Source organism: Acetonema longum DSM 6540, from assembly GCF_000219125.1.
GTDB lineage: Bacteria > Bacillota > Negativicutes > Sporomusales > Acetonemataceae > Acetonema > Acetonema longum.
This window is the reverse complement of the sequence record NZ_AFGF01000049.1, coordinates 1-57,671: the sequence shown is the minus strand read 5'-3', so window position 1 is coordinate 57,671 and position 57,671 is coordinate 1. Positions and strand designations below refer to the sequence as shown.

The window sequence follows — 57,671 nt, the reverse complement described above, 5'->3', positions numbered from 1 at the left end:
TTATGGAGAATACTGTTTTCATTTCTTCGGACGAGTTAAGATGTTTTGTTACTGCTATTTACGAAAAGTTAAATGTGCCGAAAGAGGATGCCGGTCTTATTGCTGATAGTTTGGTACAGGCCGACCTGTGGGGACACCAGTCCCATGGAGTATTGCGCTTATCTTGGTATGTTGAACGCTTACGTCACGGAGTGATGCAGCCGGTTACCAGGACAAAATATATGATGGATGCAGGCGCCATTGCGGTAATAGACGGCCAGGAAGGCATAGGACAGGTCATTACGGCTGCAGCGATGCGTGATGCGGTTAAACGGGCCAAAGAACATGGTATTGCTGCAGTTGCTGTACGCAACTCGAATCATTTCGGTACTTGTATGTATTATACTTTGATGGCGGCGCGTGAAGGGTGTATAGGTTTTTTAACCACTAACGGCGGTCCGGCGATCGCTCCATGGGGTGGTATGAAGAAGACCATTGGCACAAACCCGTGGTCGATTGCCGCCCCGGCAGGAAAACATGAGCCGATGGTGCTGGATATTGCCAATACTGCCGTGGCCCGCGGGAAAATTTATCTGGCGCGTAACAGGCATCAACCCATTCCGTTAGGATGGGCTCTCAATGCGGAAGGGGAACCTACCATAGATCCGCAGGAAGCTATTAACGGCATTATTCTGCCTATGGCCGGGCATAAGGGATATGCAATCGGTGTTATGATGGATGTGCTTGCCGGTGTTATGTCGGGAAGCGCGTGGGGCCATAAGGTAAATGGACCCTACCATTATGATAAGAAAAGTGGCGCCGGGCATTTTATTATTACCATGAATATTGATGCATTCAGACCGCTGGCTGAATTTAATTCTACGATGGAGGAAATGATCCGGTCGCTAAAATCGGCGCCTCTTGCAAAAGACTGCAGCGAGGTCTTCTTTCCTGGCGAAATAGAAGCACGCAATGACGTGAAAAACCGTGAAACCGGCTTGCAGCTAGCCGCCGATACTATCACAGATTTGAAAAAGCTGGCCCGTGAATTCGAACTTCAGTCTCTATTGCCGCAGGGGGTATTGGTTTAGTTTAGAACCGTTGATTCATACTCTTCATAATTATTACCAACCTAGTGCAGAAGGAGGCAGCGGTGTGAACGAAAAGGAACAGCTGATCCGTACGGGCCGGCATTTGCTGGCTGCCCAATTGGCCTGGGGCACTTCGGGTAATATGAGTGCCCGGATTGACACGGATACCATGATTATAACCGCTTCAGGCACACAAATGGGCAATTTGAACAGCGATGACTTTGTCGAGTGTGAGATTTTTACCGGAAAAGTAACAGGGACAAAAAAAGCCTCTAAAGAAACGCCGATGCATATCGGTATTTACCGTGAACGCGAAGATATAAATGCTGTGCTGCATTCCTCCCCGTTTTATGCCACCTTGTTTTCCTGCAGCGATACGCCGATTGATTCACGGTTGTTTGTAGAAACAATGTACTATTTGGAGAACATTGCCTATGTAGACTACTTTCATCCCGGCGCGCAGGAACTGGCGGATGCGATTATGAAAAGCGCAAAGGCAGCGAATGTTATTATTATGCGCCATCATGGCGTGGTGATTTTGGATAAGAACATCTCAGAAGCCATAGTTCGCCTGGAAACATTGGAAATGGCCTGCAGAATGATTCTCCAAGCGAAAGCATCCGGGGTGCGTCTGAATAGCATTTCCGATGCAGTCGTTAAAAGTTTTCTGGAAGATTCCGGATATCGGCCGCGGCAGATACCTCCGGCGAAGCAGGTGAAAGCATGATTAAAATTGGATTGATTCATACTACGGCTAATTCCATGCAGCCGATCAATGAGGCATTTCGTGAACTGGCGCCTGAAGTTAAAGTGCTGAATTTCTTAGATGAAGGACTTATGGAGGAAATCAATCATCATACCGGCATAACTCCAACAATGGTTCGTAGATTGCTGGCGCTTTTAGATAATGCGGAAAAAGCGAAAGTTGACGGCATCTTGTTGACCTGTTCCGTCTTTTCTCCCTATGTGGAGGATATTAGGAAATTCATGGCGGCGCCGGTGTTAAGCGCTGATATGGCTATGCTGGAAAAGGCTGTGCAGATGGGGACGAAGATTGGAGTAATCGCAACCGTTGAAACCGCCGGACCCACTTCGGAAGGATTGTTAAAAGCAATTGCCAAGAGACAGCAGAAAAACATCACGGTACATACCCATGTGCTTACAGAAGCGTTTACGGCTTTGAAGAATGGCGATGCAAACCTGCATAATAAAATGATTCAGCAAAAGGCTTTGGATTTGGCGGCAGAATCGGATATTGTCCTATTGGCTCAAATGTCAATGACCAGAGCCGTCAAAGATTTTGGACCACTTCGAGTGCCGCTGTTAACAAGTCCGGAAATAAGCGTCAAGGCCATACTGGCAGAAATAAAGCAATAGATAGGCAAAGGAAGGGGATACGAATGATTGGTGTTGTTGCCGACGATACAACCGGAGCGAATGACATTGGCATCATGTTCAGCAACAATCAATATTCGGTAAAAGTTGTTACATTTCAGGAAGATATGAAACTTTCCAGCGATGTTAATGTTTTGATTATTGACACCGACAGCCGTCTGGATAAGCCGGAAGTAAGCTATGACAAAGTGTTTAGGGCAACACAGTATTTAAAAAAGCTGAGATGCTCCCTATATTATAAAAAAACCTGTTCTGTATTTCGCGGCAATATCGGCCGGGAATTTGATGCAATGATGGATGCATTAGGAGAGAATTTTGCGGTTATCAGCTTAGCTTTTCCCAAAAACGGACGGAAAACGGTAAACGGGATTCATACTGTTTATGGAAATTTATTAGAAAAGTCGGAATTCGCCAAAGACCCTGTGCATCCGACGGCAGAATCAAATTTGGAAACTATTTTACAAAGACAAACAAAGCGCAAAGTATCGTTAATTAAGCTTGATGTGGTAAGGCAAGGGACTAAAAAACTATATGAAGAAATTGAGACAGCGCGGAAAAAATCAAATTATTGTATTATAGACTCGGAAAATCAGGCTGACTTAACGGTTGTGGCTGAGGCGGCGCATAAATACCCGATGCTGTGCGGCAGTTCCGCCATTGCTGAAGAACTGCCGAAATTTCTGGATGAGAAAAAATTGCCCGGCATCTTGGAACGCGTAAGGATTACGGATGACAAAGGCGTACTTGTCATAGCCGGCAGTCTGACTCCCCAGACCAAAGCACAAACCGCATACCTGATTTCCGGCGGAATGCCTGTGGCAGTGCTGGATTCCCGCAAGGTCTTTGTGAAGGAATCTTATGTTCAGGAGATTGCGAGAATCACTAGGGAGGCCGGCGCAATCCTGGAACAGGGACAAGATGTGCTGATTATGGCAAATAATCAGGAAAAAGTTGTTGCTGAAACAAAAAAAATAGGGGAAGAATTAAAAATGGACCCCCTTAGCGTAAGTAAATTAGTTTCTGCTGCTTTGGCGGAAATCGCCGGGCAATTGGTAACTAAGACGGGACTGAAACGTTTAGTAGTGGCGGGAGGCGATACCTCAGGCACTGTTTGCCGCAGACTCGGTATAAAAGGAAATTATGTGCTGAGGGAGATTGAGACCGGGCTGCCATCCGGACTCGCAATGGGACGGGAACTGTTGATTGTCTTAAAATCCGGGAGCTTCGGCAAGGAGCATTTTTTACTCCAAGCAGTAGAGCATTTAAAAGAACTTTCCAATTTAAATAAAGGGGCGGAGTATTGACATCCCCTGATGAGTGATGTCAATAACCGCCCTCCGCAGTCGTTGCCTATACTGGTTTACTGATGCACTGCCTTAGCAATGGCTTCTGCCAGTTCCATTGTTTTGGCGGTGCCGTTCAGATCGGGGGTCAGCACCTTGCCGTCGCTCAGAACCTTTCGCGTTGCGTTTTCTACGTTGTCGGCTTCTTCGCAGCAGCCTATATGCCGCAACATGGCCGCTCCCGAGAGAATAAGCGATATCGGATTGGCAAGCCCCTTGCCGGCAATGTCTGGCGCCGCACCGTGGGTTGCTTCAAATATCGCGACATTTTCCCCGATATTGGCTCCGGGCGCCAGTCCAAGGCTGCCTGCCAAACCGCCGGCTAAATCGGACAAAATATCGCCATACTGGTTGGACGCTACCAATACATCATATTTTTTCGGGAACTTAGCCAGATTAAAGGCAACTGCATCGACAAAATAATCATCCGCTTCAATATCCAGATAATTGGCCGCGACTTCCATAAAGCATTTCAGAAAAAAGCCGTCCGAAATGCTGAGCGCGTTTGCTTTATGAACACAAGTTACTTTCTTGCGGTTATATTTGCGGGCATAGTCAAAAGAAAATTTTGTAACCCTCGTAACCGCTTCCCGGGTTGTCACCTTGATGGCCTCTGCCGCCATATCGCCAATTTGGTGTTCCCAGCCTATATATATATCTTCGGTAATTTCCCGCATGATGACTACGTCCATGTCGGCATGTTTGCCGGAAATTCCCGGGAATCCCTTAATCGGCCGGGGAGAAACAAATAAATTCAGTTCCCGCCTGATGGCGTTATTAATGGAAGGATATATCTCTGAGGAACCGTCGTCGTGTACGCAGGTGATCCTGCCAAGCATCCTGTCAACCATGAGCGGACCCTTGATATTTACCTTAAGCTCCCTGAGCTTTTTTACCGACTCCTGCGGCAGTGGATGACCATACTTTTCCATCGCACTTTGGGCGACCGGGATATCCACCCACTGGAATGGCAGCCCGGTTGCCTCCAGCACATATTTCGTGGCCTGCATTTGCTCCGGGCCAATACCGTTTCCTTCTATTACGCCGATTTTATACATCAGTTAATCCTCCTTCCGGAGTGTATTGAGATAGGCGAATGCCCCCTGCGCCGCGGTGTAACTGTCAGGCAGCTGGTCAATTTCCAGGGAGATGTACCCGTCATAATGGATTGCCCTGAGGATACGGATGAGTTCGGGGAAATTAATATGTCCGGTACCGGGAATGCCGCGGTTGTTTTCTGCAAAATGAAAGTGGATATTATGATCTTTGGCTTTCAATATGCTGGCGGCCATGGATTGATCCTCGATATTCATGTGAAAGGTATCCAGCATCAGAAAAAGATTGCTTATCTGCAACTCGTGCAGCCAATCCAGCGCTTGCTGGGTTGTGTTCAAATTATTGATCACAAAACGGTTTTGCGGCTCAATGGTAACGTTAATCTTTTTGGTTTGTGCGTAGCTGCAGACCTCCTGAAAGGCATGCTTCATCTGTTTTCTTGATTGCTCCGCGCTATCCGGACGGATGTCGCCTCTTAACTTGCCGATGTTCACTTGGGCGTTAAACAGGGAAGCGAAGTCGATCATCTCCTTGGCCCGCCGGATAGCGGCCGCTCTCATCTGTTCATCAGCCGCGGTAAAGGTCAGTTTATCCTCGGAGACTGCCGGGCCTGTACCGATTACCGGTATTTCCAGGTTATGACTTTCTATCGCTTTTACTACCGCATTTTTATCCAGCTCGCAGGGATCACGCACAAAGAGTTCCAGACCGGTATAGCCAATATCTTTTAGCTTGGCACAGATTTCACTAAAGTCACCACTGTAAGCCAGCGCTTTTTTGCGGGTATCCGGTGTGGCTACTGTATACGCTAACTTCATGTCCCATCCTCCTTACTTGTTTGAGTTATTTACTGATGCTGGATTAAAGGCTGTCAGTACAGTAACGTCCTTTGTTCCAACGTCTTCCGTTTCCGCCGCTATTATAACAAATTCTTCCGAATAACCCATAATAGGTTTTGCAAATTATCACAATCAGATATTTCTATATCGAAACATGCCGGCTTCTGAGGAGGCACAGGATGGACGAACAAGACTGGCTTATTATCAAGCTGTTATATAAGAACAAAAGCATTACGAAAACAGCGAAGGATCTGTTTATGGCGCAGCCCACGCTTACAGCCCATATGCGCAAAATCGAAGAAGATATGGGAGTGACAATCCTGCATCGCAGTAACCGGGGCGTCAAATTTACTCCCGAGGGAGAATATTTGGCCGAATGTGCGGAGAAAATGCTGCTGAATAGCCGGCAAATCAGGGAGACTGTAGCTAATTTGGACAATGAGCTAAAAGGCACCTTACGTATCGGCGCGTCCATCTATGTCACAAGATATGTTTTACCGCGCTTACTGCGCGTATTTAAAGATAAATATCCCGATATTGAATTCTATGTCATGACTACGGCAAGCAAGGACATCTTTGGCCTTATGCGCAGTCAGGACTGCCAAATAGGTTTTGTTCGAAGCGACCAGCGGTGGCGGGATGGGAAGGTTCTTTTATTTGAAGAACCGATGTGTATTGCTTCTAAAAATCGAGTGGAACTGAAAGATTTGCCCAAACTGCCGCGAATCAATTATCGCAGTGATCCTTTAAATACCGTTCTGTTGAATAGGTGGTGGTCTGAAAAATTTTCCGAGCCTCCTTTTGTCAAAATGGTTGTTGATCAGGTCGATATCTGCCGGGACATGGTTCTTAATGATCTGGGGTATGCGATATTGCCCAGTCTTATGTTGAACGATGTAAAGGATATCCATAAATTATACATTACAGACAAAACCGGACAACGGATTCTGCGCAAAACTTGGCTGCTGTATCAAGAGCAGTTGCTTGAACATAACCTGGTGCGTTCTTTTGTTCATTTTGTGAAAAAGCTAGAGATTGACAGCATACTTTAGACAAACACACTATGCTTCAATGGTCGGAGCCAGCCGGGCAAAAGATTTTTTATCTGGCCGGCTTTTTTTGTTCTTAGACGGGAAGACAGGGAGAAGCTGAATTAAACTGGCGCTCCGTACTAAGGAGCTAGCAAGGGCAGCCTCGTGGCGGTTCAAATCCACTCGGCCGCATCAAAATCGCTCACAAGATAATGTAGCAGTCCTCTGCTTCAGCAGAGGGCTGATTTTTTGTTACCTCTATGCCCTCTTGTATTTTGGACATGCTTCGGCATATAATGAAGACAATATTTTGCAGCTGAATACACGGCAATGATCCGGCAGGTATGGATAATACATCTTTGTTGAAGGAAGTGGTTCGATCATGAGCACTGCTATAACCATAGAAAACTTAATCGGCAGAATGGAAAGGCTGCCATTTTCCCGGACGCACAAAAAGATTTTTACTTTAATTGCCGCCGGATATCTGTTCGACGCCTATGATATTCTGCTTCTAAGTTTCATTATGCCGGATCTGGCCAGGGATCTGGCTCTGACTCCCGTTCAAATCGGTTTTGTATTTAGCATTTCTTTTTTAGGCATGTTTGTCGGAGCGGTTCTGGGGGGTATGTTGGCCGATTATTTTGGCAGGCTGCGGGTATTTAAATATACCTTGCTGATTTTTTCCTTTGGCACGGCCGTTACCGGTCTGGTTCAGTCTTATGAAGCCCTGCTGGTTATGCGTTTTATTACCGGTCTGGGAATGGGCGGCGAGCAGCCGGTGGTGTTCACTTATGTCAGTGAAATGATGCCCAAGCAGTATCGCGGACGCCTTAACGGATTTACCGAAGCCCTCTGGGGCGGTGGCGTTCTGCTGGCTGCCGGCGTCAGCTTTTTCATTGTGCCGGATTTTGGCTGGCGGGCCGCTTTCTTTACGGGAATAGCGCCGGCTCTGTTGATCTGGGCTATGCGAATGGGTATACCGGAATCTCCCCGCTGGTTTATGATAAAAGGGGATGCGGTACAGGCAGAAAGACAACTGGTTCTGTTGGAACAAGCCATTGAGCGGGAAACCGGCAACGCTTTGCCGCCGGCTGAACCGGTCGCCAGGATTCGCACTGTAAAGGGCAACAAGTTTTTTCTTTTATTTCGCGGCGGTCTTGCCCAACGGACGATTATGCTTTGGATTTTGTGGTTTGCCCTGATGTTTGGTTACTGGGGCCTTAATACCTGGCTGCCGACTCTCCTGAAACAGGCGGGTTATTCTATTTATGCTTCCATTGGCTATGTGTTTGTCATGAATCTTGTCTGGATCCCCAGCGGTATACTGGGCTCGTATCTGGCCGATAAGGTGGGCCGCAAAATACCGACGGTGGTCTACCTGCTGCTGTCCGGCATTACCAGCGTTGTCTACGGCTGGGCTCTTGCCAATAAGCTGCCGGCGGAAATGATGGTAGTCTGCGGCGCCGTTACCATTTTGTTTTTAGCGGGAGCCTATTCCATCGTGTTTGCCTATACGCCGGAAAACTATCCGACGGAAGTGCGAGGCACGGGCACCGGAGCCGCTAATTCTCTGGGACGGATCGGCGGTATCCTGGCCCCGGCAGTAGTCGGATTCCTGTTCCCGCTGGTTGGACTTTATCTGACCCTGGCATTGGTGGCCATGGGCTTTGTTGCGGCCGGACTGGCTGTTGCCGTTCTGGGAACGGAAACCAAAGATAAGAATCTGGAATCGGTTTCCGGCTTCGAAACGGCGGAGGCACCGACCGGGCGTCAGTGACTTTCACCGGTTGCTGCCGGACATGTCCGGTGCTGCTGGTTGAAAGCATGTGTGTAATATAATTAAGACAATTGTGGCAGGATTAGGAGATTTTACATGAGACAGTATATTGAAATGAACAGCCCGCAGTATTGGAAGGCAAATGTGGCGCTGTTTTTAGGCAGTTTAGTTACTTTTGCCCTATTGTACTTTCTGCAGCCGCTGATTCCGGTTTTTTCGCGGGATTTTGGCGTATCGCCGTCCCTGGCAAGTCTGACAATTTCATATGCAACCGCCGGTTTGGCGTTTGCAATGCTGTGGATGTCCTGGCTGTCGGATCAAAAGGGCCGGAAACGCATCATGACCGCAGCGTTGCTGGGATCCAGCCTGTGTACTGTTTTGCTGCTGTTTGTCGAGGATTTTCACCTCATGCTGCTGATCCGGGGACTTACCGGCGTATTTGTGGCCGGATTCCCCGCCATTGCCATGACGTACATTAACGAGGAATTTGATCCGCGCCATGCGGGTCTGGTCATGGGAATCTATATCAGCGGAAATTCCATCGGCGGGCTGGCCGGACGAATGCTGGCCGGTGTTCTGTCAGATTTTTTTTCCTGGCAGGCGGCAGCGGGAGTGCTAGGCTGCGCCGGTGTGTTGATCAGTCTGTGGTTTGCCGCGAATCTTCCCCCTTCCCGTCATTTTGTCCCCAGCAGTGAGTCTCTGAGAGATCTGCTGGCTTCCCTGAGCACTCATCTGCGCAATCCGCAGTTATTGCAGCTTTATATCGTCGGCTTCGTGCTGATGGGGTCTTTCGTCGCTTTATATAATTACATCAGTTACCCTTTAATGGAACCGCCTTATAACTTTAGCCAAACGGCACTGGGATTGGTTTTTCTGGTGTATCTGGTGGGCACTTTCAGTTCAACCTTCATGGGGGGAATGGCGGACAGGCATGGCAGCGGTTTGATATTAGGGCTGTCAGTCATTTTGATGCTGGCCGGCGTCATATTGACCCTGGCGGTATCGATTTACAGCAAGGGTTTGGGCTTGGCTCTCTGCACCTTTGGCTTCTTTGGCGGACATTCCGTCGCCAGCAGTTGGGTTGCCCGGTCAGCCGCCAGCCATAGGACACAGGCTTCTTCCCTGTATTTACTGTTTTATTACCTGGGATCCAGCGTGCTGGGGGCAGCGGGAGGAAAGTTCCTGCAATGGCAGGGCTGGAGCGGCGTGGTGCTGCTGGTCGGTGTCGGACTTACTGCGCTCCTGGGGGTTGTGCTGGCTTTGTATGTGCGGGAACGCCATGTACGGGTATATGAATAAGTATCGTTTGGCCGAAAGTAAATTTCATGCTGCTGATACCGGAGCCCTGGCAATTCTCCCTGATGTCCCGGATCAATTCGGGCATCCGGGAGAAGCTGCGGGGTTTCGTTTTTAAAATTAGGTTTTCCAGTATAGGGGCGTTTTTGGCCGCAAGCAGAAGCTATTCCCGGTTAATCCGGTCTTCAGGGTATGGAAACGGTTGGACACATAGGTATAGTTTGGTTAATATATATCTATCGTCCTGGACGGGACCTGGAATTAGGACTTTTAGCCCGAAATCATACCCAGTTAAAGCGAGGTCGTTCATGAGGAGTTTATTCGGAGTTTTAACCTTGGCTGCAATGCTGTTCCAGCCTGCAATCGCGAATGATGTCAGTTATGAACCCCGGCCAGGGGCTGAGGGATTTGCCCTGACCGTGCAGGCTACTGCTTATACGCCCTTTGAAGAGGGTATGACCAGCGGTACCGGTTTGGCCTATGACGGGAGGCCGGCTCTGCCCTATCAAACCATTGCCGTGGACCCGGAAGTTATTCCTTTAGGCTCCAGTGTCCGTGTTCCCGGCTATGGATGGATGCTGGCCCATGATACCGGCAATCTGATTCTGGGGAACCGCATTGACATCTGTCTGGAGCAAGAAGAGGAAATGACCCGGTTTGGCGTGCAGACTATGGAAATCTACGTGGTCCCGCCGCAGAAAAAGTATGTAATGTTTTGGTGAAATAGTTAGAGCGCCTCGGCTTTAGCCGGGGTCTTTTATATTTTAATTCAATACGCAAGGAATAAAAGATGCGGCAATGCGGAAAGAATGTAATGTGCTCCGATTTAGTGCAGTGATTGACTTGTAATACCTTGTATTGAAAAGTATTTTCTTGTATAATACATAAATAAGCATTGTGCGGTCAGATTTTCCAGAGATAGTAACAGTTGATGGAGCGGCTAAACGGATGATTGTATATGCTTTAAATTTGGAGGTGACTCACGTTTGAATAATGAGCAAAATAAAATAATGATTATTCCCCTTGGCGGGTTGGGTGAAATCGGCAAGAACATGACCGTATTTCGTTATGGCGACGACATCATCGTCATTGATGCCGGTCTGGCCTTTCCGGAAGAAGATATGCTGGGTATTGACCTGGTTATACCGGACATGACCTATTTGGTGGAAAATAAGGACAAGGTGCGGGCTGTGGTGCTGACTCACGGGCATGAAGACCATGTAGGCTCTTTATCCTATTTGCTGAAGCAGCTCAATGTGCCGGTTTACGGCACCCGCTTAAGCTTAGGCTTAGTCGAGGCCAGGCTGAAGGAGAATAATGTATCGGGCTGCAGCCTGATTCCGGTTAAACCCGGCGATCAGATCAAGATCGGCCAGGTTCAGGTAGGGTTTATCCGGGTCAGTCACTCTATTTCCGATGCAGTGGGACTTTCCTTTAAAACCCCTGTGGGCACTGTCGTGCATACCGGTGACTTTAAGATTGATCAGACGCCGGTGGACGGAAAAATCATGGATATCCATAAATTTGCCGAACTGGGAGACCAGGGAGTGCTTTTGCTGATGTCCGACAGCACCAATGCCGAACGGCCTGGCTTCACCAAGTCGGAACGCACGGTGGGAGCGGCGCTGGACGATGCCTTCCGGGCCGCCAGAGACAGGATCATTTTAGCTACCTTTGCTTCGAATGTGCCCCGCCTGCAGCAGGCAGTCAATTCCGCCTGCAAATATGGCCGTAAAGTCGCCATTATAGGGCGCAGCCTGGTGAATGTAACCACTATTGCTATGGAGCTGGGGTACCTGCAGATACCGGAAGGGGTCTTAATCGACATTGATGAGATTAACCGCTACCCCGGCAATCAGTTATTGATTTTAACCACCGGCAGCCAGGGTGAGCCCATGTCGGCCTTAACCCGTATGGCAACCAACAGCCACCGGGTTGTTGAGATATGTCCCGGCGACACGGTCATTATTTCGGCTAGTCCGATACCGGGCAACGAGAAATCCGTGGGGCGGACCATTGACCTCTTAATGCGGCAGGGGGCTCATGTTATCTATGAACGGGACACTGGCATTCATGTGTCCGGTCATGCCAGCCAGGAAGAATTAAAGCTGATCCTGAACCTGGTCCGGCCGAAATTTTTTATTCCGGTTCACGGCGAGCACCGCATGCTGAAGCTTCATGCCAAGATGGCGGAAGAACTGGGTATTCCCCGGGAAAATATTTTTGTCGGCGAAAACGGCCAGGTATTCGAGTTTGCGCCTGACGAGGGAAAAATGACCGGCAAAGTGGCTGTGGGCAAGGTGTTTGTCGATGGCTTGGGCGTAGGCGATATCGGCAATATTGTTATCCGGGACCGCCGCCAGTTGTCCCAGGACGGAGTCTTGATCGTCGTGGTCACTCTGGACAAACAGAAGGGCAGTGTCCTGGCAGGACCGGATCTGGTGTCGCGGGGGTTTGTTTACGTGCGGGATTCAGAGGAACTGATGGCCCGGGCCAAGGAAAAAGTGGCGGATGTTCTGGCCCGCTGCGAAACCGCCAAAATTACCGAATGGGCCAGCATCAAATCCCAGGTGCGTGATGTGCTGGGCAAGTACCTGTTCGAAAAGACCGGTCGCCGGCCGGTGATACTCCCGATTATTATGGAAGTAGACAAAGAATAAAAAGGTGGCCGTTGAAAATGGCTCATCTGCGTTGCCAGGACCTTTTTGAACGGTCCCGGATTCGAGGCGGCAGGTGAATTTTATAAAAAATCATATCTCATTCGCAATCTCTGGAAGCAGGGATTGCTTTTTTCTTTTTTTGACTGATATTCGGTCAGTTTTTAGCGAGTCGATAGGATTTTTGTTATGGGCGGCGAAGCTTACAAAAAGGTTGCCTATGGGTGGAGTATTGCTCCGTCCACACAATTTCTTCTTTTCAAAGAATCAGATTCATTGCTATAATTAAAAACAGTACTTGCAAAAAACTATCCGGATATTCCGCGACAGTTCCGTATAGCGGAAAATATGACTCTGTTTTCGGAAATTTTCGACGTGGAGGAATGGGGATATTGGTTAATAAAAAAGTCATCACAATTACTGCGATTTTGTTCCTAGCATTGGCGGGAGTCATTTTTTTCCGTATCCATTCCAATTTGAAGGCGAACCAACTGCGCGCCGAAAGGGCCTCCCAGGGGAAAATCGTTGAAGTGGAAGGCGCCAGAGTGGCCAGACGGGATATCAGTCCGGTGATCACGCTTTCAGCCAACCTGGAAGCGGTTTGGACCGCTGAAATTTCGCCGAAAGTAGACGGGCGGATCGAGACACTGCAGGTGGATGAAGGAGACTTGGTCCGGGCCGGCACGGTGATCGCCAACCTGGAGGCTAACGAATTAGCCGCCCAGGTGACTCAGGCGGAAGGGAATCTGTTAGTGGCTAAAGCCGAACTGGAACAAGCGGAAATGGATCTGAAGCGGGCTGAAATGCTGGCCAAACAAGACGCCATCGCCGCTCAGGCTCTGGATTCAGCCCGGATCAAACGGGACCTGTCCATTGGCAAGGTCAAAGCCGCCGAAGGCAATCTCAGCTATCTGGCTACCAGGCTGGACAACGCTACGGTGATTGCTCCCCGCGATGGTACCGTGGTAAAGCGCCATCTGCAGGCCGGATTTTTCGTCAAGGCCGGCTCGCCGATTGTCAGCATTGCTGACGATTCCACTCTTTTGGCCAAAGCCACTTTGGGCGAAGGGCAGATTACCCAGATCAAGGTCGGCGCTCCGGCCACAGTCCTGGTCAATGCCTTGGCCGACGAGGCCTTTACCGGCACTGTCACCCGGATTTCTCCGGCCGCTGCCTTGCCGGCCCGTACCTTTACGGCTGAAATCAGCATTCCCAATGAGCGGGGAGTCTTAAAGCCCGGCATGTTTGCCAAGGTAGAGCTGATAGGCAATCAGCGCACCGGTGTGCTGGCGGTGCCGGAAGGTGCTTTGGTACTGAGGGAAGATCAAAAGACCGTCTATGTGGTCAACAGTGAAAATAAAGTGCAGCAGCAGCTCCTGAAATTAGGCTATGTAGGCAATGGCTGGGCTGAAGTTCTGGAGGGCGTCAACGAAGGTGACATGATCATTACAGCCGGTCACAACAAACTCAAGGACGGCTCGGTGGTCAATGTGTCGGCCCCCAGGGAAGGGGCACAGTAAATGGGCATTGGCGTATTTATTAAACGTCCGGTCTTCACCACCATGCTGGTTATGCTGCTGGTGGTCTTTGGCCTCAGCGCCTACCCGGGACTGGGCATTGATCTGAATCCTGATATTGACCTGCCTCTGGTAACGGTCAGCGTTACCTATGAGGGCGCTTCACCGGCGGAAGTAGAGAGTTTGATCACCAAGCCGGTAGAGGATGCCGTCAGTTCGGTAGCCGGGATTAAGACCCTGTCCTCCGTATCCCGGGAGGGTTCCTCCCAAACCATTGTTGAGTTTGAATTCGGCACTGATCCCAAACTGGCCGCCAATGAAGTGCGGGAAAAAGTAGCCGGCATTCGCCGCCGGCTGCCGGATGAGATTGACGAACCGGTTGTCCAGAGGGCGGATCTGAGCGCTCAGGCGATTATCTATTTTAGCCTGGCCTCGGATGTCCGGACCCGGGGTGAGATTCGCAAAATCGCCACCGATGTGGTGAAAGACGAATTGCAGCGTATGGACGGAGTGGCTGAGGTCAGTGTATATGGCGCCAGCGAACGGGAAATCCAGGTGCTTTTGGATCCTCACAAGCTGGAAGCCTACGGAATTTCTTTTCAGCAGATTTTTGAAGCCGTTAACAATCAGAATATCAATGTTCCCGGCGGGCGTATCAAAGACCGCGGGATGGAATTGACCGTCCGGACTCTGGGTAAATATGAGAATGTGGAAGATATCAAGAATATCGTCGTGGCCAATCAGCAGGGCCGCCTCATCCGGCTGGCCGATGTGGCTGAGGTAGAGGACGGCTGGGAGGAAGAACGGGTTTACTCCCGTACCAACGGTGTGCCCAGCGTTATGCTGGCCGTTCAGAAACAATCCGGCTCCAATACGGTGAATGTGGCGGACAAGGTCAAGGAACGGATGAAGTATCTGGAGGAAAATGTCCTGCCTTCCGACCTGACCATCACTCTGACCCAGGACAGTTCCATCTACATCCGGGAAAGCGTGGAAGACGTGATGGTATCTTTGATTTTCGGCGGTTTTCTGGCTGTAGTGATCACCTTCCTGTTCCTGCGCAACTTCCGGGCGACCATCATTGGCGCCATCGCCATTCCTACCTCGATTATCGCAACCTTTTTCCTGATGAAGTCGATGAATTTCACCTTGAATAACATGTCCCTGATGGGACTCAGCCTTTCGGTCGGCATCCTGATCGACGACGCCATTGTGGTTATTGAAAATATCTTCCGTCACCTGGAAGAAGGAAAATCCCCCATGGAGGCCGCCGAACAGGGCACCAACGAAATTTATCTGGCGGTTATGGCTACTACTCTGTCCATTCTGGCGGTATTTGTACCGGTGGGCAGCATGGGTTTGATTATCGGACAGTTTTTTAAGCCCTTTGCTTTGACTGTAGCGTTTGCCGTAGCCTTTTCCCTCTTTGTAGCCTTTACTCTGACTCCTATGTTATCAGCCTACTGGCTGAAAATGGATCATGACGCCAACAAGCGTTTGCAAGGTCCGGCCTTATGGCTGCAGAAAATGCTGGATGCTTTTGAAAACAGATTTCTGGCGCTGCGGGACTGGTATGTGGAGACCCTGCGCTGGGCCATGCGCCATCCCAAGAAAATCGTGGCTGTGGCCGTTTTGTCTTTGATTGCAAATATTTTTCTTCTGCCGTTTATGGGCACTGAATTCCAGCCTACTTATGATTCCGGCGAGTTCAGCGTGAACATGAACGCGCCGGCCGGAACTCCGGTTGAGAAAATGCGGGAATTATCCGAGCCCCTGGAAAGAGAAATCCTGGCCATTCCGGAACTGGAGGCCGCCTCTATGATTGTGGGCATGAATCGGATGACTTACCGGACCCGGATTGGCGTGCGGCTGATTCCGGCCAGTCAAAGGGATCGGTCCATGACCGAGATTATGGATGAACTGCGGATCAAGTTCCAAAGCGTCAAGAATTTAAAGGTGTCTGTCTCCAACAACCAAGGCATGGGCCGGGGCGACTCCCGCCCGATTCAATTGGCTCTGAGGGGGCCTGATCTGGAGGTTCTGAACCACTATGCCCAGGAATTGGCCGAACAGATACGTCAGATCAAAGGGGCTTCCGACGTGGATATTTCCAGTGAACAGTCAGGCCCTGAAGTCCGGGTCCGCATGGATGCCGTGAAAATGGGAGAAATGGGTGTTGACACCACCTCAGTGGGTGATGTGGTCAAGACCGCTTTTCTGGGAAAAACTGCCGGAAACCGGTTCAGCATTGCTGACAGCGATTATAATATCCGGGTCCAGCTCCAGTCCAGTCACCGTCTGAATTTAGACGACGTAGCCAATCTGCGGGTTTCCACCCACACCGGCTCTTTTGTGCGCTTAGGGGACATTGCCGAGGTCTATCTGTCCTCGGGGCCTACCCAGATCGACCGTGAAGGCCGGCAGCGCCAGGTCATTGTCTACGCCAACGCTGTAGGCGCGTCGGTAGGCGATGTGGTAGGCCAGGCGCAGCAACTGCTGCCTGACCTGAACCTGCCTCTGGGATATTCCTATAAATTTATCGGCCAGGCCCAGATGATGCAGGAGGCCTTCGCCGAAATCATCAAATCTTTGGTTTTGGCCATCATCCTGATTTACATGGTGCTGGCGGCCCAATTTGAAAGTTTTATCCATCCCCTGACCATTATGCTGTCTCTGCCTTTCTCCCTGGTAGGTGCCATCCTGGGTCTGTTGATTGCCGCCAAGACCATTAACATTATGGCTTTGATCGGGGTTATCATGCTGATGGGTCTGGTTACCAAAAATGCTATCCTGCTGGTTGACTATACCAACCACCTGCGGGAAAACGGCGCATCGGTGGGCGACGCCCTGATAGAGGCGGGGGCGGTTCGTCTCCGTCCGATCCTGATGACCACTGCCGCCATGATTTTCGGTATGCTGCCTATTGCCCTAGGCATCGGAGCCGGCGCCGAATTGCGCTCCTCCATGGGCGTGGTACTGGTGGGTGGCTTGGTGACGTCCACCATCCTGACCCTCATCGTCGTACCACTGGTGTATCTGTTAATCGACCGGATGCAAACCAAATGGAAGCAAAAACCCCAAGGCAAAAGCCCTTATGGCATTTCTTCGCGGGTGTAGTTATTTGAACCAAGACCCGGCCTAATCGACCGGGTTCTTTTCTTTTAGCATCTTGCTGAATTCATCTATGGCCTCGAAACAGGTAGCGTTCAAAAAGGTTCAGATGCTAGGCGCGACGAGGACGCGCGTGAGGCTGTACGTTTGCAGGGTACGTCGAACGCGCGCCCGCAGGAGCAACGACGCAGATGAGCCTTTTTCAACGATACCCTACGTTTCACAGATTTTTCACAAGTTCATCATACTTTAGCCATACATTCTATTTATAATTAACCTAATTCACCGGCTAGGTTTGCCATAAGGCGGTTCGCGGAAAAAAATACTTAGTGCCTAAAAGGTTTATAGCCGTTATAATAATAAGGTGACATAATGTAGACTGAGTGCTCAGTCACATATGGCTATCACCGCCTACAACCGTAAAGGAGGATTGGGATTGTGAAGAGAAATATATCCTGGAAAAAGTCTCTCCGCGTTTTCATAGCCGCCAGTCTGCTGGCCGCTCAGACGCCCGCGTCTATATCCTGGGCCGCTCCTTTGGAATTGTCCCTGGCGGACAGCCTGACGATGGCCTATCAAAATAATCCTACTGCTAAGATAGCGGATGTAAATCGATCCAAGGCGGCCTCCGGAGTACATGAGGCCAAGGGTGGCAAGCTTCCTACCGTTTCTTTGGGCAGTACCTATATCCTGGATCAGAACCAACCCGGCGTCACCAGTGATGCAGGCGGCAGCGATCTCAGCAGCAGCCTGCGGTTAAACTGGCCTTTGTATACAGGAGGCAGGACCGAGGCTTTGATTAAACAAGCAGAGTTAGGAGAGGATCAAGCTCAGCTGGATGTTGCCCAAACCAGACAGCAGCTCACATTAGATGTGACTTCCGCCTATTATAACGTGCTGCAGGCGAAAAACCTGGCTCAGGTCAGCCAGGAGACCGTTGATAATATGACCCAGCATCTGCAGAATGTGCAGGCTAAATATGAAGTGGGTACCGTAGCCAAATCCGATGTGCTGCGCTCGGAAGTAGAACTGGCCAATGCCCGGCAAAACCTCTTAAAAGCCCAAAACGGCTATGATCTGTCGGTGGCCAGCCTGGCCAACCTGATTGGAGCATCCGTTGATGAAGGAATCACTCTCAAAGATGAGTTGAAATATGAGGCTCAGGAGGTCTCGTTAGATAACAGCATCGCTCAGGCGGCAAAATCCAGGCCGGAAGTTGCCCAGGCGTCGATTGGCGTGGCCATAGCCCAACAAGGCGTGAAGGCGGCCAAAAGCGGCCATAAACCGACCCTGTCGGCGGGAGGCAGCATTGCCTGGCAGGATGCTGAGTTGCCTGATACAGAGGATGACAACTGGACCGTATCTGTATCCGCCAATTGGAATGTGTTCGATGGAGGCGTGACCAGAGCCAAAGTGAAAAGCGCCGGCGACTCGGTAGAGCAGGCCCGTCTGCAGGAGCAACAGGTCCGTGACAACGTGACACTGGAAGTGCGGCAGGCATATCTGAGCCTGAAGGAAGCCGAAAAGCGGGTGGAAACAACCCAGGTAGCGGTCAGCAAAGCCGAAGAAGATTTGTTTATCGCCCGGGAGCAATATAACGCCGGGGTAGGAACCAACCTGGATGTGATCGATGCTCAGTTGGCCCTGGCTCAGTCCAGAAATAACTATACCCAGGCTTTGTACGACCACAATATCAGCAAAGCTAAACTGGATAAGGCCATCGGCAGCGACCTCAACTGACAAAACGAGGGGGAAATATCGAATGATAGGGATACTCTGGGGGAAAATCCGGCCATATCTGAAATGGCTTATAATATTGGCTGTGGCAGCGGCGGCTGTGACATTCGGCTGGCGCTATTACGCCGGCGCCCAGGAACAACCCGCTGCAGCCGGTCCGGCTATTTTGGTGGAACGGGGCGATATTATGGCCCAGGTTTCCGCCACCGGCACCCTTAAGCCGGTAAATATGGTAGATGTCAGCTCGAAAATCACCGGGTTGATCAAAGAACTGCGGGTGGCGGAAAACCAACAGGTTACCGCCAACCAGATCCTGCTGGTCCTGGATGACACCCGCCTGCAGGCGCAGCTCTCTCAGGCCCGGGCCCGGCTGGCCAATGCTGCGGCCAATAACGAACGGAATGAGCGATTAAGTAAAATCGGCGCAGTTTCCAAACAGCAGCTGGATTCCTCCCGCCTGGAGTACAATCTGGCCCAAGCCTCCTATGATGAGGTAGCCTCAGATTTGGATGACACGGTCATCCGGGCGCCGATTAACGGCACTGTGATCGGTGAGCCCATTCCGGCCGGACAGACGGTAGCGCCGGGGATATCCAACCCGATGGTGATTATGACCATCGCCGATATGTCCAAAATGCAGATTGACACTCAGGTGGATGAATCCGATATCGGCAAGGTGGCGGTAGGCCAGAAGGTCACATTTACCGTGGACGCTTACAGCGACCGGACCTTCAACGGCACTGTGTCCAATATCTCGCAAAAGGCCAATGTGCAGCAAAACGTCGTGTACTATAATGTGGTCATTGACGTGGATACCGAGGGCAGTCAAGTTCTTAAACCCACTATGACCGCCCGGGTGACCCTCAATGTGGGGGAAAGCACGAATGTTCTCCTGGTCCCCCTGTCTGCCGTTAAGTCCAGCAAAGGACAGCAGTATGTACAGGTCCTGAAAGACGGTCATCCCCAAAATGTCAATGTTACCACCGGGCTGATGAGTGATGAGAAGATTGAGATTACCAGCGGCCTGGAAGACGGGGATCAAGTCCTGGTATCCCAGACTAAGGCGCCCGCCAATGCGGGAAGTATGAGGATGCCAGGCATGCGGATGCCGCGGTAGGGGACCGTTGAAAAAGGCCCATCTGCGTTGTTGCTCCTGCGGGCGCGCGCTGTTCAGAAAGCACCTCTTTTCGGATTTATGCTGATTGTTTATTTTGTTCTGATACCCGAAAAGGGACTGCTTTCTTCCAGCTTTCACGATGCTGCGCATCTTTCCAGCGTTGTCGTACCCTGCAAACGTACTGTCTGCGCGCTCGTCCTCGTCGCGCCTAGCATCTGGACCTTTTTGAACGGTCCCTGCTTCGAGGCCGCAGATGAGTTTGACAACAGGCTTTTACCCGAGAAGGAGGACGTTTTATGACCATTGCTCTTACTGATGTGAAAAAGATTTATCAAATGGGAGATAATACGGTAGCCGCTCTGGCCGGGGTAACGCTTCACATTCGGGCTGGCGAATTTGCTGCCATTATGGGGCCGTCAGGATCGGGCAAGTCTACCCTGATGAACATACTGGGCTGCCTGGATCGGCCCACAACCGGATCCTACCGGCTGGATAGACAAGAGGTGGCAACCTTAAATGATGACCAGCTGGCTGTGACCCGCAATAAAAAAATCGGGTTTGTCTTTCAGAACTTTAACCTGTTGCCCCGCATGTCGGCAGTGCAGAATGTGGCCCTGCCCCTGGTTTATGCCGGCAGTGACAAAAAAGAGCGCCAGGCGCGGGCTGCCAGGGCGCTGGCCATGGTAGGCCTCCAATCGCGCCTGGATCACCGCCCCAATGAGCTGTCCGGCGGGCAGCGACAGAGGGTAGCCATCGCCAGGGCCCTGGTGAATGACCCCAGCATTATTATGGCCGATGAACCTACCGGCAATCTGGACACCAAGTCCAGCAACGAAATCATGGATATCTTCCAGGACTTGAACGCTCAGGGCAGAACCGTGGTTCTGGTCACCCATGAGCCGGATATTGCCGAATTTGCCAGGAGAGTCATTCAGGTAAGGGACGGACTGGTGGTACGGGACGAAACCAGGGGAGGTGGGCCAGGTGTTGGTTGAAAGCATCGCCATTGCCCTGGATGGTTTGAGAGCCAATAAGCTTCGCTCCATTCTGACTATGCTGGGGATTATCATCGGCGTCGGTGCAGTTATTGCCATGATCTCCATCGGCATGGGGGTGAGGGAGAAAATAGAGAGTTCTATTGCCAGCCTGGGCAGTAACCTGATTATGGTTTCTCCCGGCGCCGCTACGGCGTCAGGAGCACGGCAGGCCGCCGGGTCGGCTATCTCTCTAACCTATAAAGACGCTCAGGCCATTGCCCGGGAAGTGCCCGGCGCCAAGCTGGTAGCTCCCAGCGTCAGCCGGCAGTACCAACTGGTCTATGGCAATCAGAACTGGACCACCGGCGTTCAGGGGACTACCCCGGAATTTCTCGAGGTGCGCAACCAAAAAGTCGGGATTGGCAGCTTTTTTACCGTCCGGGACGTGGACACCAGAGCGCGGGTAGCGGTGATCGGCCAGACTGTCGCTACCAGCCTGTTCGGCGAAATCAATCCTGTGGGGCAGATTATACGGATCAATCAGGCTCCCTTCCGGGTTATCGGCGTGTTGGAGAGCCAGGGTCAATCCACCGGCGGTTTTGACCAGGACGATACGGTCATCATACCCTTGACCACGGCCCAGGAACGGATGATGGGCATCTCTCACGTCCAACTGATCAGTGTTCAGGCTGAAAGCACCGAGACGATTGAACAGGTGCAGGAGGATATACGGACGCTGATGCGGGCCAGGCATCGTCTGACCGCGGATAAGCCCGATGATTTCACCGTGCGTAATCTGGTCAGCGTTATGGCCACAGCCGCTGAAACTACCGGGACCATAACCCTCTTGCTGGGCAATATTGGCGGCATTTCCCTTCTGGTAGGCGGCATCGGCATCATGAATATCATGCTGGTGTCAGTTACCGAGCGCACCAGGGAAATCGGAATCCGCAAGGCATTAGGGGCTCGCTATGGCAATATTCTGATGCAGTTTTTGATTGAAGCCATGGTCATCAGTGTCGCCGGCGGCCTGATGGGGATCGCCCTGGGAGTAGGCGCAGCCTATGTGATCTCAGCGGTAGCCGGCTGGAATACCGCTGTATCCATGGGCGCCGTTATTATGGCCTTCGGAGTTTCAGTGGCCATCGGCCTGTTTTTCGGCATCTATCCGGCCCGCAAAGCGGCGCTGCTGGATCCTATCGAAGCTCTGCGCTATGAATAATGTTCTAGCATCATTCCCCTGATACCAAAAAGTAGGCAGCAGGGGAATGATGCTATGGCGCGAATACATAGAACAGATACTTAGATGGGGAGGCAAATTGCGTGGCGACTACTAATGAAAAACTGGAACATTTAATGCGGCTGCTGCAGGATTTGGGCAGTGTAGTGGTCGCATTTTCCGGCGGCGTAGACAGTACCTTTCTGGCGGCGGCGGCTTATAGGGCACTGGGGGATAAGGCAGTGGCCGTGACTGCTTATTCGGCTACTTTGGCAGCCTCTGAGCAGCAAGACGCTGAGGCGGCTGCCAAACAGATCGGGATTCAGCATATCCTAGTCCACAACAGCGAACTTGAGAGCCCTGACTTTGTCGCCAATAATGCCGATCGTTGCTATCATTGCAAGAAACAGCGGTTTGGGGCTCTGACGCACTGGGCCGCAGAGCGCGGTTACGCTTGGGTGCTGGAAGGATCCAACGCCGATGATCTGGGGGATTATCGGCCTGGCATGAAGGCCATCGGTGAGATGGATCATGTAAAATGCCCTCTGCTGGAGGCCGGTTTGACCAAAACTGAAATTCGGCATCTGTCCGCCGATTGGGGACTGAAAACATGGAATAAGCCCAGTGCTGCCTGCCTGTCATCCCGGGTGGCTTACGGGCAAAAAATTACCGCCCGGAAATTGAATCAAATCGAGCAAGCCGAAGCGGTGATTCGCCAATATTGTTCCGGCCAGATTCGGGTGCGGCATCACGGTGATCTGGCCCGCATAGAAGTCTCGGCGCAAGAAATCCCGACTCTTTTGCAGCCGGACCATGCTGCTGTCATCAGCTGTAAATTAAAAGAACTGGGTTTTACCTTTGTAACAGTGGATCTTCTGGGGTATCGCATGGGGAGCATGAACGAACTGCTGCCGGGTATCGCCCGGCAAAGCGCCGCCCACTAGGGCTGTCGGCAGCTTAAAACGAAAAGCCCGCCAATTGGCGGGCTTTGGCGTTACATACATAAGAAATGCGGCATGGTCATGCCCGTTTGATCCCGCAGGACTATAGGACGCAGCAGACATTGGAGTGAATAACGCATGATTCGTATTATTTTATGGCTGGCGATTTTTTTTCTGTCCTGGCAGCAGGCTGGCGCAGCGCAGGCCGTACCGCCGGAGATCGGGGCTCAGGCGGCTATTCTGATGGACGCCCGCTCTCAATACATATATTATGCAAAAGAGCGGGATAAACGCATGTATCCCGCCAGTACGACTAAAATAATGACGCTGCTGGTAGCGTTGAAACGCGGTGACCCTAATTCCGTTGTAACGGTAGACCCGAAAGCATCAGCCAGCATGGGCTCCTGTCTTGGGCTGCAGGCCGGTGAACAGATGGAGCTGAAAGAACTACTCTACGGGATGATGCTGGTTTCCGGCAATGATGCCGCTGAGGCGGTGGCAGTACATGTAGGCAGAAACCGCCCACAGTTTATCCGGTGGATGAACGAAGAAGCAGCGCGGATTGGCGTGAACGGAACCCGTTTCAGCAATCCTCATGGTCTGCCTGATCCCTCTAATCATTATACAACGGCCTTTGACCTGGCGCTGATTACAGCTGAGGCTCTTAACTATCCCGATTTTCGCCGCATCGTAGCCACAAAAGAGAGAACGGTTGCCTCGCTCAACGGCGGACTGCGCCAGGTCAAGAATTCCAATGCACTGTTGGATACATTTTACGGGGTGAACGGCGTTAAAACCGGCTATACCAAAGCCGCAGGGTATTGTCTGGTCGCCACGGCCAGAAGAGGCGACACCGAATTAATCGCCGTCATTTTAAACAGTCCAAACCGTTATCAGGATGCGGCAAGGTTACTGGAATACGGTTTCAATATAAGAGGGACCGTTGAAAAAGGCTCATCTGCGCCACTTCAGTCTCGTGCGGGCGTTTGACATACCCTCCGAACGTACCAGTCTCACGCCTGTCCTCGTTGCGCTGTATCAGAATTCATGACTTTTCAGAGAGTGGTAATAATAAATGACCGCTTATGAGTGAAAAGTCATCTGAATTCTTCAGCACGGAGACGCAGAGCGTCTCTCTTGCCTTGCATTTGAACCTTTTTGAACGGTCCCGGGTTCTAGTATGAAGTTAAAAATATTAAGATTCCTGGATAGCCGACTGTTCTTTTTTCATTTTACCGATGACCAGCACACAGACGGTAATGACAACGGGGATCAGCCAAAGCAGAGGAGACCAGCTGGCTTCGAGGAAAGCTCCTATCCGTTTGTCGTGAACGATCATGGAACCTGCTGTCCAAGCCAGTATCCCGGCGCCGCCATAAACCAGAACCGGATATCTATTCATTAAATCCGACAGCCAGCTGCTGCCCCAAACCACGATGGGCACGCTGACCGCCAACCCGAAGATGACCAGCAGCATATTGCCGTGAGAGGCGCCGGCGATGGCCAAAACATTGTCAACCCCCATAATGGCATCCGCCACAATAATGGTTTTGATAGCGGCGAAAAGATTGTCGCTGGCCTCGATATCCGAGGGTCCTTCATCCTTCTTAGTGAGCAGGTGGACAGCTACCGGTATCAGCACCAGTCCGCCGACAGCTTGTAAAAAAGGGATCCGCATCAGCCAAAGCGCAATGGCAGTCATTAAAATTCTGACACAAACCGCGCCGCATGTGCCCCAGAAAATAGCCCTTTTTCGCTGGTGTATCGGCAAGTTGCGGGATGCAAGGGCGATTACCACGGCGTTATCACCTGCCAGCACCAGGTCAATTGCTATAATCGTAAGTACGGCAGTAAAAAAGTTGGGTTCCGGTGCCATAATTCCAATCCCTCCTAAAAATAGTATGGACGACAGTGAATCCGGCAATACGTTAGCATATCCGCTGAAAGACAGGCAGCTATCCCTGAGCAAAAATTCACGTACCGTCCTGCGCCTTTCGGATTGGCCTTAAGCAACAAGTAGAAAAGAAGACCTTTGTCCTGACAAAGGTCTTGCTTGTTAGCGATGATGCGTCAACAAAGCCAGCAGGCGACCACCTTCTGGGCTATCGCCTTGTTTTCGGGCGTCTCTAAGGCCGTTTCCTTTGAGCAAAATAAAGCTTTTTCTGTCTTTTATTGTAACATGGTTGCAATTGTGCGTCAATTTCTTTCTCAGGACAAGGGCAATGAGGCGGAGATGCTGGCCCTGGCCTGAGCTATCGCCTCGCCGATGGCTTGATCAGCCGGGCAGCCGCCCTGCGCGGCTGAAGCTGTGCCGCCGCCTTTGCCGCCAATCTGGGGCAGGATTTTTCTCAGTTCCTGAGTCATATTAACGGTTATACCGGAGGCAGCGGCAAACTGCAGGAAGGCCCGGTTGGTCTCGGCCTGGATGCCTGCTACCAGAGCGATTGTATCCGGATACTCCATCAGGCAGTTCGTCAGATCGGCAATCTCTCCAGCCTCCTGAACTGGCTGGATAAAGGTCACGATTTTAACCTGATGGATCATCTCGGCCGCCTGATGCAGCTCCCGGGCCAGATAGCGGGCAATCGTCTTTTTGGCTGTCGTCAGTTCCCGCTGAAGATGTTCCTGTTTATCCTGGCGGAGAAGATAGGCTTTCCCCACTTCGTAGGGCGTGACTGAGAGGCTGACGGCAAGCTGCTGCAGAATGGCATGCTTGACCGCATAATCATCCAGAGCGCGTTTGCCGCAGACAAAGTGGACCCGGACAGCCTTCTTTTTCTTTTCCCAGGTCAGAATTTTAATGAGCCCGATTTCACCGGTATTGGCCACATGAGTGCCGCCACAGGGACAGCAGTCAAAGTCCTGTACTTCGATTAACCGGATGTGGGAGAAGGACTTAGACAATCCCTTGCGCAGCGGAAATCGGGATAACTCATCGCCGGTGACCATCTGGGCCTTTACCGGGCGGCAATCACAGATTGCCTGGTTAGCAGCCTGTTCCAGGGCTTTGACCTGATCTTCCGACAGGGTCTCCAGATCCAGATCGATATGGCTGACCGCCGGTCCCAGGGAAAAACCGACATTGTTGGCGCCATAGAGATTGAAGGCTGCTCCGCACAGTACATGCTCACCGCTGTGCTGCTGCATATGGTCGTAGCGCCGGCCCCAGTCGATGACTCCGGTTACCGGCCCGGCTGCCAGAGGCATAGGAGTGGTATGGATGATTTTGTCGCCTTCCTGCCGCATGGCAATGACCGGTATGCCATTCAGGGATCCTGTGTCATAAGGCTGCCCGCCGCTTTCCGGGTAAAAGACGGTTCGGTCAAGCTCAATATCATAGCCACTGTCTGACCTGAGGGTTGTCGTCAGGACTTCAGCGGTAAACTCCCGGCAGTAGGCATTCTGATGGTAGATCTTTAGCGTGGACATAGGCAATGCTCCTTAAAAATTGTTGAAAAAGGTTCATCTGCGTCTGGCAGTTGAACCTTTCGGAAACGTTGCGAAAATTTTAAATTAGGTCCGGACTTTTTTTGATAATCCCGGTGATCGTAATTCCCTGGCGGCGTCTTAAGTCGATAAAATCGCCATTTTTGGTACGGACCACCGGCTTGTTGGCCTCGGTATGGGGCAGGAAGATTACCTCGGCTTGGTTGCCGTCGCTTAAAAGCACATCGTTGCTGAATAAATAGTCGGACATGCGCCTGGCGAAAAGATCGCAGAGGGCTGGGTCCAGCTTTCCGTTCAGGTCCTGCTGCAGTTTGGCGCTGATATCAAAAGGATTGGGATGTTCCGAGTCGCCGCCCAGAGTGTGAAAGGTATCGGCAAGGGCAATGATTCTGGCATACAGATGAATGGAATTTCCCGGCAGCTTTTTGGGGAAGCCTGTACCATCCATATACTCGTGGTGCTGTTCTACGGCCAGAACAATCTCCCGGGGAATCCCTTTCAACGGGCTAAGAATTTCGGCTCCATGTCCGGGATGCATCCGGTACAATTCCTTTTCGGTATCTGTCGTTAGATTCTGACCGCTTTGCAGGGATAAAGGCAGCATGGTCTTTCCAATATCATGCAGCAAGGCGGCAAAGACTAGCTGCTTGATATCAACCGGATTCATTTCCAGCCACTTGCCGATGATGCCGGACACCACAGCTACCGCCAGAGAATGGCGCGCCAGGTAATCGCCCTGATGGTGGTCCTGCAACAGCAGAAAATGCATCGAGCCGTTGGTTTCTACCAATGAATGGTAAACCATGGTGGATGTATCTCTCAATTCTAAAAAAGGCAGTTTTTTTGTGTTCAGATAGGTCTCGAAGATTTGACTGACGCGGTCAGATGTACTGGAATAATTGTTGAAGAATAATTTCTGCAGGGATTTATATGGGATGTTTTTATGGGGGATTGCCGGCAACTTCTCCGGCTCCTGTTTTTGTCTGACCGGTTGGACAGGCAGGGGCTTTATGTTATCATCGGGTTCGGCGATGGTCACCGAGCTGATATTCCAAGGTCCGCTTAATAAAGCGATGAGAGAGCGTGTTAACTTCGTTCCGGGAAAAAGTAATACTTTGTTATTGGCATTAACAACAGGTTTTGCTATCATCATACCGGGTTCAATATCGTGGATTGCCATTTTTTTTGGCCATGCAGCAGGTTCCCCTCCCTTTTTGCTACAATCGCTGCTGACGCTGAATTCGTTAATGTCGGAAGTATAACTTTACAGTAATTCACCGGTGAAAAGAAAAAATCCTGCACTTTTTCCGCGAAATTTAGGATGAATGTCTCAGTCGACCCCGGTCAGATCGAAAGGCGGAATAAAACTTTCTGAGACAGTGGCGCTGCCTTCTTGCATAAAGGCGTTTTCCCAGCCTAAAGCGGCAGCATAATCAACCAGGCGGTCATAGTCGTCGGCCGGCAGCGGGCGGTTAAGGGGCGGCGGGAGTGTCGGCCCCAGGGGCGTGTATTGGTTCATCAGACTGAGATAAACCGAATTGCCGTAAGTATGAAACAGATAACTGATGATATTCTTCGAATCTTCCAGTAATCCCGGCAAGGCCAGATGACGGACGATCATGCCCCGCCGCATGATACCGCTGCCGTCGAAGACCGGTTGGCCGATCTGAGCAGCCATCAGTTCGATGGCGCGGGAAGCATGCCAAAAGTAGTCGGTTGCCTGGGAAAAGAGCCGGGCAGGGCGTTCGCTGTAATATTTCAGATCAGGCAGATAAATGTCCACTTGGCCGGCTAAGGCTTCGATGGTTTCGGGAGCCTCATAGCCGCTGCTGTTATAAACCACCGGCAGGGAAAAACCGGCGGCTTTGGCCCGGTCGAGCGCGTCCAGGATATGGGGCGTCCAGACAGTGGGGGTGACCAGGTTCAGATTATGAGCGCCGTTGGCTTCATGGGCCAGAAAAATTTCCGCCAGCCGTTCAATAGAAATATCTTTGCCCCAGCCCTGGTGACTAATGCAAGCATTTTGGCAGAAAACGCACCGCAGGTTACAGTGAGAAAAAAAGACGGCACCCGATCCCCGCTTTCCTGAAATGCAGGGCTCTTCCCAAAAATGCAGCGCGGCCCGGGCTATGCGGGGACTTAATCCTGCCCTGCAAAAGCCGGTTTGCCCACCCAACCGGTTCACGCCGCAGCGACGGGGACATAATTGACAACGGGCCAATACGTTGCCCAGGTTTTGGATTTTTTCCGCCATGTGCTGTCTGCCTTCCTTAAGTAATCGCATCAATGAATCTTTAAGTAATCGCATCAATGAATCTTTTGTATTGTAACGTAACCTATCGATCAAAAGCAATGAATCCTTTTACGAGATTTCAAAAATATGGTATTTTTTTTGTATGCGGGCAGGAATTTATTACTGATGTCTTGAAAATACATCATACTAAGGAGGGTTGATATGAACCGGATCTTCGTTTTAGTGTTGATATGCCTTATTGTTTTGACTGGGAACGTGACCGTTTATGGCTATAATGCGGACGATTTAAACAAATTGCGCATCACCGGAAGTTGTCCCCGTGGAAATTTAGCCGGCGCCAACCTGCAGGGAATGAACTTAGCAGGAGCCAATCTTGAAGGGGCCAATCTCCAAGGCGCCAATTTATATAGCACTCAATTACGGCGTGCCAATCTGGCCGGCACGAATTTGCGCGATGCCAACCTATCGTACGCCAGCTTGCTTCAGGCTGACCTGCACGGAGCAAAACTGGTCAACGCTGATTTAAGCGGCGCTAAGCTGTCTGAAGCTAACCTGCGAGGCGCCAGTTTACAGTATAGCAGCCTGAAAAATGCCGCCTTGGACAAAGCCGATCTGGCCGGAGCCGTATTAAGCGGCAGTGACCTCTGCGGCGCCAATCTGGCTCAGGCTAATCTGCAGCAGGCCAGATTGGATCAGGCGCTCCTGGAAAGCGCCCATCTGATCAAAGCTGATCTGCGCCAGGCCAACCTGCAAAACACCCGGTTGAAATATGCCCGCCTGCAGGAAGCCAACCTGCAAAACGCAGATTTGCGGGACGCGGATCTTGAACATGCAATCACCGACGGCGCGGATTTTACCAGTGCCAACCTGGTAGGCGCTGTCTGGACGAATGGAGAGAAGCAGTTGACAAATCCATAGCTCATGTAGAATCGGCCGGAATTTTCCGGGAAAACCGTCCTCCGTGTAGACGACGGTTTTTTTATTTTTCGATTTCAATAATTAACCTTTTTTTCAAAAAGTTTCTTAAAGCAGGAAAATTTTTCATTTTATCGAATATTTCCATAGTTGTTCGATTGAGATTATGGAGATAAGCCGTTATTTCCAGGCGAGGAGGGTGCAGAAGGATGAAAGCGGTGGAACAATACCGGGTCTATAGTCCCTTTTATACAGGACAGGCCTGTCGTGAGACAAACGAGGCTCTCTTGGCCAGTGAGGAACGGTTTCGCCTGATTTTTGAATATGCGCCCATCGGCATGCTGATCGCCGACTTTACCGGCAGGTTTGAGCGGGTGAATCCGGCCATGTGCGATCTGATCGGCTACTCCGAGAGTGAGTTATTAAACATGCGGCTTCAGGACATCATTGACCCGGATGACTGGGACGAACGGTGTCTGTCCCGGGAACTGGCCCGCGGCAAGAAAACCCGCATGGTGCTTGAGAAGCGGTTTGTCCGGCAAGACGGTCAGTTTTTGTTTATCCGGCTGTATATTGCGCTGCTCGGAGACCATCAGGGAAATTCCCTGCATTTTATCGGTCAAATGACCGATATCACCGAACAGAAAAAGCAGGAGCGATCCATGCAGCATATGGCCTATCATGATCTCCTGACCGGGCTGGGCAACCGATTGCACTTTCAGGACTGTATCAATGCTGCCCTTGCCAGGGCAAAAACAGCGAACAACAAAATTGGCGTCATATACCTGGATTTAGACCGTTTTAAGCAAATCAACGATTCCGCCGGACATAACGCCGGTGATCAAGCCTTAAAAATTATTGCTGACCGGATCACTGCCTGCGTCCGCAAGACCGATGCCGTCGCCCGCATGGGAGGAGACGAGTTTACCATTCTGTTGACATCGGTGGCCGGCGGCCAGGCGCTGCAAAAGATAGCTGATAAAATTCTGCAGGCGATTGAACAACCCATCCGGATTGATGGCAGGCAGTTTCACGTCAGCGCCAGCATCGGCACAGCGGTATACCCTGCCGACGGGGCCAGCGCCGACCAATTGCTCGGCGTAGCTGACCAGGCGATGTATACGGATAAGCACAGCAAGGGAATAGAACTCTAGAAAAAGATTCCACGGAAATGAAATGGCAAAAAGCATGACTGACTATTTGAAGTGTGATATAGTATACATAACAACATTGCAATAACAGAAAGGAACACATACTATATATGAATAAGAAATATTTGATCCTGCTGATGCTGGCCGTTTTTGCCCTGTCCGCTGTTTTAGGAGGCTGCGGCGGCAAGAAGGGCGAACGGGTTTTGGGCTTAACTCCGGAAGGAGTAATTTCAACTGCGTTTAAGAATGCGAAGGAACAGAACTTTAGACAAGCCGCTACCTATGTGTCGCCGGATTCTCTGTCAGGTACCAAGTCTGTCGCCAACTTGTTAGCCGGAATGTCCGGTAAAGAAATCAAACACACCAATTTGCTGTCGGTGAAAAAAGTAGCTCAGCAAGGCGATTTCGCCGCCGTGATTGTGACGGTTCAGCAAGAGGATAGTTTCAAGCTGAATTTTCAGGCCGTTGGTCTGGAGCGAATTAATGATGAATGGTATATCGTGTCCAATGATCAAATCCTGGAAAATGCTAAATATAGAGTACTTGCCCAATTGCTGGCCAATATCTGAGGTCCGGGAGACTGTACAAATCATTTTGATTTGTACAGTCTCCTTTTTTTGTTTTGCGGCATATGCTATAGCATCAATAAAATGCAGGAGGTTTGCTGTACATGTCTGTCAATGAAGCTGACCGCCATCATGAACTGCCAGATAATCGCGATGAACGGAATTTCGTTCATGTGCATACTTATACTGCCGAAACTGGCGTTGCCAATTCCCATCAGCATGTAATCACCGGTGTCACCGCTCCGGCCCGGGCCGAAGGGCGATCCCATGTCCATCGCATTCGGGTCAGGACTTCCTTTGTGGATGGACATTGGCATTGGTTTGATCTGGTCACTGATACGGCTACGAATTTTCAAACCCAGCACGCTCACTATTATGCCGGTGTCAGCAGCGTGCAGGCCGGCCATTCTCACCCCGTCAACGGCGTTAGCGGTTTAGCCACGAATCTGGATATCTGTTCGGCTGTCTACAATCGCCCGGACGAAGAGGAAGAATAAGAGCCCCTAAGAGGCTGCCGGCGGCAGCCTCCCTGTTTTGGAACGTCAGAGTATAACCAAATTGCCTTTCGCTGCATATCTTATTCCATGACATTGCTGAGAGCCTGTTGCAAAACCCATCTGCAGCCTCGAATCTGGAACCGTTCAAAAGGGTTCAGATTCGAGGCAAGAGAGACGCGCTGCGTCTCCGCACAGCTCAGATGACCTTTCGCTTTTGAGAGATCAGCTACTATTAGCACTCTCTGAAAAGTCGTGAATTCTGATTGCAGCGCGGCGAGGACGCGCGAACGGCGCAGATGAGCCTTTTTCAACGGTTCCCTAGGAGCGAGGGGGGGATGGATAACTGTGTGCGGAATTGCGGGATGGATTGATTGGGAACAAGAGGTAAACGGGCAGCGCCAAATCCTGGATCGCATGGTGGCAACGCTGGCCCGGAGGGGGCCTGATGCCTGCGGTACGTATTTTTCCCAGTGCGCGGCGATTGGTCACCGGCGTCTGAGCGTGGTAGACCCGGAAGGCGGCAAGCAGCCAATGATCCGGTGGCGCGGGAACCATGCCTATATTATTACTTATAACGGAGAACTGTATAATACGTCGGAGCTGCGCCAGGAATTGGAGGCTAAAGGCTGCCGGTTTACAACCACATCCGATACCGAGGTGCTGCTGCAGTCCTATATTGAATGGGGGCCTGACTGTGTCCGGCGGCTGAATGGAATTTATGCCCTCGGGATATGGGACGAAAAACAGGAAACATTATTTTTGGCCCGTGACCGGATCGGCGTAAAGCCATTGTTTTATGCCCAGCGGGGCAAGGCGTTGCTGTTTGCTTCAGAGCTAAAAGCCCTGTTGGCTCATCCGGCGGTAAAACCGGCAATAGATCGGGAAGGTCTGGCGGAAGTCCTGATGCTCGGGCCGGCCCGCACACCGGGACATGGCATTTTCCGGGACGTATATGAACTAAAGCCCGGGCATTCCCTTGTATACAACCGGGAAGGCCTGTTTATCGAGCAATATTGGAAGCTGGTGAGCCAGCCCCATGAAGATAGCTTTGAAACGACTACAGCCAAGATACGGGAAATCCTCCTGGATGCCGTAGAGAGGCAGCTGGTTTCCGATGTGCCTCTGTGCACCTTGTTGTCAGGGGGGCTGGATTCCAGCACGATTACGGCCATTGCCGCCCTGGCTTACAAGCGGGAAGGCAGGGCGCCGATTCATTCCTTTGCGGTAGATTATGTGGATAATGATCAATATTTTTTGCCGGACAGTTTTCAGCCTAATGCGGACCGGCCTTGGGCCCGTAAGGTGGCAGACTATTATCAGACCGACCACACAGAGATTATGATCGACACGCCGGAGTTGGCCGAGGTTCTTGAGGATGCGGCGATAGCCCGGGACCTGCCCGGCATGGCTGATGTGGATACATCCTTGTATCTGTTTAGCCGGGAAATCAAAAAGCATGCCACAGTGGGTCTATCCGGCGAATGCGCCGATGAGGTATTCGGCGGGTACCCCTGGTTTCGCCGGCAGGACATGATTCAGGCCAATACCTTTCCCTGGGCAACCTCGCCGGCTATCCGCCGCAAATGGATTCTGCCGGAAGTGGCGAAATATATCCGGGCTGAGGAGTATGTCAGGGACCGGTATGAGCAGGCCTTGGGGGAAGTGTCTCGCCTGGAGGGGGAAGACCCGGTGGCAGCCCGGATGCGGGAGATCTTCTATTTGAGTCTGACCCGGTTTATGCCCACTCTGCTGGATCGCAAAGACAGGATGAGCATGGCTTTCGGCTTGGAATTAAGGGTGCCGTTCTGCGACCACCGGTTGGTAGAATACGTCTGGAATGTTCCCTGGTCTATGAAGAACTATCAGGACCGGGAAAAAGGACTGCTGCGCCATGCCCTGACGGGATTGCTGCCGGAGGATGTATTATGGCGCAAAAAGAGTCCCTACCCTAAAACCCATAATCCCTTGTTTTTGGATATCGTAAAGCGGCGGGCCCTGGCGATTCTATCCGATCCTGCTACGCCCATCCGCCAGGTGATTCACCTGGACGGCGTAAAAGAAATTGCCCAGTCCGGCCTGGCCAACAGCAATATACCCTGGTTTGGCCAACTGATGAGCGGGCCGCAGTTATTCGCCTATATCATCCAGCTTGACGCCTGGATGAAAGAATACCGGGTGCAGCTGGTCTGACCTATTTGAAAATGTTAAAGTCAGGGGTTCTGCCATGAATTCCTGACTTTTTTGCATGAAGCGCTGCATCAGACGAAAAAATGGTTCTTTAGTCCTAAAACAGTTCTGTAGTCCTAGCAGGAAACTGTCGAATTATCAGAGAAAATAGTAAGGGCATAGAAGGGAGGACGGCTGTATGGCAGTGATAGTCCTAATCGTTATACTGGTGGCTGGGGCCGCCTATTGGTTTTTCAACCGGCCTGAGGAAAATCCGGCCCGGGAGATTCTACTGCAGGTCGAATATATCATGCATGAAGGGGAAAGTGCGGATATAGCCTATGAGCGGGGCTGCCGGCAAGCCAGGCAGAAAAGCAATGATCTGCTGGCTTCCTTGATTTCACGGCAGCTTACCGAACCGCGGCGGCTCAGCCTGGGAGAGAGGATCGCTTTTGTCGCCGCCGGCTGCGGCGAGTTTTTGGTGATGGAGAATAGAAAAGAGCCCATTGCTTCCGGCGTTCGGATGAGCCTCAAAGTGCGGGTTATCCCGGCAATGCAGCGAGTGCAAAAACTCATCCGGCTGGCGGAAGATCTGTTGATTGTTCAAGAATTTGACACACTGCAGAGCCAATTCGAACAAAACCGGCAGGAATTGGCGAAATGGAAAGAGAAAACGCCTGTGAACGGATCGGAGCAGCAGGCTGCAGAATTCCGGAGTAATGAAGTCAGTTTTCAAAAGCTATTATTTGAAGAACGGATTTTTTGGCTGCGGCATTTACAACAGCCGGAAACAGTGATTAACGCCTGCAGCCGCATGCTGGAACTGGATGGAGAAAACCGGACGGCATATATTGAACGCGGCCGGGCCTATATCAGGCTTAAACTGTTTGATGAAGCCCAAAGCGATCTGGATAAAGCCGCGGCCCTGACGGAGGACCAGACGGCAGTTGGGATGGCCCGTGCGGAGTTGCTGGATGAGAAAGGCCAACTGACAGAAGCTATTGCAGAATTAACCGGGATGCTGGAACAGAATCCGACACCGGCAGTTTTTTTGCGGCGGGGGGAGATTTACGAAAAAATGAATCAATACTCCCAGGCGATGGAGGATTACACAGAGACGCTGAAACTGGAACCGGATTATATAACCGCTTATATTAAACGGGCTTTCATGCGGGAAATAAAAGGACAGACCCAGGAAGCGCTGGAGGATTTGACCTCTGTCCTGGCGAGAGATCCATATCATCTGGATGCCCTCAACCTCCGGGCCCGCCTCCTGGACAACCAGGGCCAACCGGAGTCTGCTCTGCTTGATTTAAACCAGGCTATCCTCATTGAACCGGATGATGTGACCAGCCATAATAACCGGGGCAACTTGCACTATCAGGCCGGACGACTGGAACTGGCAATCAACGATTATAATAAGGCGATTTCCCTTGCGCCGGCTGATGCCGACAGCTATTTCAACAAAGCCCGGGCATTGGAAAAGCAGGGGCATATGATTGAGGCGGTAGAAGCGTATAAACTCTTTTTGCGCTTCGCTCCGGCCAATGATCTTGCGGCTGAGAGAGTCCATGCGAAATTGAAAATGTTATTGCGGGATCAATAGCCGGGACTTTTTGCATATGCCGGAGTCCCGGTCGGTGGGACCTGAGGTCAGTTTTGAAGTAGAACGGGTTTGTCATGCAGGAGAGATGAAAAGTGCAGCGAATTTTGCAAAAGGATATCGATTTGCAATAAGGCAATGGCAGGTGAAAGGAGAGTCGCCATGTCTCAATTTTATAAACGGCATGCCGGAGAAAATCCGTGGCTAAGCGTGGCAGCCGATGCCAGCTGGACCTATGTAGAGCCGGCAGAGGCCTTGCTTTGGCGGGGTGGCCCCGGCGGACTATTTTTTAAAGATATTTTGGCGGGTAAGTTGAAAGAGCTGAACCCTGGCGCGATGGATCAGCGGGATATGCTCAATGAAATCATTACCCGCTTTGACAGACTGCCAACCACTTTGGAGGGCAGTCGTTTAGCGTTGTCCTGGCTAAAAGGGGAATTGACCGGCGCCCGGTATTTTTCCCGCAGGGTCCGCCTGATTGACTTTGATCATCCGGACAACAACGTATATCATATGACGAATAACTGGCAGTACAGCGGCCTTGACTCGGATAAAAGCGAACTGGTTCTGCTGGTAAATGGCATTCCCGTAAGTCTGATCGCAGGTCAGTCCTCGGAGGACCCGGACCGCAGGGTGAGGCTGGTAGAACGGTTTATTTCCCTGGAAACCAAGCTGCCCCATTTGTTCAAAGTCTTGCAGCTGATTCTGTTTCCTAGTCCTGAACGGTTATGGCTGGGTCTGCCTTTTCAGCTGGAATCGCAAGGCCTGACCTGGCGGAAACCGGCAGCCGGCCAAGAACCGGCGGAATGGCTGTCCGGGATGTTCGCCCCTGCGCGCATTCTCGGGCTGCTGCGTCATCTCCTGTTTATCAAGACTGATGACCGGCCGGCTAAACTGGCCTTGCGCCAATATCAGGCCGAGGCAGTGGAACAAGCGCTGCAGGGAGTGAGACAGGCGCTGCGCAAGATCGAAAGAAAGCAGCGGGGTCTTTTCTATTTGGCGCAAGGCAGCGGTAAAACCCTTACGATCATGGCCACAGCCGCCAGGCTGCTGTCGAATGAGGAAAAACTCGCCCTGTCGGTCCTGATTTTCGCCGATCCTAATGAAATTGATACCGGTATGCTGCCAAGCATGGAGGGACCCTATCCGGTCAGAATCGCCGGCAGCGCTAAAGAACTGCAGGCTGTTTTAGCCTCTGACTACCGGGGTCTCCTGATCTCTCCCCGGGAATTTGCCACGGCCCTGTCACCTGGCACGAATGAGCGCGAGAATGTAATAGTTTTGGTTGATGAGGCCCAGCGAATTTTTACGACTTCTATTGCCGACCAAATTGAGGCCGCGTTGCCGAATGCCATTCTGATTGGCTGTACCGGATCTCCTTCCGCCAAAACAGACAAAATCCAGGCGGTTTCCCTGTACGATGCCGCCCAGGCTCTGACCGACAGGATTCTTACAACCGTTTGCTATGATATGGCGCCACCGGCTATCCGGGTTCAGCCGGATACCTTGTATAAAGAGTTTATTAGAAACCCTGCTTTTGAGGGAAGCTGCGATATCTGCACTCTGAATTGCAGTCTGGAGATGACCGGGCATCTGGCCGCAGCGGTGAAAAACCGGGAACGGGTGGAACAGGCGGCGGAATATATTGCCCGGCACTTTACGGAAAAAGTCCAGCCTTTTGGCCGAAAGGCTATTTTAGTGGCCTATGACAAGGAAGCCTGCGGGTTATATAAAAAGGCTCTGGACAAACATCTGCCGGCTGGATTCTCCCAGGTTATCTACTCAGCCGGCAGGAAAGACAGTTTGGCGGTGAAAGAGTATTACCGCACCACCTATGATGAACAAAGACTGCGCAAGGCTTTTGCCCAAACAACCGATGCGCCTCACATTCTGATTCTGACCGATAAGCTGCTGACTGGATTCCATTGCCCGGATCTCAACGTGCTTTATCTGGATAAGCCCTTGAGAGATCATATCCTGGTGCAGGTATTGTCGCGGATCAATCAGTCCGGCAATAAAGAAGCCGGGGTAGTAGTGGATCTTCTGGGGCTGTTCGATGCTGCAAACGAACTGACCCGGGATATTTTCCCTGACGGACTACCCGGATTGCAGCCGCTGGAGGCTATTCATCAGCAGTTTGGCGATCTCATAAGAACCATCGGTCTCCACCAATATGCGGATCTGGTTGCCGGACCGGAAGCCGGGCAGCCATCCCGGGAGCAGGCTGTGGAGTATTTCCTGGATGACTCCCGGCGTCAGGCATTTTTCGCTTGTTTCCGTCAACTGCAGTCCTGGTATGACTTATTGCATCCGTCGGCGCTTCTTATGCCTTATTTAACGGAGTATAAGATGCTGGCTCAATTATATGGTCTGGTGTATAATGCCTACAACACAGAGTCCCGGACGGAATTTACCGTGAAAACGGCAGGGTTGTTCCCTGAAAACCGCAGACAATGGATGAAGGAATTGCCGGGAACTTTGGCTGAACTGAACGAAGCGGAACTGGATAAGTGGAAAAGCGGACCGGAGCCGGCAACGATAAAAGTGATTCAAATGTGGAAATTTATATCAAACATAACCATCCAGCCGAAACGGATTTCTCCTGAACAGATCATGCTCAGGGAGCAGACTGATTGGCTGGTTCAGCTCATGCAGTCCGGGCAAAAAAATCCTCAGGAGGCTCTAACGGCGCTCTCAGAGATGGTCGGACAATATCTCTTTGATGAGCAGTTACGGCGGAAGGCCGGTATCGATACGAATGTCTGCACCCTGTACAAAACCTTGAAAACGTTTACTTCCGATCTGAATATGAAGCGGGTTTCCCGCCTGGATGCCATCCTGCGCCGGAATCCTGACTATTTATGGAATCCACGGCAATTTGCCCGGGTGCACACTGACTTATGCCTGGAACTTTTGCCGCTGGTAGGGCCTGATCGGTTTGTGGATGCGGCGAATACCGTCATTTATCTCCCTCGTACCGAAATCCCTGGAAGGAATTAGGTTTGCACTGGGGCGTCCCATGCGGTACAATATGTAAGGTGTGCCTTGGAACCTTGGAAAGGGTGAGTACGTGGAGTTTTTAACGGAATTTTTTCAGAGCTACGGACTTGTTGGATTGTTTATTGTAGCTTTTGTCGAATCTTTTATATCCCCGATACTGCCTGATGTTGTATTGATCCCGATGGCGCTGGCCAATCCGGAGCAGGCGATTTTTTATTCGGTTGTCGCCACTGTCGCCTCGGTGTTGGGCGGTTTTGTCGGTTATTTTATCGGGGCCCGGTTTGGCATTCCTCTGGTGAAAAAAATGGTGCCGGCGGCTCAGGTAGAGTCGATTCGCGGCTGGATTACCACTTATGGGGGCTGGGCGATTTTCCTGGCGGCAATGGCGCCCATTCCTTATAAATTTGTCAGCATCAGCGCCGGAGTTTTCCGGGTGAATATCGTTGTCTTCGTGATGGCTTCCGCCCTGGGCCGGGCCAAGAGGTTTGTGATAGAGGGCGTCCTGATCTACCTCTACGGCAATCAGGCCGTCGAATTGATTGCCAAATTGTCCGATGACATCCTGATCGGTTCGCTGGTGATCGCCGCGGTGGCGATTGGGATGTATGGCTATAAGAAGTGGAAGCAGAAGACCCAATAAAAATAAATCCCGCAGTCACTGCAAAGACGGGCAGTTGCTGCGGAATTTTTTTTGATGTCTGATCAAATCAGGCGATCAGGATTGGGTTTCAGCAAATCACTTTTGCATTTGTTGCAAAGTCGATCGCGGGAAATCAGGTCGCCGCATTTTTCGCAAGGATAGGTGATCCTGAAACTGCCGTATAATTTGCCGGCTTTATTGAATTCCAGGATGGTTTTCACTTTAAGGCCGGTTGCTTCGGCGATTTCAAATACGGAAGCAGAATCCCGATCCAGCCTGTTCATGAAGTCGTGGATAATGGCAATGTCCTTTTCCTGCTGACTGTTGCAGTCCGGACAAATGCCCTTCCAGTTGTCGACATAAAGCACCCCGCAAAGCGGGCAGTTCATTAATTTCATTGCACACACCTCATTAGTTCGATTATCAGTGAATAAAGAGTTTTTAGCTTGCTAAAAGACTGCTTTTTTGTAGAATAAACGATCATTTTATAAACTTCGACAGATTTTACGCCTTTTTAAATTATTATACACTGCCCAGGCTAAGTGGGCATGGGCCTTAAGTCCTATCTCTGTCTTAGAATATTATTGAGAATTATGATTACGCAGGATTAGGATCAAACAACGTTGAAAGAGATTAGCAAGCAACTGTTGAAAGATTCAGTAGAATAAGGAGTGACGGAAGATGAAACCAGCGGTTTTTATTACGGGACTGATACCGCAAGTGGCCTATGAATTGTTGTCCCGGCAGTTCACGGTAACCATGCATCAGGATACCCGGTTATTGACCAAGCAGGAAATCATCAGCGGATTGGCGGGAAAAGACGCGCTTCTCTGCCTATTGTCCGACAGCATTGACGCCGAAGTCATCCGGTCAAATCCGAATTTAAAAATTATCGCTAACTATGGCGCCGGTTTTAATAATATCGACGTAGCCGCGGCTACTGCCGCCAAGATTCCGGTAACCAACACGCCGGCCGTATCCACCGAAGCCACGGCTGATCTGACCATGGGGCTCCTTATCGCCATCGCCCGCCGGATTGTGGAGGGGGATAAAACCACCCGGAGCGGTAAGTTTACCGGCTGGGCGCCTCTGTATCATCTGGGGGTGGAGGTCACGGGTAAGACCCTGGGCATTATCGGCTTGGGAAATATCGGCAAGGCCGTGGTCAAGCGAGCCAAGGGCTTTGACATGCCCGTTATCTATTGGAACCGCACCCGGCTGAACCCTGAGCAGGAAAAGACCCTGGGGGTCGAATACAAACCCCTGGAAGAAGTGATCCGGCAGGCGGATTTCCTTTCACTGCATCTGAGTTTCCATCCTTCCCTTAAACATATGATCGGAGCCAAAGAACTGGCCGGTATGAAACCGTCCGCCTATCTGATCAATGCCGCCAGGGGGCCGCTGGTGGATGAGGCAGCTTTGCTTGCGGCTCTGCGCAGCAAAACGATTGCCGGCGCCGCTCTGGATGTATACGAATTTGAACCGAAGGTGACCCAGGGGCTGGAGGAACTGGATAATGTGATCCTTTGCCCCCATCTGGGCAATGCCTCGGTGGAAACCCGCAACGCCATGGCCGAGATTGCCGCCGGCAACATTATCGCCGTCCTGAACGGGGAAAAGCCCAAGACCTGTGTGAATAAAACGATATACGAATGACTGCTATACCGGTCTAGAGGAAAGTGACCCCTTGTATCCAGAATCATTCTGGTACGAGGGGTCATTTTTGATACATCTGGATTTAGCGACGGACCCGAAAGAAGGAGAGTTAATCAGAACTGCTGTCTTTGCCGCCGTATACTTTCTTCAATAAGGTCGATTTGCGCAATGCCGGGCAGCCGCATGTCTGGGTGGCGTCCGCAGCCCGCAGGGCATCCAGCACGAGGAGTCCCATCCGGGGCGCGTCCTGCTGGAAAATATCGGCCAGGTCGGCATGCCGCCAATCCTTGACCACTCCTTCCCCGTAGTTGACTACCAGGTACACGCCCGCATAACAGGCGCCGATCTCCCGGGCCAGGTATACTTCGGGGCAGAGGCTCTGGCCGACAATGTCGCCGTGGCCGCGGTACATGGCAATTTCCGCCGGGCTCTCAAAATGGCGCCCATCGGTAACCATATATACCCCGCGGGGGAACACTCTCCCCAGGGGCTGGTTCCCGGCCGCAGTCACCAGCTGGCGGTGAAGATCCGGGCAGATTGCCTGCCGCATCACCAGGAGATAATGGCCTTCCAGCCCCACATCCTTCCGGACGGACTGATCGATATAATCGGTAGGCACGACAATATCCCGGAGGTCTAACAGGTGGTTGATGCTGCCCACGCCGCCCTCGGCAATGATTTTTTTGACTCCCGCTTCTCGCAGCACCCAGAAAAGCTGACGGGAGGCGTCAGCCCGGCCGACCCCGGACCGCCAGCCGTGCATCCGGCAGGTCAAGACCCGTTTATCCCCCAGGGTAAACAGGGTAAAGGCCGGACTTGTACCGTACGGGGTATCAAAGACCAGATTTTGTTCCAGAACTGTTACATCCGGCTGGTTCAAAGCGCCGGGAAAATCCGTCCCCAGCGTTCCTGAACCGCCGATCACGGCGTAGGCTGCTGCCGGTACCGTCATATTCATATTTATTTCCCCTCCTCAAAGCACCGGATGATCCGGTAGCAGGTATCCCGTTCCGCCGGGATTTTGCCGGCAGCGCGAATCATCCGGACCATCGCCGCCACCGACATTTCATAAGCGACTCCTGCCGCCCGCACCACATTTTCCTCCAGCATAATGCTGCCCAGGTCATTGGCGCCAAAAGCCAGGGTTATCTGCCCGGTCTGCTGCCCCTGAGTCAGCCATGATCCCTGTATGTGGGGGATATTGTCCAAAAACAGCCGTGCCATGGCAAGGGTGCGCAGATATTCCCAGGCCGAGGCCTTCTCGCCGCCCAGGGCGGTGTTTACGGGCTGAAAGGACCAGATGATAAAGGCGCGAAACCCGCCTGTTTCATCCTGAAGCTCCCGGATTTTCCGGAGATGCTCCACCCGCTGGGTCAAAGACTCGCCCAATCCAATGACCATGGTGGCCGTTGATGCGATCCCTAACTGATGCGCCGTCCGCATCACTTCCAGCCAGCGGCTGGCGCTGATTTTGCGGGGACTGACCCGCAGGCGCACCGCATCCTCCAGGATCTCCGCGCCGCCTCCCGGCAGGGAATCCAGTCCGGCAGCCTGAAGCCGGGTCAGCGTTTGGCTCAGGCTCAGCCCTTCCCGCCGGGCAATGGCGTCGATTTCAGCCGGAGACAGGGAATGGACGGTAATGTGGAACCGCTCCTTGATGCCGTGAAAGAGACCGGTAAAATAGTCAAGCCCAAGGGCAGGATTCAGGCCGCCCTGGAGCATGATCTGCGTGGCTCCCGCCGCCACCGCCTCGGCGATTTTGGCGTAGATGGACTCATGGTCCAGCACATATCCCGCCGCGTGTCCGGGCTGCCGGAAAAAGCGCAAAAACGGCACTCGCTCTCACAGATATTGGTGTAGTTGATGTTGCGGTCAACAATAAACGTCACGGTATCGCCGGGGTGAAAGCGCTGCCGCACTGTGTCGGCAGCCACCCCCAGTTCCAGAATGTCGCCTGACTTCAACAGAGCTTCCGCCGCCGGCGGTTCCAGGCGGCGCCCGTTTGCAATCGCCGCCAGGTCAACCTTTGTGTCCATGTTATACCTCCGCAAAATTCAGCCGGGTTACCGGCGGGCAAACCTCCAGCGTATGGGCCCGCCGATAATATTCCAGCAGTCCCGCTTGCTGCTCGCCGCTGAAATCAAACTCCAGGCTCAGAAAATAGTCCTCCAGAAAGGCAGCGTCATAGATTTCCCACTTCGCCGCCTCCCGGGCCACCGTGCCCAGCCGGTCCAGGCTGTAGCGCATCGATCCGAGCAGGGAGCGGCACACATCCCGCACAAGCTGCGGCTGATTTTGCGCAAACTCCCGCCGCACCGCCCAGACGGCAAAGACCATTTTCCGTCCTGTCATCGCCAGCCATTCCTGCCCGAGATCGTACAAGGCCAGATCTTCGGATTTCCGGTAAGCGGCCTGCAGTGCAGGGTCGCCAATCAGCAGGGCCGCTTCCGCTTCCCGCAGCATGTCCGGCAGCTCCGGCGGGCAGGTGAAATATTCCGGACCGAGCTGGTAGCGGTCCCTCAGGATGATCTTCAGGAGGGCCTGGGAGGTTGCCGAAGTGTTGGTCAGCGCTAAGGGCTGCTTGTCCAGGCCGGCAATCGGCCGCCGGCTGACCAGATAAACGGATTTGACCGGCCCGTTGCAGCTGATAGACAGGCCGGGCAGCAGCAGCAAATCGTCCTGATGGCGGGCGTACTCAATAGAGGAAATGGGCGAAATGTCCAGCCGCCCTTCCGGCAGCCAGCGGTTCAGCTCCGCCGGCGTGCCTTTGGTCAATTCCACATCCAGGAGCACATCGTTTTTCACTAAGCCGTAATACAAAGGGTAGCAATTGAGAAACTGGATATGACCGACTCTAGGACGCACCGGCCACACTCCCTTCGTAGGTACGGAGCACATTATAGACCGTATCCCGCTCGGCCGGGACATACCCCGCCTCCCGGATCAGTTTCAATAAGTCCTCTTTGGTAATCCCCTGGGCAGTCTTGGCCCCGGCGGCATGGGTAATCTTTTCTTCCATCACCGTACCGTCGAGGTCGTCCACGCCGAAAGTCAGGGATACCTGGGCCAAAGGCACGCTCAGCATGATCCAGAAGGCTTTGATGTGCGCAAAATTATCCAGCATCAGGCGGGCGATGGCAATGGTTTTTAAATCCTCCCAGGCAGTCGTCCGCCGGATCTCGGACAACCGGGTATTTTCCGGGTGAAACGGCAGGGGGATAAAGGACTGAAAGCCGCCGGTCTCGTCCTGAAGGGCCCGGAGGGCCAGCAGGTGATCGATGCGTTCCTCAACGGTCTCAATATGGCCATACAGCATGGTGGCGTTGGTTTTCAGCCCCAGCCGGTGGGCGGTGCGCATAACTTCCAGCCATTCCTCGCCGCTGGCCTTTTTGGCGCATAATTCCGCCCTGACCCGCGGGCTGAACACCTCCGCGCCTCCGCCCGGCAGCGACCCCAGCCCCGCTTCTTTTAAAGCCGCCAGCACTGCCTGGACGGACATCCCGGAAATTTTGGCGAAATAAGCGATTTCCACCGCGGTAAAAGCCTGGATGTGAAGATGGGGATGGGCCTGATGCAAACGGCGGATCATATCCAGGTAATACGCAAAGGGCAAATCCGGATGGAGGGAGCTCACGATGTGTAATTCCGTCAAATCCGGCAGCGCCGCCGCCTGGCCGGCGATTGCCATAACCCGCTCGGGGTCCATCACATAAGCCTCCCGGGCGTCCTTGTCCACGCCAAACGCGCAGAACTTGCAGCGGGACATGCAGATATTGCTCAAATTGATATGCCGGTTCACATTAAAGTATACCTGCTCTCCTGTCTTTCTCTGCTTTACCTGCCGGGCCAACTTTCCCAGCCAAAGCAGATCCTGGCTCTCGTACAGCAGCAAGCCGTCCGTCTTGGTCAGGCGCTCGCCGCGAGCCACTTTTTCTGCAATTGTCGCTAAATCTTGGTTCATGGTTTCCAATCTCCTCGAGAAAATTTCTTTTCGGAAAGGTATTTATTTACAAATTTCCTGTTCCTCTAACCTTATTCGCCTTTATACCAGGTTTTCCTCCAATATTTTCTGGTGCGGCCCTCTTCCGGACTGTTTCCGGCCCAGACACAGACTGCCGACGCCACAGCTATTGATTGCCTTCCCGGAAAGGAATAAATCACATCTGCGTTAACGGGAAAAAGAAAAAGCACAAAATTCTTGACAGACCCCAGGAGAACTCCTGCGGCTAAAACCCGAAGATTCGTGTGAATAAGACTATTTATGAATGACGGTTATAGCCGGTCCGGTTGATGGGGCAGAAGCACATGCCAGCCGGTCTGCGAGCTGCTGGATTCTATTGTATAGCGGACCGGCCTGCCATACCTCTCCCACGTCTGGTTTAAGTTGACCGGCTGTTCCGGGGATACATCCTGGCCGGTTTCTATGGCCGCTCCGGCTGAAACCGGCTTCGGAAGAAGGACGGCGGTTCGCATCCTGTTGACGAGAATAAAGGCTGCAGCCGCCAGAAGACGTGACATAGGAAGTCCCTCCCCAATGCTCTTTAATGGATAATATGACGAAGATGCGGCAGATGCTCCCGCTGTAACAGACAAAAAAAGGCTGCATGCGCTTGAATAAGCGCATGCAGCCTTTTAACTGTGAGAAGGGAGCGCGTTGTCAGATATACCGGCGTGCTCCCAGGTATCTTGATTTGTAATAATTTTCGTCCAGAGAGGAAATCGTGACTTGTTTTGCGCCGGAACCGGCGTGGACGAATTTACGGTTTCCCAGATAGAAACCTACATGGGAAGCCCCCGGTTTGTAGGTGGTAAAGAAGACCAGGTCACCGACCTGCAGGTTGGATTCCTTGATCTTGGCGCCGGTGTTATACTGTTCGGCCGCTGTACGGGGAATGGTGATACCATGCTGCTTCATTACATATTGGGTAAAGCCGGAGCAGTCAAACCCTTTCGGAGTCGAGCCTCCCCATACGTAGGGGACGCCCATATATTTCTGAGCCGTATTCACAATGGCCAGGCCGGTCTTAGCGGCGCCTTTGGAATTCGTTGTCGCGCCTAAAGTGTCATTGGCCCGAACCGGTTTGTCATCCGATTGGCTCAGATTGTTGAATAAGGAGCCAATTAACAGGCCCAGCAAAACATCAATTATGCTTCCGCCCGAGCCGGAAGAAGCCTGAGTCTTTGATGTTTGTCCCAAAAGATCGCTGATCGAAAAGGCGTAGGCAGGTGTAGCCGGCACGAGCAGGGCGACGCTCAGACTGAATAGCAGCACGAAAGTAATCGGTAATTTGCATTTGTGCATTCGTCGAGCCTCCTGTTTCATTAGTTTACATAATGTGTTTATCATATCATATCAGGTGAAATTCGACAATGTAAAAAAATTGCCAGGATGGCAGGAGAGGAAAAGATTAGAGCGGCAAAGAATATAATAAAAAATAGGCAGGTGAGATATATGAGTATAGCCACGACGAACATGGCGCCTCTGATTCACAAGGCAGCGGCAGCCCATTATTTGACCCGTGATGAGCTGGAATTGATCCTGAATGATGACGGCTGCAACGATGCCTTGTTCCGGGCTGCCGATAAGGTGCGTCGGCAGTATGTGGGCGATGAGGTGCATTTGCGGGGGTTGATCGAGTTTTCGAATATCTGCAGGCAAAACTGCTGCTATTGCGGCTTGCGGCGGGATAACCCCCATGTGCGCCGCTACCGGCTGGCGGAAGATACGATTGTGGACTTCGCAGCCAAAGCTGCTTCTTATGGCTATAGGACCGTGGTTTTGCAGTCGGGAGAAGACGAATATTTTACTGTGGAGCGAATCTGCTCGGTGGTCCGCCGGATCAAGGAGTTCGGTCTGGCGATTACTCTGAGTATTGGCGAGAAATCCTTCGCCGAATATCAAGCCTACCGGGAAGCCGGCGCCGACCGTTATCTCCTGCGGATTGAAACGACCGACCGGCAGCTGTACGAAGACCTGGATCCCGGCATGGAGCTGGCCAACCGGGTGCGGTGCCTGGACGATTTGCGCACCCTGGGTTATGAAGTGGGGACCGGCTGTCTGGTAGGACTGCCGGGACAGACCATGGCTTCCCTGGCTGACGATATCCTGTATTTTCGGGCTCTTGACGCGGATATGATCGGGATCGGACCGTTCATTCCCCATCCCGACACGCCTTTGGCAGCGGCAAAAGGCGGCGATGTAATTCTGAGTATGAAGGTTATGGCCCTGATTCGCCTGCTGCTGCCTTACAGCAATATCCCGGCCACAACGGCGATGGAGACCCTGCACCCTAACGGCCGGATACTGGCTCTCCAGAGCGGCGCCAATGTGGTTATGCCTAACGTGACCGAAGGCGAATACCGGCAATGGTATCAGCTATATCCCGGCAAAATTTGCGTCAATGATACGCCGGCCCACTGCCGCTCCTGCATTACCGGTAAAATCGCAGCCATCGGCCGCCCAGTCGCGACGACTCACGGATTTCGTCAGCGTAATTCCTCTCATAACGCAATATGATAGTGATTATAATAATAAAGCCGCGATCCCAAGACGGAATCGCGGCTTCATTATTATAAAATGTCTCAAACTATCTGCGGCCTCGAACCAGGGCCCTTTTCAACGGTCCCCTCCTTTTCGAGTTAGCCAGCTGACTAACTCCTGCCCATCATGGACGCCGTGGCGCGGCACCCAGCCTTTTTTGTCCAGCCAATGGCGCACCGCGGCCTCTGATTCCGGTCGGATCAGGAGGACCTGGGGGCCAGCCCGGCCAATGACCGCGTTGGCTAGTTTAGACTGGGCCAGCAGTTCTTGCGCCATGATCTCAGATTCGCAGGCCAGGATCAGGCAGCGGGCCAAAAGAGTCCGGTCAAAGGCCGCCCCCCAGGTGAGGATCATCTGCCGGACATTATCCGGGATGGGGGATTTGCTGAACTCTTCCAGCTTAGCCAACAGTTGGTCAATGCTGCCGCCGGCTTTTTGCGCCGCAATCAGCCGGTCACGGGAGAATCTTCCCTGGTAGAGGTAATCTTGGACCTGGCCGGCGGTAAACACGGCTAACAGCCATAATAATTCCGGATCGGCAGCCCGGGGCAGGAAAAAAGAGAGATCGGGCTGGATGATCAGGTCCCGGCCAATTGTTCCCTGATTCGCTGCCGAGTCCCAGGCGGCAAGCAGGTTCTCAACCTCCGGCAGAATTTTTTCCGTTTGTCCTGCCGTATGAATCAGGCGGTGAATTTCCATCTGTTTGCGGCCGGCATGATGAGGCCACCACCGGGCCAGGGATTCGCCCACCGGGCTCAGGCGCCAGAAAGGGCGGCTTTGCCGGGAGTTTTGCTGGGACCAGGGAGTATGCTGCTCAGCTGTGGTTTTTTCAAAGAATCCCAGGTAGTGCAGAGCCTCAAACAGCAGCGTGTAGTAAGAGCATTCCGTGTCAAAGGCATCCAGATATTGACGCCTTTTAGCCGCCATCATCGGCAGGAACAAAGCTGCGCCTGTGCGCCATTGCCGCCGCTGCTCCAGGCCGGCGCTCAGCAGGCTCTGGACATAATCCAGATGTTCATGCGTGGAGTAGGCCAGGGCTTTTAGCCAGTGGCGCCACAGCCACAGCAGTTTTCTCGAATAAGGAAGGACCAGGTATTGCCGCCATTTGGCTTCATGCAGCAGCAGCCGCTGCGTATCGTCTTCATCGGCCTGGGGGGAGATGATGCCGGACTGTTCCAAAAAGTCCAGCAGCAGTTCCAGCCGCGGCGGATATTGATTGGCAGGAGCCTTTTCCCAATCGGCAGCTATGCCGGGACTTAAACGGGCCACAATTTGCCGCAGAGCTGTTTTGGTGATGATCCGACGGGCGGTGAGTTTGGGTCTTTCTACATAAATATAGGCGGCCAACTCATACAAATCATGGAGCCACTGACCCTCCGGGGCAGTGGCCGGCCGGGAAGGCTCAATTTCAGCCATGATGAAGCGGCGCAGCGAGTCAATATATGGTATGCCGGCCGCCAGTTCTTCCGGCAGCAGAGCCAGAGACGGAGCGGCTACGATCACCCATCCTGCTTTTTGCAGCTGGCCCAGAATGGGCAGAACCGGTTTGGCAAATTGCTGCTGCAAAACGCCGATTTCCATCGTTTTGCCGGGATGACCGGTCAAAAATCTTAATACCTGCTGCTCATCTGGCGTCAGCCTGAGAAAGAAGGCCGACAGCCTGACCAGGTTCATCATGCTCTGACGCAGCCGTTTGACAATATCCTGCTGGGGCCAGTAGGGGATCTGAAACAGGCGCAGCAGGGGCTCCAACATGCCGGGTTGCAAGGCGTAAAGATCCTCTAGCGTATACAATTTGTCAGCTGTCAAAGATATTGTTTTTGCGCCCAAGATTCCACCCTCCTTTAGCGAATCAGCGAATCCTATCAGACATCGCGAATAATATATTGATACCCCTGTTCTGTCAGAAATAACTGCCGATGGTGGGAAAACTCCTGCTCCCGGGAGTCCTTGGAAACCACGGTATAGAAATAAGCGCCGCGGCCATCGGCCTTGGGGCGCAGGATGCGGCCCAGGCGCTGGGCTTCTTCCTGACGGGAGCCAAAGGCTCCTGAAACCTGGATGGCTACCGAGGCATCCGGCAGATCAATGGCAAAATTGGCCACTTTGGATACCACCAACAACGGAATCCGGCCCTGACGAAAGTCCTCATATAGTTCATCCCGTTTGGCCGAAGCAGTCTTGCCGGTGATCAGCGGCGCGTTCAACTCTGCCGCCAGAATTTCCAGTTGTTTGATATATTGGCCAATGACCAGGATGCTTTCTCCCTGATGATTGGCGATCAAGTCCTTGACCACCGCCAGTTTGGCGGGATTTTCGGCTTCCAGGCGATAAGCGATTTTATCGCCTGACTGGGCGCATTCCAGTCTCAGGTCCAGGCTCATAGGAACGCGGAGCTCGCTGCAGACAGTAGGTGCGATCCAGCCGTCCCGCTCCAGCTCCCGCCAGGGGATATCCACTTTTTTCGGCCCGATCAGGGTGAACACATCCGTCTCCCGCCCGTCCTCCCGGATGAGAGTGGCGGTCAGTCCTAAGCGGCGCCTGGCCTGGAGTTCGGCGGTAACCTGAAAGACCGGCGCCGGCAGGGTGTGCACCTCATCATAAATGATGAAGCCCCAGGGCCGGCTGTTGAACAGCTGAAAATGGGGAAAAGGACCGTCTTTTTCCGGGCGGTAGGTAATCATCTGGTAGGTGGTTACCGTTATCGGCCGGACATCTTTCCGGTCGGCGGAGTATTCACCCACCTCATCAGGCGTCAAAGAGGTTTTATCCAGCAGTTCCCGGATCCATTGCCGCACCGCCGTAGTAGAAGTGGTCAGAATCAGCGTATTGGTCTGGACCTGAGCCATAACCCCCAGGCCGATGACGGTTTTGCCGGCGCCGCAGGGAAGGACCAGCACGCCGGAACCGCCGGTGGCCAGGCCGTTGGCGTGAAAAATATTGACCGCCTCGTTCTGGTAGGGTCTGAGGCCGAAGGACTGACCGGCAGCGGTGGTTTCCCGCAAGTGGATCGCCAGGGGTTCGCCTTCGATGTAGCCGGCCAGATCTTCCACCGGATAGCCGATGCGGATCAGTGCCTGCTTAATGATGCCCCGCTTGCCGGCCGGCACTAACAGGGTGTTTTCATTCAGCCTTCCGGCCAGATGCTTCCGGATATCTTTTTGTCTGTCAATGGCTGTAATCGTAGGACTGTCATGGGAATATAAAAATAGATATTCGTCTGTCGGCAGGTCAAAGCCCAGCCCGGCAGCGGAAATATCCGGCGCCTGGGCCAGGAGCTTGACCAGCCCATACCGGGCCATGTAATGGCCGATTTCCCGGCGGATGTTGTCCGGTAAAGGAAACTTGGCGTTCTGTTCCAGAAAGGTTATGATCGCCTCCGGCTTACGGCCGGCGCAGGCTGCGTTCCAAAGTGACAGAGGGGTAATGCGATAGGTATGAATATGCTCCGGGCTTTTTTCCAGGTCGGCAAACACTGCCAGGTCAACCCGGACGGTCTCAAATTCCGGATGATGGACCTCTGCCAAAACGGAAAAATCACTTTGGATAATGAGGGGATTTGCAGGATTATACACTAGGGTGTCCTCCTGGAAAGATTATAGATAAAACAGCTGGAAGTAAACCAAGCCAATGGCGCTGATTAAAAGCGTCAAGGGCAGACCGATGCGCATATATTCAACAAAACCGATGGAGACGTGTTCCCGTTTGGCGATTTCCACCACAATCAGATTGGCGATGGAGCCGGTAATGGTCAGATTGCCGGCGAAGGTACTGAATATCGCCATGCCAGACCACCAGACGCCACTAATATCGGTTGCCGGAATGAAAAACTTCAGCAGCAGCACAGCCGGTACATTGCTGAAGATATTGGAAAGAACAAGGGTCAGGACCGCAAACAAGGGGAAAATCGAAAAATCGATAAAGGACAGCCGCTCCATCAGCCAACCCATGAGACCGCTTTTTTCCACTCCGCCGATGACGATGAACAGGCCGGTAAAGATAACCAGAAGGTTAAAATCAATGCTGGCATAAACCTTATTCGGTTTGAGGCGGCGGGTAATCAGGAGATAAGCGGCTCCCAGACCGGCTACGACCACCGGCTCGCAGCCGGTGACAAAGCCGGTCAGGATAAAGGCGGTGACCCAGAGGCTTTTCCTCACCAGATGCCGGTGATAGACCACACCTGTCAGTTGTCCGGCCGTTAAGGGACCGGTCAGTGCATCCCGGTAAAAGAAGCGGATGAGATAGTAGTTGATTGCCAGACCGACTAAGGCCAGAGGAGCAGCGACGATCAGGTACTGAACAAAAGACAGGCGGGATAAGCTGCCGATCAGCATGTTCTGCGGGTTGCCGATCAAAGTGGCGGCGCTGCCCACATTGGAGGCGGTGGCTACGCCGATCAGGTAGGGGACCGGCGGCAGCTGGGCTCTTTGGCAGATAATCAAAACGATAGGGGTAAACAACAGACAAATGATATCATTGACAAAAAGCGCCGAAAGCATCCCGCTTGCGGCAACTACAGCCCCCAGAAGCTGATTTTTTGTTCGGAGCCGCGTCAGCATGAGATTGCCTACCCACTGAAAAAAACCGGACAATTTCAGGTAGGCAGTCAGAATCATCATCGAGAACAGCAGGGCAATCGTGCGAAAGTCAATGAATTGTGTGGCCTGGTCAAAGGTCAGAATACCGCTGGCAATGGTAAGCGCTGCGCCGATAATCGCCGCTCCGGCGCGGTCTACGCGGAAGAAAGGGCTTTTGCCCAGGGCAAAGACGACAAAAGTGCCGGTCAGGATGACGGCGGCGAGGAAGATCATTGGCTGCATGGGTAACCCCTTCTCTTTGCTGCATTTCAAGCTGTTTAAACCGAGAGCAAATTATAGTCTAAAGTATTCGCTGCAGGAGGAATGATTCCTGCCTGGGGCCGCACCCGGCAGGTCGGGCGGGCAAAAGCTGCTTGACAAACAATAAATGGCCGGCATATAATAAAATGTATACGGTATACAAAGATGATAATCCAGACGAGTGTGCCTAGGGATCCGCGGCGTAAAGCCGGCGAACCGAGCGGCACAGGCGCAGCGAAGCGCTACACCGTGGGTATAAAAGACCCCAGCGGAAGGTCGTATTGTACGACTTTCCGCTGGGGTTATCTTTTTTCTGAATAGTTATACCGGACATATTTTTAGAAAGAATAAGGAGGCATGAACATGAGCACACAAACCACTCCCGGCGTGAATCCGATTCAACCCACCAAAGGACGTGTTATGTTAGTCCTAATTCTCTTTTTTACCCTGATGGTGGCTTATCTGGATCGAGTCAATGTGTCGGTACTGGTAGCCGATCCCACGTTTCTGGGTGATATGGGGATTAAAGACCAACCGGTCAGAATGGGATTATTAATGACCCTCTTTTTGATCGCCTATGGCGTGGCCAATGTAGTGACCGGTCCTCTGGGTGATTACATGGGACCCCGTAAAGCCATGGCCCTGTCCATCTTATTGTGGGCGGTCGCGGTATTATTGGGCGGTATGGCCACCAGTTTCGCCGTTATGCTGGCAGCCAGGGTGGTTTTGGGCATTGGCGAAGGCATGCACTGGCCCATGCAGAGTTCTTTTGTAAAAAGCTGGTTTCCTCCCGCCGAACGGGGCAAAGCTAATTCAGTCTGGCTCTTGGGTCTGATGGTAGGCCCGGCTGTGGCTATGCCGGTACTGGCTGCTATCGTGGCTGAGACGGGCTGGCGATTTAGCTTCTATATGCTGGGTGCTCTCGGCATGGTTCCACTGCTTTTGATTTGGTATTTCACCGCTGATCGTCCTCGCGACAGCAAGATGGTCAATCAGGCTGAACTGGACTATATTGAGACAGCTCTTAAAGCCGAGGCTGAGGCCGAAGCCGCCGCACCGGTGACCAGTTTGGCGGAACGGCTAAAATCCTTCATTTACAACTACCGTTTCTGGCTGGTGACATTTAATTATTTCGTCATTGCCTGTATTTGGTGGGGTATGATGGCCTGGCTTCCTTCCTACCTCAAGGTTGCCCGGGGGTTCTCCTGGTCCCAGATGGGCGCCCTGTCGGCTCTGCCGTATGTCATGGGAACTCTGAGCGTTCTCCTGGTGGGCCACTTGTCTGACCGGCTGGGCCGGAAAGCGCCCTTTATGGCTATTGGCCATTTTGGCGCAGCCGTATTTATTTATCTTGGCGCCGTTGCCGCTGACAATTGGACCAGCGCCATTTATCTGTCACTGGGAATCGCCCTGATCGGCGGAGCTCTGCCTCCTTCCTGGTCGCTGCTGCAGCTGATTGTTCCCGGTAAGGCCGTCGGCGCCGGCGCCGGTATGATGAACGGCCTGTCCAACGGCGGTTCAGCCTTTTCGCCGGTTTTAATCGGATGGTTCATCAGCTTGTCCGGTTCCTATTTCGGAGGTCTGTTATTCCTGGTGAGCCTGGCTGTGTTAGCCGGGTTGGCAATGCTGGTGTTGAGCTGGCAAAAATACTAAGCCAATTAGTCGGGAAAATGAGCGGCGGGCAATCTATTTTAGTAAGCCGCAATGATTCGGTCAGGTGTCACTATAAAGGAGGATGAACATGGCTGATAAAATTGTTGAATTTGGCTTTGGCAGTCAAACCGTGAAATTCGCCTTACCGGCGGAAAAAATAATAAACGAAATCGAAGGGCAGCCGGCGCAGCCGATTACAGACGTACCTGCCGCTTTACGGCAAGCTCTGAGCAATCCGATTGATTCGCCGCCATTGAAGAAGTTGGTAGCCAAGGGCGATAAAGTCGCCATTATCGGCAGCGATATTACCCGCGCCTGGATCAAGTACGAACAATTCCTGCCCGCCTTGCTGGATGAACTGAACAGCGCCGGCGTACCGGATTCGGATATGTTTATCGTCGTAGGCTTAGGCGGGCACCGGGCCCATACGCCTCAGGAAGATGAAGCGGTATACGGCAAGGAAGTCTGCCGCCGGGTTAAGATTTACCAGCATGACGCTTTTGACAAAAACAGCCTTTCCTATATCGGCAAAACCAGCCGGGGTGTGGAAGCCTATATTAATAAGAGGGTGGCTGAGGCCGATAAGGTGATTCTGACCGGCGGCATCGTCTACCATCTGATGGCCGGTTTTGGCGGCGGCCGCAAGTCCATCATGCCGGGAATCAGCGCCTATACAAGCATCCAGGGCAATCACCTGCTGTGCATGCACAAGGAAGTAGGCAAAGGAATCAGCTCGGAAGTCGGGTCCAGTCTGAAAGAAGGCAATCCCATGTACGAAGACATGCTGGAAATCGCCGCCCTGGCCAAACCGACATTCTTAGTAAACAGCGTATACACGCCGGAAGGCCAGTTTGCCCGCTTTGTGGCCGGCCATTGGAAAACTGCCTGGGAAGAAGGCTGCCGGGAAGTGGAACGGATCTACGGTATTCCCATTGCCGAAAAGGCCGACCTGGTGGTTGCCTCCTCCGGCGGATTCCCGAAAGACATCAATCTGTATCAGGGATCCAAGACTATTGATAATGCCTACATGGCCGCCAAACCCAACGGCGTGATCATCTGCTTCATGGAATGCCGTGACATCGCCGAGCCGCCTGAATTCAGCGACTGGTTCAAACACCCGACCCTGCTGGATTTTGAGAAGGCTGTGCGGAAGAATTTCACCATCCCCGGTTTCGTGGCTTTCAAATGCGCTGTGATCGCCCGGGAAAATCCTCTGATTGTTGTCACCAAACCGGAGAATGTCGATTTTATCAAGAAAACCGGCATGATTCCCGCTACCAGCGCCGAAGAAGCCCTGGCCATCGCCAAAGAAAAACTCGGTCGGGAGGACTATACTATTACTGTCATGGGACACGCGGCGAATACCGTACCGCTTTATAAAGGTTAAAAAAACATTGACAACCTGTACTGATCTCGATATACTATATAAGTAATCAATTTACAAGACTCCGTAGCTCAGCTGGATAGAGCGTTTGACTACGAATCAAAAGGTCGCAGGTTCGAATCCTGCCGGGGTCGCCATAGGTATATCAAGGGCTTTACGAGGATTTCGTAAAGCCTTTTTTGTTTACGCAATAAAAGGCCGCTTCATTTAGTGAAGGAGGCACGATTTTACAGCAAACAAGAAGTGGAAATTTTCTTTTTATCTCCAGGAAAATTATGCTATACTAAAAACACAGGCTGCTCGGGGGACGGTTAGCTCCTTCCTTTCTAGGAAGGGGGTGGTAGGATGAGTATCTATGAGGCATTGACATTTGCGGTTGCATTTGCCACTCTCATGGTATTGATCACGACCAAAAAGAAATAGCCGCCCCTGCTCAGATGGCGACTATTTCTTAAATAACGTCAACTTGGGCTAACCGTTTTCCGGTTAGACAGCCTGTGGGGGCTGGCGTGTTAGCGCACGTCAGTCCTTTTCTTATATTATACCCAGAGACAGGAAAATATGCAATCAGTCGGGGAAAAATCCCTGCCTGTGGGGCGTAGTTTACTTGCAATTCGTTTGAAATGAGCTATAATTAACATTAGGTGGAAATTAAAGTCACCGTGACCTGAAAGTGCAGGAACACTTCCAGGCCCGCGCAGGTGGTTAAGCACTTACACGTAACAGTCAAGCTGTCCACGACGACATTTTTATTATACAATGTCGCCCGCTTGAATACAAGCGAGGCGCTGCGTGTAATGGAGGTGCCGGCAGGCGGGAGCGGGCTGTGCGACTGCATGCAGCAGAAGATGAAGCCTATTCCCGATACACTGTCAACGGAAGGGCGATTCGCTTACATATTTTCTGACCGCTTTTCTGTTGAGGGCTAGGTAGTCCTGGCTCATTGGTATGGGGATTTAGCATACGACGATGTAAAGCGCATGTGTAGGGTATAAGAACCTCGCATGCGCTTTAATTTCCCCCTATATAAAAGCTGCCCACAAGTGCTTGGCCAGGATAGAAGGCTTTGCTGCAGCTGCTTAGGATAGGGGGTATATAGTTTGTCCGGCGAAGCAGAGAATCCGCGTGTTTTAACAGTCTATTACACATACCCGGGTGGTAGAGGTCAGCGGCCGCTTATCCGGCTGCAGGGAAAATGGCTTGAGGATCTTGGCTTTCAAAGCGGTAATAAAGTGGTGGTCGAAGAACACAGCGGGGTTTTGCTCATAAAAGCTGCGACCAATGCAATGATCGAAAAGGAAAAGGCGGGGTCTGTCCGCTGAAATGCCCCGCCGCCGTTTGTCATGGTATCACACCGGTCTATAATGCTCCCATAAGTGCAAAACAGAGAGACCATAAAGCTTGCATTTTCATTTCGATCGGTTCCTTAGCGGGAAAGCATCTTCCAGCCAGTGCCTGCGTATTGCTCTTTCATCTACAGGCACTTGGATGAATTGAGAATGGGGCTAGAGACTCTAAAACAGTATATTATTCACTCTGAAATGGATTAAGCAATAGATCGGTTAAATAATAAAAGTATGGGTTTAAAGATATTATTGCATCACGGCGCTAAACAGGCAGTTGTAGTGTAGATTATTTATATTGGGAGGGATTAGCATTATGGATGATGAATTGAAAATAAAAATGTACTCATTTACAGTGGATTGCAAAGACCCGCATAAATTAGCAAAATTTTATGCGGCGTTGCTCAAGTGGGAAGTAATGTTTATCGATGAAGATTGGGCATGTGTATACGCTCCGGGAACCAATCAGGGAACATATCCCGGGATATTGTTTCAACGGAATCCTGAGTATAAACCGCCTGTGTGGCCGGCAGAACCTGAAGCTCAACAGCAAATGGCACATATAGACTTCGCGGTTAATGATTTAGAAAAAGCAGTTCAATATGCAATCCATTGTGGAGCAACCATCGCAGATGAGCAATTTTCTAATAATTGGAGAGTTATGCTTGATCCCGCCGGACATCCTTTTTGCTTATGTCAAATGAAATCAATTATCGAGAGTGCCCATTTTGCATTGCTATAAAAAATCACAATATTGAGAGGAAATTAACGATATTCCTGTGAATACGAGTTTAATTGGTAAGATAATTTACGGTATCTGCAAAAACTTTTTTTCACCATTTTTACATAGATATATCAAGGCTTTGCGAGTGATTTCGCAAAGCCTTTTTTGTCGTTTAGAGCAATTTGACAACAAAGCGGTCGAATTGCT

At 51.9% G+C, this 57,671-nt stretch carries 47 protein-coding genes, 1 tRNA gene and 1 pseudogene; 33 read left to right on the top strand and 16 right to left on the bottom strand.

What is annotated here, in order from left to right:
* The first annotated feature begins 2 nt into the window (after window positions 1-2).
* The 4 genes from ALO_RS05700 (at window position 3) to ALO_RS05685 (ending at window position 3,769) form a co-directional block, all read left to right on the top strand.
* Window positions 3-1,070: an Ldh family oxidoreductase gene (locus ALO_RS05700; RefSeq protein WP_004093818.1), complete on the top strand. Its 1,068-nt coding sequence runs from the start codon at window positions 3-5 to the stop codon at window positions 1,068-1,070.
* 64 nt (window positions 1,071-1,134) lie between these two features.
* On the top strand, window positions 1,135-1,797 hold the full coding sequence (locus ALO_RS05695; protein WP_004093816.1) for a class II aldolase/adducin family protein: 663 nt from the start codon (window positions 1,135-1,137) through the stop codon (window positions 1,795-1,797).
* Window positions 1,794-2,447, top strand: a complete 654-nt coding sequence (locus ALO_RS05690) for an aspartate/glutamate racemase family protein (RefSeq protein ID WP_004093811.1) — start codon at window positions 1,794-1,796, stop codon at window positions 2,445-2,447. The genes ALO_RS05695 and ALO_RS05690 overlap by 4 nt, the downstream gene beginning before the upstream one ends.
* Before the next feature lie 23 nt (window positions 2,448-2,470).
* Window positions 2,471-3,769 (top strand): four-carbon acid sugar kinase family protein, encoded by a 1,299-nt coding sequence (locus ALO_RS05685; protein WP_004093810.1) that lies wholly within the window; start codon window positions 2,471-2,473, stop codon window positions 3,767-3,769.
* Between the two features lie 56 nt (window positions 3,770-3,825).
* Here ALO_RS05685 and ALO_RS05680 read toward each other — a convergent pair whose 3' ends face one another.
* Window positions 3,826-4,866 carry an isocitrate/isopropylmalate dehydrogenase family protein gene (locus ALO_RS05680; protein WP_004093809.1) on the bottom strand — a complete coding sequence of 347 codons (1,041 nt, stop codon included), beginning with the start codon at window positions 4,864-4,866 and terminating at the stop codon, window positions 3,826-3,828.
* A 3-nt stretch (window positions 4,867-4,869) separates the two neighbouring features.
* Window positions 4,870-5,682 carry a sugar phosphate isomerase/epimerase family protein gene (locus ALO_RS05675; RefSeq protein WP_004093807.1) on the bottom strand — a complete coding sequence of 271 codons (813 nt, stop codon included), beginning with the start codon at window positions 5,680-5,682 and terminating at the stop codon, window positions 4,870-4,872.
* 200 nt (window positions 5,683-5,882) lie between these two features.
* On the opposite strand from ALO_RS05675, the gene ALO_RS05670 reads away from it, so the two are divergent.
* From ALO_RS05670 to ALO_RS05605, 13 genes are all read left to right on the top strand, one after another.
* Window positions 5,883-6,755 (top strand): LysR family transcriptional regulator, encoded by an 873-nt coding sequence (locus ALO_RS05670; protein ID WP_004093804.1) that lies wholly within the window; start codon window positions 5,883-5,885, stop codon window positions 6,753-6,755.
* A 361-nt stretch (window positions 6,756-7,116) separates the two neighbouring features.
* Window positions 7,117-8,511 (top strand): MFS transporter, encoded by a 1,395-nt coding sequence (locus tag ALO_RS05665; protein WP_004093801.1) that lies wholly within the window; start codon window positions 7,117-7,119, stop codon window positions 8,509-8,511.
* A 96-nt stretch (window positions 8,512-8,607) separates the two neighbouring features.
* Window positions 8,608-9,810, top strand: coding sequence for an MFS transporter (locus tag ALO_RS05660; protein ID WP_004093799.1), 1,203 nt, complete (start codon window positions 8,608-8,610; stop codon window positions 9,808-9,810).
* Window positions 9,811-10,115: 305 nt separating this feature from the next.
* A complete protein-coding gene (locus ALO_RS05655; protein WP_139025329.1) occupies window positions 10,116-10,529 on the top strand; it encodes a 3D domain-containing protein in 414 nt (137 codons plus the stop codon).
* Window positions 10,530-10,817: 288 nt separating this feature from the next.
* Entirely contained in the window at window positions 10,818-12,467 is a 1,650-nt protein-coding gene (locus ALO_RS05650) for a ribonuclease J (RefSeq protein ID WP_040292843.1), read from the top strand.
* A 380-nt stretch (window positions 12,468-12,847) separates the two neighbouring features.
* Window positions 12,848-13,984: an efflux RND transporter periplasmic adaptor subunit gene (locus ALO_RS05645; RefSeq protein ID WP_004093792.1), complete on the top strand. Its 1,137-nt coding sequence runs from the start codon at window positions 12,848-12,850 to the stop codon at window positions 13,982-13,984.
* Window positions 13,985-17,098, top strand: a complete 3,114-nt coding sequence (locus tag ALO_RS05640; protein WP_004093791.1) for an efflux RND transporter permease subunit — start codon at window positions 13,985-13,987, stop codon at window positions 17,096-17,098.
* A 432-nt stretch (window positions 17,099-17,530) separates the two neighbouring features.
* On the top strand, window positions 17,531-18,832 hold the full coding sequence (locus tag ALO_RS05635; RefSeq protein ID WP_004093790.1) for a TolC family protein: 1,302 nt from the start codon (window positions 17,531-17,533) through the stop codon (window positions 18,830-18,832).
* Window positions 18,833-18,854: 22 nt separating this feature from the next.
* A complete protein-coding gene (locus ALO_RS05630) occupies window positions 18,855-19,946 on the top strand; it encodes an efflux RND transporter periplasmic adaptor subunit (protein ID WP_004093789.1) in 1,092 nt (363 codons plus the stop codon).
* Between the two features lie 296 nt (window positions 19,947-20,242).
* Window positions 20,243-20,941, top strand: coding sequence for an ABC transporter ATP-binding protein (locus ALO_RS05620; protein ID WP_004093787.1), 699 nt, complete (start codon window positions 20,243-20,245; stop codon window positions 20,939-20,941).
* Window positions 20,931-22,145 (top strand): ABC transporter permease, encoded by a 1,215-nt coding sequence (locus tag ALO_RS05615; protein ID WP_004093786.1) that lies wholly within the window; start codon window positions 20,931-20,933, stop codon window positions 22,143-22,145. Before ALO_RS05620 ends, ALO_RS05615 begins: the two co-directional genes overlap by 11 nt.
* Before the next feature lie 101 nt (window positions 22,146-22,246).
* On the top strand, window positions 22,247-23,086 hold the full coding sequence (gene larE / locus ALO_RS05610) for an ATP-dependent sacrificial sulfur transferase LarE (RefSeq protein ID WP_004093785.1): 840 nt from the start codon (window positions 22,247-22,249) through the stop codon (window positions 23,084-23,086).
* Between the two features lie 135 nt (window positions 23,087-23,221).
* Window positions 23,222-24,073: a D-alanyl-D-alanine carboxypeptidase family protein gene (locus tag ALO_RS05605; protein ID WP_004093783.1), complete on the top strand. Its 852-nt coding sequence runs from the start codon at window positions 23,222-23,224 to the stop codon at window positions 24,071-24,073.
* Between the two features lie 205 nt (window positions 24,074-24,278).
* Here the strand turns inward: ALO_RS05605 and ALO_RS05600 are convergent, their stop codons facing one another.
* The gene (locus ALO_RS05600; protein ID WP_004093782.1) at window positions 24,279-24,959 is read right to left on the bottom strand and encodes a TerC family protein; all 681 of its coding nucleotides are present in this window, start codon (window positions 24,957-24,959) and stop codon (window positions 24,279-24,281) included.
* A 177-nt stretch (window positions 24,960-25,136) separates the two neighbouring features.
* Here ALO_RS05600 and ALO_RS22025 point away from each other — a divergent pair, with 177 nt between their 5' ends.
* Window positions 25,137-25,334: a hypothetical protein gene (locus tag ALO_RS22025; protein WP_139025328.1), complete on the top strand. Its 198-nt coding sequence runs from the start codon at window positions 25,137-25,139 to the stop codon at window positions 25,332-25,334.
* Here the strand turns inward: ALO_RS22025 and ALO_RS05595 are convergent.
* From ALO_RS05595 to ALO_RS05585, 3 genes are all read right to left on the bottom strand, one after another.
* Complete coding sequence (locus ALO_RS05595; protein ID WP_004093781.1) at window positions 25,292-26,512, bottom strand: alanyl-tRNA editing protein; 1,221 nt, start codon at window positions 26,510-26,512, stop codon at window positions 25,292-25,294. The genes ALO_RS22025 and ALO_RS05595 overlap by 43 nt on opposite strands.
* Before the next feature lie 79 nt (window positions 26,513-26,591).
* A complete protein-coding gene (locus tag ALO_RS05590; RefSeq protein ID WP_004093778.1) occupies window positions 26,592-27,710 on the bottom strand; it encodes an HD-GYP domain-containing protein in 1,119 nt (372 codons plus the stop codon).
* Window positions 27,711-27,860: 150 nt separating this feature from the next.
* Window positions 27,861-28,784, bottom strand: coding sequence for a radical SAM protein (locus ALO_RS05585; protein WP_004093776.1), 924 nt, complete (start codon window positions 28,782-28,784; stop codon window positions 27,861-27,863).
* 201 nt (window positions 28,785-28,985) lie between these two features.
* Between ALO_RS05585 and ALO_RS05580 the strand changes: the two genes are divergently transcribed.
* The 8 genes from ALO_RS05580 to ALO_RS05545 all read left to right on the top strand — a co-directional run bounded on the left by ALO_RS05580 (window position 28,986) and on the right by ALO_RS05545 (window position 39,322).
* Complete coding sequence (locus ALO_RS05580) at window positions 28,986-29,702, top strand: pentapeptide repeat-containing protein (RefSeq protein ID WP_004093774.1); 717 nt, start codon at window positions 28,986-28,988, stop codon at window positions 29,700-29,702.
* Between the two features lie 206 nt (window positions 29,703-29,908).
* Window positions 29,909-30,853, top strand: coding sequence for a GGDEF domain-containing protein (locus ALO_RS20740; protein ID WP_004093773.1), 945 nt, complete (start codon window positions 29,909-29,911; stop codon window positions 30,851-30,853).
* A gap of 107 nt (window positions 30,854-30,960) precedes the next feature.
* Entirely contained in the window at window positions 30,961-31,419 is a 459-nt protein-coding gene (locus ALO_RS05570; RefSeq protein WP_004093771.1) for a nuclear transport factor 2 family protein, read from the top strand.
* 101 nt (window positions 31,420-31,520) lie between these two features.
* The gene (locus ALO_RS05565) at window positions 31,521-31,913 is read left to right on the top strand and encodes a YmaF family protein (protein WP_004093769.1); all 393 of its coding nucleotides are present in this window, start codon (window positions 31,521-31,523) and stop codon (window positions 31,911-31,913) included.
* 345 nt (window positions 31,914-32,258) lie between these two features.
* Entirely contained in the window at window positions 32,259-34,103 is a 1,845-nt protein-coding gene (asnB, locus tag ALO_RS05560) for an asparagine synthase (glutamine-hydrolyzing) (RefSeq protein WP_004093767.1), read from the top strand.
* 175 nt (window positions 34,104-34,278) lie between these two features.
* On the top strand, window positions 34,279-35,685 hold the full coding sequence (locus tag ALO_RS05555; RefSeq protein WP_004093764.1) for a tetratricopeptide repeat protein: 1,407 nt from the start codon (window positions 34,279-34,281) through the stop codon (window positions 35,683-35,685).
* Between the two features lie 159 nt (window positions 35,686-35,844).
* Window positions 35,845-38,682: a DEAD/DEAH box helicase family protein gene (locus ALO_RS05550; protein WP_004093762.1), complete on the top strand. Its 2,838-nt coding sequence runs from the start codon at window positions 35,845-35,847 to the stop codon at window positions 38,680-38,682.
* A gap of 70 nt (window positions 38,683-38,752) precedes the next feature.
* A complete protein-coding gene (locus ALO_RS05545; protein ID WP_004093760.1) occupies window positions 38,753-39,322 on the top strand; it encodes a YqaA family protein in 570 nt (189 codons plus the stop codon).
* A gap of 62 nt (window positions 39,323-39,384) precedes the next feature.
* Here ALO_RS05545 and ALO_RS05540 read toward each other — a convergent pair whose 3' ends face one another.
* Window positions 39,385-39,720 carry a hypothetical protein gene (locus ALO_RS05540; protein ID WP_004093758.1) on the bottom strand — a complete coding sequence of 112 codons (336 nt, stop codon included), beginning with the start codon at window positions 39,718-39,720 and terminating at the stop codon, window positions 39,385-39,387.
* 283 nt (window positions 39,721-40,003) lie between these two features.
* Here ALO_RS05540 and ALO_RS05535 point away from each other — a divergent pair, with 283 nt between their 5' ends.
* The gene (locus tag ALO_RS05535; RefSeq protein ID WP_004093756.1) at window positions 40,004-40,978 is read left to right on the top strand and encodes a 2-hydroxyacid dehydrogenase family protein; all 975 of its coding nucleotides are present in this window, start codon (window positions 40,004-40,006) and stop codon (window positions 40,976-40,978) included.
* 109 nt (window positions 40,979-41,087) lie between these two features.
* Here the strand turns inward: ALO_RS05535 and ALO_RS05530 are convergent, their stop codons facing one another.
* From ALO_RS05530 to ALO_RS05500, 6 genes and pseudogenes are all read right to left on the bottom strand, one after another.
* Window positions 41,088-41,936 carry a phosphorylase family protein gene (locus ALO_RS05530; RefSeq protein WP_004093754.1) on the bottom strand — a complete coding sequence of 283 codons (849 nt, stop codon included), beginning with the start codon at window positions 41,934-41,936 and terminating at the stop codon, window positions 41,088-41,090.
* A 2-nt stretch (window positions 41,937-41,938) separates the two neighbouring features.
* A pseudogene (gene mqnC, locus ALO_RS05525) lies at window positions 41,939-43,014 on the bottom strand (cyclic dehypoxanthinyl futalosine synthase).
* 1 nt (window position 43,015) lies between these two features.
* Window positions 43,016-43,843 carry a menaquinone biosynthetic enzyme MqnA/MqnD family protein gene (locus ALO_RS05515; RefSeq protein WP_004093749.1) on the bottom strand — a complete coding sequence of 276 codons (828 nt, stop codon included), beginning with the start codon at window positions 43,841-43,843 and terminating at the stop codon, window positions 43,016-43,018.
* Entirely contained in the window at window positions 43,833-44,939 is a 1,107-nt protein-coding gene (mqnE, locus tag ALO_RS05510) for an aminofutalosine synthase MqnE (RefSeq protein WP_004093747.1), read from the bottom strand. Before mqnE ends, ALO_RS05515 begins: the two co-directional genes overlap by 11 nt.
* 311 nt (window positions 44,940-45,250) lie before the next feature.
* A complete protein-coding gene (locus tag ALO_RS05505) occupies window positions 45,251-45,496 on the bottom strand; it encodes a hypothetical protein (protein WP_004093745.1) in 246 nt (81 codons plus the stop codon).
* 139 nt (window positions 45,497-45,635) lie between these two features.
* Window positions 45,636-46,280, bottom strand: a complete 645-nt coding sequence (locus ALO_RS05500) for a C40 family peptidase (RefSeq protein ID WP_004093743.1) — start codon at window positions 46,278-46,280, stop codon at window positions 45,636-45,638.
* 171 nt (window positions 46,281-46,451) lie between these two features.
* Between ALO_RS05500 and hydE the strand changes: the two genes are divergently transcribed.
* On the top strand, window positions 46,452-47,495 hold the full coding sequence (hydE, locus tag ALO_RS05495) for a [FeFe] hydrogenase H-cluster radical SAM maturase HydE (RefSeq protein WP_040292834.1): 1,044 nt from the start codon (window positions 46,452-46,454) through the stop codon (window positions 47,493-47,495).
* A 99-nt stretch (window positions 47,496-47,594) separates the two neighbouring features.
* Here the strand turns inward: hydE and ALO_RS05490 are convergent, their stop codons facing one another.
* Genes ALO_RS05490 through ALO_RS05480 form a run of 3 tightly spaced genes read right to left on the bottom strand, consistent with a single transcriptional unit; the run spans window position 47,595 to window position 52,342 of the window.
* Window positions 47,595-49,349 carry a helicase-associated domain-containing protein gene (locus tag ALO_RS05490; protein ID WP_004093737.1) on the bottom strand — a complete coding sequence of 585 codons (1,755 nt, stop codon included), beginning with the start codon at window positions 49,347-49,349 and terminating at the stop codon, window positions 47,595-47,597.
* 35 nt (window positions 49,350-49,384) lie between these two features.
* Window positions 49,385-51,094 (bottom strand): DNA repair helicase XPB, encoded by a 1,710-nt coding sequence (locus tag ALO_RS05485; protein WP_004093735.1) that lies wholly within the window; start codon window positions 51,092-51,094, stop codon window positions 49,385-49,387.
* Between the two features lie 21 nt (window positions 51,095-51,115).
* Complete coding sequence (locus ALO_RS05480) at window positions 51,116-52,342, bottom strand: ArsB/NhaD family transporter (RefSeq protein WP_004093733.1); 1,227 nt, start codon at window positions 52,340-52,342, stop codon at window positions 51,116-51,118.
* A 381-nt stretch (window positions 52,343-52,723) separates the two neighbouring features.
* Between ALO_RS05480 and ALO_RS05475 the strand changes: the two genes are divergently transcribed.
* From ALO_RS05475 to ALO_RS05455, 5 genes are all read left to right on the top strand, one after another.
* Complete coding sequence (locus tag ALO_RS05475; RefSeq protein ID WP_004093731.1) at window positions 52,724-54,013, top strand: MFS transporter; 1,290 nt, start codon at window positions 52,724-52,726, stop codon at window positions 54,011-54,013.
* Between the two features lie 88 nt (window positions 54,014-54,101).
* Window positions 54,102-55,400, top strand: a complete 1,299-nt coding sequence (gene larAH10, locus ALO_RS05470; protein ID WP_004093730.1) for an NPN-dependent 2-hydroxyacid racemase, LarAH10 family — start codon at window positions 54,102-54,104, stop codon at window positions 55,398-55,400.
* Between the two features lie 57 nt (window positions 55,401-55,457).
* Window positions 55,458-55,534 (top strand) — tRNA-Arg (locus ALO_RS05465).
* Between the two features lie 963 nt (window positions 55,535-56,497).
* A complete protein-coding gene (locus ALO_RS05460) occupies window positions 56,498-56,719 on the top strand; it encodes a SymE family type I addiction module toxin (RefSeq protein WP_004093726.1) in 222 nt (73 codons plus the stop codon).
* Window positions 56,720-57,056: 337 nt separating this feature from the next.
* Window positions 57,057-57,482: a VOC family protein gene (locus ALO_RS05455; RefSeq protein ID WP_004093722.1), complete on the top strand. Its 426-nt coding sequence runs from the start codon at window positions 57,057-57,059 to the stop codon at window positions 57,480-57,482.
* Window positions 57,483-57,671 lie beyond the last annotated feature (189 nt).

Excerpts from the sequence above, each read along its gene's own strand:
- ALO_RS05555 (WP_004093764.1), top strand. The coding sequence starts at position 34,279 with ATGGCAGTGATAGTCCTAATCGTTATACTGGTGGCTGGGGCCGCCTAT.
- ALO_RS05580 (WP_004093774.1), top strand. The coding sequence starts at position 28,986 with ATGAACCGGATCTTCGTTTTAGTGTTGATATGCCTTATTGTTTTGACT.
- ALO_RS05675 (WP_004093807.1), bottom strand. The coding sequence starts at position 5,682 with ATGAAGTTAGCGTATACAGTAGCCACACCGGATACCCGCAAAAAAGCG.
- ALO_RS05505 (WP_004093745.1), bottom strand. The coding sequence starts at position 45,496 with ATGTCACGTCTTCTGGCGGCTGCAGCCTTTATTCTCGTCAACAGGATG.
- ALO_RS05645 (WP_004093792.1), top strand. The coding sequence starts at position 12,848 with ATGGGGATATTGGTTAATAAAAAAGTCATCACAATTACTGCGATTTTG.
- ALO_RS05550 (WP_004093762.1), top strand. The coding sequence starts at position 35,845 with ATGTCTCAATTTTATAAACGGCATGCCGGAGAAAATCCGTGGCTAAGC.
- ALO_RS05665 (WP_004093801.1), top strand. The coding sequence starts at position 7,117 with ATGAGCACTGCTATAACCATAGAAAACTTAATCGGCAGAATGGAAAGG.
- mqnE (WP_004093747.1), bottom strand. The coding sequence starts at position 44,939 with ATGAACCAAGATTTAGCGACAATTGCAGAAAAAGTGGCTCGCGGCGAG.
- ALO_RS05500 (WP_004093743.1), bottom strand. The coding sequence starts at position 46,280 with ATGCACAAATGCAAATTACCGATTACTTTCGTGCTGCTATTCAGTCTG.
- ALO_RS05655 (WP_139025329.1), top strand. The coding sequence starts at position 10,116 with ATGAGGAGTTTATTCGGAGTTTTAACCTTGGCTGCAATGCTGTTCCAG.
- ALO_RS05475 (WP_004093731.1), top strand. The coding sequence starts at position 52,724 with ATGAGCACACAAACCACTCCCGGCGTGAATCCGATTCAACCCACCAAA.
- ALO_RS05670 (WP_004093804.1), top strand. The coding sequence starts at position 5,883 with ATGGACGAACAAGACTGGCTTATTATCAAGCTGTTATATAAGAACAAA.
- ALO_RS05690 (WP_004093811.1), top strand. The coding sequence starts at position 1,794 with ATGATTAAAATTGGATTGATTCATACTACGGCTAATTCCATGCAGCCG.
- ALO_RS05455 (WP_004093722.1), top strand. The coding sequence starts at position 57,057 with ATGGATGATGAATTGAAAATAAAAATGTACTCATTTACAGTGGATTGC.
- ALO_RS05530 (WP_004093754.1), bottom strand. The coding sequence starts at position 41,936 with ATGAATATGACGGTACCGGCAGCAGCCTACGCCGTGATCGGCGGTTCA.
- ALO_RS05650 (WP_040292843.1), top strand. The coding sequence starts at position 10,818 with ATGATTATTCCCCTTGGCGGGTTGGGTGAAATCGGCAAGAACATGACC.
- hydE (WP_040292834.1), top strand. The coding sequence starts at position 46,452 with ATGGCGCCTCTGATTCACAAGGCAGCGGCAGCCCATTATTTGACCCGT.
- ALO_RS05620 (WP_004093787.1), top strand. The coding sequence starts at position 20,243 with ATGACCATTGCTCTTACTGATGTGAAAAAGATTTATCAAATGGGAGAT.
- ALO_RS05585 (WP_004093776.1), bottom strand. The coding sequence starts at position 28,784 with ATGGCGGAAAAAATCCAAAACCTGGGCAACGTATTGGCCCGTTGTCAA.
- ALO_RS20740 (WP_004093773.1), top strand. The coding sequence starts at position 29,909 with ATGAAAGCGGTGGAACAATACCGGGTCTATAGTCCCTTTTATACAGGA.
- ALO_RS05480 (WP_004093733.1), bottom strand. The coding sequence starts at position 52,342 with ATGCAGCCAATGATCTTCCTCGCCGCCGTCATCCTGACCGGCACTTTT.
- ALO_RS05600 (WP_004093782.1), bottom strand. The coding sequence starts at position 24,959 with ATGGCACCGGAACCCAACTTTTTTACTGCCGTACTTACGATTATAGCA.
- ALO_RS05565 (WP_004093769.1), top strand. The coding sequence starts at position 31,521 with ATGTCTGTCAATGAAGCTGACCGCCATCATGAACTGCCAGATAATCGC.
- ALO_RS05590 (WP_004093778.1), bottom strand. The coding sequence starts at position 27,710 with ATGGCAATCCACGATATTGAACCCGGTATGATGATAGCAAAACCTGTT.
- ALO_RS05595 (WP_004093781.1), bottom strand. The coding sequence starts at position 26,512 with ATGTCCACGCTAAAGATCTACCATCAGAATGCCTACTGCCGGGAGTTT.
- ALO_RS05640 (WP_004093791.1), top strand. The coding sequence starts at position 13,985 with ATGGGCATTGGCGTATTTATTAAACGTCCGGTCTTCACCACCATGCTG.
- ALO_RS05540 (WP_004093758.1), bottom strand. The coding sequence starts at position 39,720 with ATGAAATTAATGAACTGCCCGCTTTGCGGGGTGCTTTATGTCGACAAC.
- ALO_RS05535 (WP_004093756.1), top strand. The coding sequence starts at position 40,004 with ATGAAACCAGCGGTTTTTATTACGGGACTGATACCGCAAGTGGCCTAT.
- ALO_RS05570 (WP_004093771.1), top strand. The coding sequence starts at position 30,961 with ATGAATAAGAAATATTTGATCCTGCTGATGCTGGCCGTTTTTGCCCTG.
- ALO_RS05680 (WP_004093809.1), bottom strand. The coding sequence starts at position 4,866 with ATGTATAAAATCGGCGTAATAGAAGGAAACGGTATTGGCCCGGAGCAA.
- ALO_RS05700 (WP_004093818.1), top strand. The coding sequence starts at position 3 with ATGGAGAATACTGTTTTCATTTCTTCGGACGAGTTAAGATGTTTTGTT.
- ALO_RS05630 (WP_004093789.1), top strand. The coding sequence starts at position 18,855 with ATGATAGGGATACTCTGGGGGAAAATCCGGCCATATCTGAAATGGCTT.
- larAH10 (WP_004093730.1), top strand. The coding sequence starts at position 54,102 with ATGGCTGATAAAATTGTTGAATTTGGCTTTGGCAGTCAAACCGTGAAA.
- ALO_RS05660 (WP_004093799.1), top strand. The coding sequence starts at position 8,608 with ATGAGACAGTATATTGAAATGAACAGCCCGCAGTATTGGAAGGCAAAT.
- ALO_RS05605 (WP_004093783.1), top strand. The coding sequence starts at position 23,222 with ATGATTCGTATTATTTTATGGCTGGCGATTTTTTTTCTGTCCTGGCAG.
- ALO_RS05685 (WP_004093810.1), top strand. The coding sequence starts at position 2,471 with ATGATTGGTGTTGTTGCCGACGATACAACCGGAGCGAATGACATTGGC.